Genomic DNA, 55,602 nt, shown 5'->3' with positions numbered 1-55,602 from the left:
GAACAGGCGAACGACCAGCTCACGGTGTTGAACCGCGTGCTCCGGCACAACATCCGGAACGCGATGACGGTCGTCAGCGGGCGGGTCGAGATCCTCAGCGAGCGCGCCGACGGCGGCGAGGAGAGCGCCGCGGTCGTCGAGGAGAACGTCGATCGACTGCTGACCGTCAGCGAGCACGCCCGCCACATCGGCGGGGTGATCGGTCCCGACGGCGACGACGAGGACGTGGAGGCGGTCGTGGACCTCGTCGAGGTCGTCGACGGCGTGATCGAGCGGCTCAGGGCCGAACATCCCGACGCCGAGTTCGACGCCCCCGCCGCGGAGGCGTGTCGGGTGCGGGCGCATCCCCTCGCCGAGGCCGCCGCGTCGGAGGTGATCGAAAACGCGGTGGTGCACAACGAGAGCGACTCGCGACGGATCTCGGTCTCGGTCCGCCGGGACGGTGACGCCGCCGCGCTCCGCGTCGACGACGACGGTCCGGGGATCCACGGGGACACGGTCGAGACCATCCGACGCGGCTACGAGACCTCGATGCGGCACACAGACGGGCTGGGCCTGTGGCTCGTGCAGTGGGTCGTCGATCGGTCGGACGCCGACCTCGCGTTCGAGTCGACCGCGGACGGGCAGGCCGTCGTGATTCGCTTCGAGCGCGTCGAGGAGACGGCCGGCGTGCCCGCGAGCGGCGGAGTCGTCGGAGGCGACGACTGAAGGCGACGGCGACAACGAACGCGACGACGACGGGGACACAGACGGACAACCTTGCCCGAACTGTAGTCCCTTTCAATCGCTCGGGCGAACGCCGACGAGATGACCGCGCTGGACCGACTCGAACGGGTGGGAGAGTTTACGAGCAAGTACTTCGTCCTCTGGGTTCTCATCGCCTCCGCGGCCGCGCTGTATTCGCCGGCGGCGTTCACGCCCATCTCCGAGTACATCACCCCGCTGCTCGGGGTGATCATGCTCGGGATGGGGCTGACGCTCACGCCCGACGACTTCAAACGCATCGTGGAGCGCCCGCGCGACGTGCTGATCGGCGCGGCGGCGCAGTGGCTCGTGATGCCGACGCTCGCGTACGCGCTCGTCGTCGCCCTCGGGCTCCCGTGGGAGGTCGGCATCGGGCTGATCCTCGTCGGCGCGGCGCCGGGCGGGACCGCCTCGAACGTGATGACCTACCTCGGTCGCGGCGACGTGGCGCTGTCGGTGACGATCACGACGGTGACGACGATCGCCGCCCCGCTCGTGATGCCGGCGTGGATCGTCGCGCTCGCCGGCGAGCAGATCTCGGTCACCTTCGCGCAGCTCTCCGAGACGATCATCTGGGTCGTGCTCGTCCCGGTCGTGGCGGGGCTCGTCCTGCGCCTGCTGCTCGACCGTTACGCGCCGACCGCGGCGAAGGTCGGGCTCTCCGTGTTCCCCGCGATCAGCGTCGTCGCCATCGTCGCCATCGTGGCCGCCGTCGTCGGCCTCAACGTCGAGAACATCCTCACCGCGGGCGCGCTGGTCGTCGTCGCCGTCGTCCTCCACAACGGGCTCGGCCTCGGCGCCGGCTACGGGGTCGGGAAGCTGACCGGGATGGCCGAGGACCGGGCCCGGGCCTGCGCGTTCGAGGTCGGCCTCCAGAACAGCGGGCTGGCCGTCGCGCTCGCGACCGCCTTCTTCGATCCCATCGCGGCGCTGATTCCGGCGCTGTTCAGCGTCTGGCACAACGTGAGCGGCCCGGCGCTGGCGACGCTGTTCACCCGGATCGACGGCGAGCCGATCTCGGAGTACGAGGCGTCGGTCGGCGCGGACTGAGTTTCGGAACCGACCCGCGACCTTTTGTGACGCGCGCCGGAAACGGGTCCCATGCGCGCTGCCATTTTCAACGGTCCCGGAGAGATCGATGTCGAAGAGCGACCGCGCCCCGAGATCGAGGCCCCGACCGACGCGATCGTCCGCGTGACCCACACCGCGGTCTGCGGCTCTGACCTGTGGTTCTACCGCGGCGACAGCGACCGCGACGCGGGGTCTCCGGTCGGCCACGAGCCGATGGGGATCGTCGAGGAAGTCGGCGATGAGGTCACTTCGGTCGCGCCCGGCGACCGCGTGCTCGCGCCCTTCGCCATCTCCTGTGGCGAGTGCGAGTTCTGCCGGAAGGGGCTCCACACCTCCTGCGAGAACGGCGACTCGTGGGGCGGCGACAACGGCGGCGGCCAGGGCGAGTACGTCCGGTCGACCCACGCCGACGGCACGCTCGTCCGCGTCCCCGACCGGTTCGCCGACGACGAGGAGACGCTCCGGTCGCTGCTCCCCCTGACCGACGTGATGGGCACCGGCCACCACGCGGCCGTGAGCGCGGGCGTCGAGGCGGGCTCGACGGTCGCGGTGATCGGCGACGGCGCGGTCGGGCTCTGCGGGGTGCTCGCGGCTCGCCGGCTGGGGGCGGAGCGGATCATCGCGGTGGGGCATCACGAGGACCGGCTGGAACTCGCCGAGGAGTTCGGCGCCACGGAGACCGTCTCCGAGCGCGGCGAGGCCGCCGTCGAGCGGGTCCGAGAACTCACCCACGGCGGGCCGAACCACGTGATGGAGTGCGTCGGCGCCGCGAGCGCGATGAACACCGCCATCGACGCCGTCCGCCCCGGCGGCAGGATCGGGTACGTCGGGGTCCCGTACGGCGTCGAGGACGAGGGGCTCGACGTGTTCGGGATGTTCGGTCAAAACGTCACGCTCGCGGGCGGGGTCGCCCCCGTTCGCGCGTACGCCGAGGAGCTGATGGACGACGTGCTGCAGGGCACCCTCGATCCCGCGCCGATCTTCACCGAGACCGTCGACCTCGACGCGGTCGCCGAGGGATACCGCATGATGGACGATCGCGAGGCGATCAAGGTGCTCGTGAAGCCGTAGAAAACCGTTTCAGCCGGTTACCCTGACGATTTTGCAGTCGAGACGAGAAACGGTCGATCCGCGTATCCGCCAGGAGATCGGTAACGGCGTCTCAGGTGAAGTGAGCCGACCGCGGTCGGTACGTCGCCGCGGCCCACCGCAGCGATAGCCGCCGGACGCGGATATATCCGCACTCGGCCCGTACCGGCGGTAATGGCAGACGGTGGGGCAAGTAGTCGCGGTCGGGCCGAGGCGGAGGCCGGATCGGCGACCCGTGAGGAAGTCGATCGGGGCGACCGAAACGTCGAGACCGCGCTCGCGATCGAGGGCGTCTCGAAGCGGTTCGGCGACGGCGACGACGCCGTGCTCGCGGTCGACGACGTGAGCCTGACCGTCGAGCGCGGCTCGATCGTCGGCCTGCTCGGACCGAACGGGGCCGGCAAGACGACACTTATCAAGTGCGCGCTCGGGATCGTCCTCCCCGACGCCGGCTCGGTCCGGGTGTTCGGCACCGACGTCGGCGACGGTCGGCGGGCGGCGTACGCGAACGTGGACGCGATGCTGGAGGGCGCGCGCAACGACTACTGGCGGCTCACCGTCCGCGAGAACCTGCGGTACTTCGCGACGATCGCCGGCGTCGACCCGGACTCGGTGCGGGCCCGACACGACCGGCTGCTCGACCGACTCGATCTGACTGAGAAAGCCGACACGCCCGTCCGGGAGCTTTCGCGGGGGATGAAACAGAAGGTGTCGCTGGCGAGCGTGCTCGCGGGCGGCGCGGAGCTCGTCTTCCTCGACGAGCCGACGCTCGGGCTCGACATCGAGAGCTCCCGGACGCTCCGCCGGGAGCTCCGGCGACTGGCGCGGGAGGAGGGACTCACGATCGTCCTCAGCAGCCACGACATGGGCGTCGTCGAGGACGTCTGCGACCGCGTGGTGATGATGGCGGACGGCCGGATCGTTGCCGACGACACCGTCTCGGCGCTCCGCTCCGGGACCGACCGCGACGTGGTCCGCGTCGTCAGCGCCGACATCGACGACGCCCTCGTGGCGAGCCTCCGAGAGCGGTTCGACGTGCGAGCGGTCGAGACCGAGATCGGGGGGATCGAGCGCGGCGGGGACGAGGTCGAGCGCGGCGGGGACGAGGTCGAGCGCGGCGGGGACGAGGTCGAGCGCGGCGGGGACGAGGTCGAGCGCGGCGGGGACGAGGACGAGCGCGGCGAGGGGGAAATGGACGAACGGGACGAAGGCGACCGCGACGGGACCGGCTCGACCGCGGTCGAAGTCGCCGCCGCGGGCGACGCCCTGTACGACCTCATGGACGCGCTCCGCGAGGCCGGGGTCACGGTCGAGGACATCGAGACGGTCCGCCCCGAACTGGAGGACGTGTTCGTCGACCTCACCGGAACGGAAGCGGGAATCGACTCGCGGAGGCGGTCGCCGTGAGCCGCGACGACTCGGCCGCTTCCGACGGCGGAAGCGCTCCGGCGTCGGCCGCCGTCGATTCCGCCGACGAGCCCCGACCGGCCACGTACTACCACCTCGCGCGGGCCGTGCTCTACCGCGAGTACCTGATCTTCGTTCGGTACCCGGCGAACGCGATCGGCGGGATCGTCGTCGCGCTGTTCTTCTTCGGCGTCCTCTTCTACGGCGGGCGGCTGCTGGCCGGGCAGGCGCTGACGGACTCGCTGTCGGGGATCATCGTCGGCTACTTCCTGTGGACCCTCTCCGTCGGCGCCTACTCGTCGGTGTCGAACGACATCGGCAGCGAGGTGCAGTGGGGGACCCTAGAGCGGCACATCACTACCCCGTTCGGCTTCGCGCCGGTCGCCCTCCTGAAGGGAGCCGCGAAGGTCGTCAGGACGTTCCTCACCTCGGCGGTCGTGCTCGCCGTCATGCTGCTGCTCACGGGGACGCGGCTCAGTCTCGATCCGTTCACCGTGATCCCCGTCGCGGGGCTCGCGATCACGTCGGTGCTCGGGTTGGGGTTCGCCGCCGGCGGCGTGACGGTGCTGTACAAGCGGATCGGCAACTGGCTGAACCTGCTGCAGTTCGGATTCATCGCGCTGATCTCGGCGCCCGTCCTCGACGCGCCGTGGACCCGATTCCTCCCGCTGGCCCACGGGAGCGCGATGCTCCAGCGCGCGATGGTCGACGGCGTCCGACTGTGGGAGTTCGGGCTCGCCGACCTCGCGCTCCTCGTCGGCGTCGCCGCCGGCTACCTCCTCGGCGGCTACGTCGTCTTCCACTACGCGACGCGGCGGGCGCGGCGGCTCGGCGTCTTGGGGGACTACTGATCTTCAGCGCTCCCCGTCCGGTTCGGCCGCGAGCGCGGCGTCTCGCAGCTCCCGACAGCGCTCGCCCTCCACCGTCAGCTCCGGCACCGGCGTGGGGTCCCCGTTGGCGTCGACCGCGACGAACACGAAGTACGACTCCGTCGTCAGCTCGCGCTCGCCGGTCCGGGGGGACTCGCGGAACGCGCGGATCCGCGTGCGGAGGCTGGTTCGCCCGACCGCGTACACGTACGACTCGACGATGCAGGTGTCGCCCTGGGGCACCGGTCGCTTGAAGTCGAGCCCGTTGATCTTGGCCGTGACGCACGTCTCGCCGGCGGCGCGCATCGCCGACATCGCGCCGATCTCGTCCATCCACTTGACGACGTTGCCCCCGTGGGCCGACTCGTAGTTGTTGGTGTGCGTCGGCTGGACCCGCTGGCGGTTCTCGATGTAGGTGTCGCTGACGGTCGGCATGGCGGACCCCACACGCTCGGGTGTGAAAGGACCGTCGGCGCAGTTGCATCGGCAGCCGAGAGCGCGCCCTCAAACAGGTATGAACAGTTCTGCCAGTGAAATCCGATCGTTCGTTGCCGTTTTCGCAGATCGATAGAGCCACAACAAGATATATATACTCGCGTGGCATTCACTAGCATGCATGTCTAGTAGTGCACCCAGCGCGGACGACGACGTGTTCGACGAGTTCCTGTCCGATCACGGCCACGAGACAGAGATCGTACGCTGGGAGCGATCCTATAACAAACTTCAGTGTCCGGAGTGCGGTGCGCTACACCCAGAAGGAACCGCGCGGTGTGACGTGTGTGACTGGCGCCCGACCTGACTCCGACGGCGTCGCACGGGCGGTTAGCGGTTTTCTTTCGACTATATTGGGCGGCAGTATTATGAGGTATCAATCGATAGTGACGAGTATGCCGACCTGCCAGAACTGCGGTTCGTTCGTCACGACCGACTACGTTCGGGTATTCACGCCGAACGAGGTCGATCGGCCCCGAGTCTGTCCCGCCTGCGAGGACCTCGTCCGAGACGGCGCCGACGTGCGCGAGGCGCGGGCAACGCGAAGCAACTGAGCGCGACGAAGACCCGAAGACGGTTTATCAGCCACCATGTCGACGAGCCGATCGATAGCGCGGAAACGCCCCGATCCGGCGTTTGCTCCGGTACGGCCCGAGCCAAGGCGTTTAAGAAGAACCGGAATCAGGGATAGACAATGACCGATCCCACGGTGACGCGACTGTTCGGCGGTCCGGGCAGCGGGAAGACCACGGCGCTCCTGGACCGCGTCGAGGGGATCCTCGACGACGGGGACGCCGACGTTCGCGACGTGCTCGTCGTCTCGTACACGCGCGCGGCCGCCGCCGAGATACGCGAGCGCCTCGCCGAGCGGCTCGACATCTCCCCGCGCAGCCTCCAGGGGAACGTCTGTACCATGCACGCGAAGGCGTACGAGCTGCTCGACCTGTCGCGCGGCGACGTGGTCGGCGAGGACGACAAAGAGGAGTTCTGCGAGGAGTACGGCATCGAGTTCGAGGACCAGCACGGCGGCGCCGGGCGACGGACCGCGCGGTCGACGACGATCGGCAACAAGATCATCGCCACCTCGCAGTGGCTCCAGCGCACCGAGCGCGACGTGACCGACTGGTACGACGTGCCCTTCCAGTGGAACGTCGAGGAGGTCCGGCTCCCACCCGAGGAGGACCCCAACGCCCAGGAAGGGAACAAGTACACCCCGACGTGGCCCTCCGACGACGAGCGGATCGACATCCCGGAGACGATCCGGGCGTGGCGCGGCTACAAGGGTGACCACGACCTCGTCGGCTTCGCGGACATGCTCGAACGCGTCGCGCAGCGCTCGCTGGTACCGAACGTCGACTACCTGATCATCGACGAGTTTCAGGACATCACGACACTGCAGTACAACGTCTTCGAGGAGTGGAAACCGCACATGCGGAAGGTGCTCATCGCCGGCGACGACGACCAGGTCGTCTACGCGTGGCAGGGCGCCGACCCCGACCTCCTCTTAGACACCGAGGTCGACGAGGATGTGGTGCTCCCGAACTCCTACCGGCTCCCCTCCGAGATACTCAACGTCGTCAACGCGGAGATCCGCCACATCGACAAGCGACAGGAGAAGGACCTCCACCCCCGCAAGGAGGGCGGCACCGTCGAGGCGATCCAGTCGCCGTCGATGCTCGAGCTCGTCCGGAACGTCCGGTACACCGTCGAGGACGACGAGGGCAGCGTGATGTGTCTGTTCCGCGCGCGCTACCAGATGTTCGACTTCATCGACGAGTTCATCGATCACGGGATCCCGTTCACGATGCTGACCGACGGCCGGATGTGGACCGACCGCGTGCAGGACTACGTCAGCGCCATCGAGAAGGCCGAGGCCGGTGACTCCGTGAACGGACTCGAGGCCCGCCGGCTCGCAGACATGCTGCAGGACTCGGCGTTCGGCACCCACGAGCGCGACGAGTTCTACGACTTCCTCGACGACCGCGAAGAGGCGGCCGACGCCGACGACATCTCCCTGATCGAAGTGACGACCGACGAGCTCGACGAGTTCATCCCCTTCATGCCGGACACCGAGAGTGCCGACGACATGGTCAGGAAGGTGACGAGCTTCCAGCGGAAGTCGATGGGCGCGTACTTCAGCGGCGACTACGAGGGGGCGGACCCGACCCGCGTCCGCGTCGGCACGATCCACTCCGCGAAGGGCCGCGAGGCGGACCACGTGTTCGTCGCCACCGACCTCACCGAGAAGGTGGTCGAGCAGATGGCCGCCTCGCTCGACGATCCGACCGACGTGGACGGCGTCGAGGAGTTTACGAAGACGACGAGCCCGGTCCCCGTGCTCACCGACAACGAGCGCCGCGTGTTCTACGTCGGGATGTCCCGCGCACGCGAGCGGCTGGTGATCATGGAGAGCCTCATCAGCGGGGCGCCGACGCTCCCGATCAGCGTCCTGCTGTTCAACGAGCTCCGCGACGAGCCCCCGCAGGAACTCGTCGAGGAGGTGCAGGCGGAGCTGGCCGTCCCCGAGCCCGAGCCGTGAGCGACGGGAGCGACGACCCGGGTGCGGGCTCGCTCGACTCCGACCAACTCCCCCCGCTCCGCACCGACCTTGCCCCGATCGCCGAGGCGGTCGCGGCCGCCGACGCCGACGCGTTCGTCGCGGTCGGCGACCGGTTCGACGACGGCCTCCGGTATCTCACGCGGTTCGCGGGTCCGGACCGAACGTACGCGCTGGTGGTCGTCCCCGGCGACGCCGACGCCGCGGGTCGCGCCGTCCTCTGTGCGCCCTCGCTGTTCCGCGCGCAGGCCGAACGGGAGTTCGTCTCCGGTGCGCGCGACCGTGACGACGGTGACAGCGACGGCGCTGACGGCGACGGCGACCGCGAGTTCCACGACGGCGTCGCCCGCGAGGTACGGACCGAGCGCGCCGGCGACCACGCGGGCGAGCGCGCCGCGGCGGTCGTGCGCGATGTACTCGGTAGCGAAGGCGGGGACGGCAGCGAGGGCGACGACCGCACCCTCCTCGTCCCCCCGTCGATCCCGCACGACGCCGCGGTGTACCTCGAACGCGCCGGCAACGCGCTCGCGTCGACCGACGCGGTCGCGACCGCCCGAGCCCGGAAGACCGACGCCGAGATCGACCGCCTCCGCCGGGTCCAGCGCGCGGCGGTCGCGGGGATGGCGCGCGCCGAGGCCGTGTTGGCCGCGAGCGAGGTCGGCGGGGCGGAGACCGCGGGAGAGGCGGCGCCCGAGGGCGACTCGGAACCCGACCGCCGATCCGCCCTCCGCTGGGAAGGCGCACCCCTGACCACCGAGCGCCTGCGCCGAGCCGTGAACGCGACGCTCGCCGCCCACGGCGTCCGGGACGCGGGCGACACCGCGGTCGGCGCCGGCCCGTCGGCGGCCGACCTCCACTACCTCGGCGACGACCCGATCCGACCGGGCGAGACGGTGCTGATCGACGTCTCGCCGCGCGGCCCCGACGGCTACCGCGGCGACCTGGCCCGGACGTTCGTCCTCGACGGCGACGGCGGCTGGGAGCGGCGGGCGTCCCTCGCGGTCGAGTCGGCCCGGGAGGTCGCGCTCGGCGAGATCGAACCGGGCGCGACCGCCGCGAGCGTCCACGGCGAGGCCGCCGCCGAGCTCGGTGCGTACGGGTTCGACCCGAACGCGGGGGAGGGCGAGACCGGCTTCACCCACGGTACCGGTCACGGCGTCGGCGTGAGCCTCCACGAGTCGCCGTCGCTGTCGAGCGGGACGGAACTGCGGCCGGGTCACGTCGTGGCGGTCGAGCCGGGAGTGTACGACCCCGACGTGGGCGGCGTCCGGCTGGAAGACATCGTCGTCGTCACAGACGAGGGGTACGAGGTGCTTGCGGAGTACCCGTTCGGGATAATTCCGACCGAGCGGGAGTGAAGTCGGGGAGAACGCTCACTTCTCGACCGTGGTTACGTCCTCGGACGTCGCCTCGGTCTGATCCTTCTCGATCGCCGACTCCTCAGCCGAGTCCGCATCACCCGAAGCCACCTCATCGGGATCGAGAGCGAAGAGTCCGCGGAGCTGTCGGGGGAGCAGTCCGACGACCAGCCCCCGCAGAATCCGTCCCGGATCAAGGAAATACTGCGGGAGGACGACCATCGCGGCGGCGACGACGAGCAGGCCGACGCCGAACGCTATCTCGCCGGTAAATAGCCGATTAACGGCGAAAAGCCCGAGCGGGAGGGCGAAGATCAGCGATGCCGCCAGCCCGATCATGTCGGTCAGTCCGAGCCTCATTGCGACCGCGTTGGCTCCCGGGGGCCAAAAGGGGCGCGGCGTGGCCGGGGGTCGAGGGCGGTCCGAGATTCGGGCGAACACCGAACCGATATGTGTCGCGCGCGCCCAGTTCCGGTATGTTCACCGGCATCGTCGAGGACACCGGAACCGTCCGCGAGCGGACCGAGACCGAGGACGGGCTCCGGCTCCGGATCGCCGTCGACGGGTTCGACGACCTCCATCACGGCCAGTCGATCAGCGTCAGCGGCGTCTGTCTCACGGTCGAGGAGTACGGCAGCGGCGCGGACGCCGGCGGCGACGGCGCCAACAGCGGCGACGACGACCCCGACTGGTTCGAGGTGTTCCTCGCGAGCGAGACGGTCGCGAAGACGTACCTCGGCAAAGTCGTCGAGGGCGATGCCGTCAACGTCGAGCGCGCGATGCCCGCCGACGGCCGGTTCGACGGCCACGTCGTGCAGGGCCACGTCGACACCGTCGCCGAGGTGACGGCGATCGAGCGCGTCGGCGAGGACTGGCGGTTCACCTTCTCGATCCCGGAGGGGCACGAGGATTACCTCGTCGACAAGGGGTCGGTGACGCTCGACGGCATCTCGCTGACGGTCGCGGAGAAGCGGGGCGACGAGTTCGACGTCGCGATCATCCCCACGACCTACGAGCTGACGACGCTCTCGGAGAAGTCGGTCGGCGACCCGGTCCACCTCGAAGTGGACGTGATCGCGAAGTACGTCGAGAACATGGTCGAGGGGTACGCCTGAGGGCTGTTGCGCCGAGCGGGCGTATCGATACCTCTGGCTGTGCGACTGTGTGGCACCCGGGACGTGGCTGGGGAGGGTATCTTCGAAGCCCTAGTCGCTCGCCTATGAGTATCTGACCGCGGATTGGCGGTAAACACCTCTAAAGCCCCAGCCGCTCAGTGGTGTACGCGATCGACTCCTCTGCGGTGAACACCTTCAAAGCCCCAGCCGCGACGACTCGGAGGCCTTGCTGCGCGCCTCGCTCGCGTTGCTCGCTGCGGTGCTTACTGCGGCCGCCTTCGTCCTCGCGGCTGCCCCTTTGAGTCCCGCCCCGCAACCGCACCGCCGGAAGACGTTCCTGCTCGCTTCGCTGCGCAGGCTGCGACTTCCGTGCTCCCGCTCGCGTTGCTCGCGGGACCGCAGCCTCACGCCTCCCCAGCCTCGTCGGTGGTCCTCCGCTTCGCTTCGGACCACCGACTCCCTCGCGCGGTGCTGTTCGCGCCCTTCGGGCGCTCACAGGCACGCGCCGACCACATCGTCGGCCCACACAGTCCAGCAGATCGGCAGTCTCCTCCGTACAGAGCATCCGCGAGCGGAGCGAGCGGTTCACCGACGGCGAGGCGAACGCCTCGCCGTCGGCTTTTTCCCTCCAGGTTTTTCGAGGAGCGGTTCCCGAAGCGAACGAAGTGAGCGAGGGAACCCGACGAGAAAAAGGTGGTTAGGCGTCCTTCGCGCCCTTCACCGTCTCGCGGACTGCGTCGACGCCCTCGTCGTGGAGCAGGTCGCCGACGACGATCACGTCGCTGTGGGCGGCCATCTCGTTGGCCGACTCGTAGCCGTGGATCCCGCCGCCGTAGAAGAGGGTGGCCTCGTCGAGCGCGTCGTGGGCGGCCGCGACCTTCTCCGTGTCACCGAACATGCCAGAGTACTCGACGTAGACGATTTCCTGGCCGAACATGCGCTCGGCTACCTTCGCGTAGGCCTCCACGTCGTCGGCGCTGAGGTCGCAGTCGGCCTCGGTCAGCTGGGCGACCGACGCCTCGGGGTTCATCACGATGTACGCCTCGGTGTGCGTCCGGTCCCAGTCGAGGTCGTCGATGCGGACCCACTCCTTGTGCGCGCCGGTGATCCAGAACGGGCCGCCGGCGTTGAATACGGTCGGGATCAGGTAGCCGTCGAGGGCGGGCGAGTCGATGACGACGCCCGGGTTCGACGGCTCCTGGTAGAGCGGCACGTCGTACTCGGCGGCGGCGTCGACGACGCGGGTCATCTTCTCCGCGGTGACGTCGAGGGTCCCGCCGATCTCGATCGCGTCGGTCCCGGTCCGGCAGACGTCCTCGAAGGTGTCGTCCCCGTGCAGCTCCTTGTCGGGATCGACCTTCAGCACGTGGTCCCAGTCGTCCCACGGGTTGTTCATCGGAACCGACTCCACCGTCAGGAACCAAAAAGGTGCGGAACCTGTCTCGCGAGCGGGCGGCTTGGGAGACGAGACTACAGCAGGTCGTCGAGCTCGTCGTTCCGGAACGCGTCGGCGGCGTCGGGCTGTTCCTCCGGCTCGTCCCGGACAGCCTGTCGCGCGCGTTCGAGGAACTCCTCGACGCGGCGCGAGCGCTCGACGCCGCCGAGGAGGACCAAGGCGGCCACCCGATCGGAGTCCAACGGAAAGTCGCCGCCCCGCACCTGCATCGACCCGGTCTCCTTTTGGAGCCACTTTCGCGCCTTCTCCGCGCCCTTCCGGGAGATTCGGTCGGGGTCGCCCGCGATGGCGACGAGCGCGGCGTCGGCCTCGGTCGCGTTCGGGAGCGACATCCCCGTCATCACCGCGCTCCGGACCGCGCTCATCACGGTCGTGACATTCTCCTCGGCGTCCTCGGCCGCAGGCGCGGACGCGAAGCCGACCGCGGCCATGCCGCCGGCGCGCAGCGTGTTGATCACCTCGCTCGTGTCGACGACCGACTCCGCGACGCCCTCGACCGACTCGCCGGCCGCGAGCAGGAGCCCGATCCGCTTGGCCATCGAGGCGTTGATCGCCGCGTAGCCGCCCTCGACCGACTCGCCGGAGGAGCGCCACGCGTCGTTGTCGAGCAGGATCGTCGCGTCCGCCTCGTGGACGAGCGTCTTCAGCGAGCGTCCGGCGTTCACCTGATACATCGCGCCCTCGTCGCGGCCGGGGAGGATCCCGATGGCGTACACGGGCACGTCATACACGCGGCTCAGCTCGCGGACGAGCACGGGCGCGCCGCCGGAACCGGTGCCGCCGCCGAGCCCCGCGACCACGAACAGTGCCTCCGCGTCGGCGTTCACCTTCGGCGCGAGTGCGTCAAGCACCTCGATAGAGTCCTCTTCCATCACCTCGGCGCCGAGCTCGTTGTCGCCGCCGACGCCGTGACCGTTCACCCGGGACTGGCCGACGAGGACCGTGTCGAGCGGGAGTGGTTCGAGGTCCGCCGACGCCGTGTTCACCGCGAGCGCGTCGAGCACTGCACCGTAGCCGGCGTCGGCGTCGAACTCGGCGAGCGCGGTCGTGAGCTTCCCGCCCGCCTGTCCGACGCCGAGGAGGACCGCTTTCATGATCGTTATCTAACCGATCCCGTGATAATACCTTTTCCCCTGATGTTTAAGTGGAGAACCGCGGCCAGTCGGCCTCGTGACCGACGACACTCGCGACCGCGACCGACCGTTCGTCGACGCCGGAGAGTCGCCGGAGCCGACGAGCGGCGAGGAAGCGGAACGATCCACGGCCTTCGATCGAACCGATCGGGCGGCGGCTGGGACGACCGAAACGGCCGGAACGCCAGAGGCGACGCGACCGGCGCCGGAGCAGCCGACCGCCGCGGACCCGGACAGAAAAGCGGACGAAGACGCGAGTAACAGTTCGAGCGTCGGACGGAACAGAGACCGAGTCGAGGAACGACTCCGCGCGGTCGAGCGAGCGCTCACCGAGACCGACGACGCGGTCGCCGACCTCGGCGACGAAGCGGCCGCGAGCGCGGAGCGAGAGGAACTGGCGACGCGGCTCGGCGATCTCGAAGCACGTATCGAGGAGCTAGAGGCCGCGACACAAGCGATCCGAGGATACGTCGGATCGATCCGATCCGTGAATCAAGCGGTCGAGCGCCGGGCCGACCTCGCGCTCGCGAGGGCAAGCGAGAACGTCGCCTCGACCGCTGACGGCGACGGATTCGCGGGCGGAGAAACGGCTGGGGGTGGCGAGACGGTCCACGACGACGAGACGATTCCGAGCGGCGGAGCGACCGAGAAAGAGGCGCGCGACGCCGGCGTGCCGAGCGAGGCCGCCCTCGACGCCGCAGTTCCGTCGGAACGACGCCGGGGAAACGGGGCGGGGTTGCCGTCCGGATCCGCGGTCGAGCGCCCCGAAGCGGACAGCGAGAGAGCGAACGAATCGTGGCGCGCCGGCGCGTTGGATCGGCTCCGTGAGTCGCTGTAACCCGTGAGTCACTGTAACCGGCGGCGTGTCGCGCGAATGAACTTGTGATCCGCGTCGTTCTCACGGTCCTGGTCGCCGTCGCGCTCCTCGCCGTCTCGATGCCGGCGCTGGAGGACGCTCGAACCGCTACGACCGCCGAGCAACTCGGAACCGAGTCGGACCGTGTCGAGCGAGCGATTGGCGGGCTCGCCTCCGGGTCGATGAGCGTCTCGGATCCGTCGCTCGCCGCCCGGACGACCGTGACGGTCCGCGCGCCGGGCGGCATCACCGCGGCACCGATCCACCGGCTCGCGCTGATCCAGCCAGATCGGTCGGGGAACGGGTCCGGCGCCGCTCTTCGGTATCGGATCGACGGCCGCCGCGACCGGACCCTCCCGATCGGTCCTGATGCGACGGCAGCGACCGTCGAGGTCGTCGACGGACCGATCGCGCTCCGGACGCGCGGCGAGAGTCACCTCAAGCTCCGTCTCGTCGACGACGGCGGTCCGACCGTCAAAGTAGAGCGGGTCGGATGAGGGTTTATAATCGATGCCGCGGGCACGCCCGCCATGAGCTTCGATCTCCCCTCGCTGTCGCGGCTCGAGGGCGACGACGCGCCGCTGCGGTCGCTCCCGTGGATCGACGGCGACGAGGACGGCTGTCGGTGCGACCCGTCCTTCAGAGAACCGGCCGGGACTGGGGTCGACGACCGAGTCGTTCTCGCGGTCGACGCCGACGACTGTCCGGGACGCGGTGACCTCGCCGCGAGCCCCGCCTGTCTCGCGACCGTTATAGAGGCGCTGACGGAGCGCGACGCCGACGTGGTTCGGACGCGCCACGCGGGTCGAGAGCGGACCTACGCCGGTCGAGCCGCGGCGTGTCTGATCGCGGCCGGACGGTTCCGCGAGCGGATCGAGTTCCACGAGACGCGGCTCGCGGAGCACGTGACTCGAGAGCCGATCGCGGCGGCGCGGGAGGCGAGCGGTCGCGAGGGGCCACCGAAACGGATCGCCGCGGAGACCGGTCTGGCCGAAATCGTCGCGGGCTCGGAGGAGGCCGGCGACGTGTTGCGGGCGCACGCTGGCCCGACGGTCGCGGCCACGCGCGTCGCGTCGGCACCGCCGCCGGACGCGGCGCTCGTCGATCGATGGAAGATCGAGACCGGCGCGACGGTGCGGCTGTACGAGGGGGCGGGGGCGCTGCGGACGTACCACCTCACGCCCCCCTCGACGCGGCTCGACGACGAGGCCGTCGAGCGGCTCGCCGCCGCCAAAGACCGGCTGCTTGACGACCCGACCGGCGGCGACCGAGCGCCGGGGCGAGCGGTGCGAGCGGTCGCGGCGGCTGACGACCCCGTCTCGACGCTAGTCGACGTGCTCCGCCGACACACCCGCGGGTACGGTGCGTTCGAGCACGTTTTCGCCGACGATCGCGTGAGCGACGCGACGCTGTCGGCACCCGTCGCCGAGAATCCGCTTCGGGTCGTCGTCGACGGAGAACGCTGTCGCACCAATGTCAGGCTGCCGCCCGAAGGCGCGGCGACGTTGGCGTCTCGACTCCGACGGACGAGCGGGAGAGGGTTCTCCCGCGCGAGCCCGACGCTCGACGCGACGATCGAGGCCGAAGCCGGTCGCGTTCGGGTCGCGGCGACGGCTGACCCCGCCAGCGACGGTCTCTCCTTCACGTTCCGTCGCGGTGACCCGGACGCGTGGACCCTCGCGCGGCTCGTGGACGTCGAGACGATCACGCCGACGGCCGCCGGACTTCTTTCCGTGGCGGTCGAACGAGGCGTGACCGCGCTCGTCGCCGGCGGCCGCGGCGCGGGGAAGACGACCGCGCTCGGGTCGCTCCTCTGGGAGCTGCCGGCTGAGACCCGCTCGATACTGATCGAGGACACACCGGAGCTACCGGCCGAGGCGGTGACCGCAGCCGGACGCGACACGCAGCGGCTCCGCGTGGGCGACGGCGCGGAGCCGTCGCCGAGCGAGGCGGTTCGGACCGCGCTCCGGCTCGGCGGCGGCGCGATCGTCGTCGGCGAGGTCCGCGGTGAGGAGGCCGCGGCGCTGTACGAGGCGATGCGCGTCGGCGCGGCCGGCGAGGCGGTGCTCGGGACGATCCACGGCGAGGACCCCGACGCGGTCCGAGAGCGGGTCGTCAGCGACCTCGGCGTCTCTCCCTCCTCGTTCGCCGCGACCGACCTGATCGTTGTGCTCGACGACCACCGCGTCGAGACGATCGCCGAGGTCGTCAGCCACGACGGCAGGTCCTCGTTCGAGTCGCTGTTCGAGCGAACCGAGAGAGGGGTGGACCCTACCGGTCGGATCGACCGCGGCGAGAGCCGGATCGTCGAGTCGCTCGCAGAGGCAGGCGAGTCGTACGCGGCCGTCAGGGATGCCATCGATCGACGGGGAGAGCGCATCGGGGAAGCGGCGAGAGTCGGCCGGATCGCTCCGGAATGCTACGTCGACCGCGACGGAGACAGCCAGGAGAGAGACGGCGGCGGGCAAAGGATCAACGGATTTGGCGGTGGCGAGCGATGACCGGCCCAGACGGCGATTTCGACGGTGCGCCGCAGCGCGGTACAGCGAACGGCAATGAGGGATCGGCGGAACTCCGTCGCGCGGTCGCGTTCCTCGAATGGGACGCGACAAGCGCGCGAGTGATCGAAGCGGGCTACCGGGCCGGCGCGGGAGTTGCCCTCGTCTTCGCCGTCGTCGTCGCGTTCGTCTCCGGACCCGTTCCAGGGGTGCTATTCGGGTTGGCTGGCGGTCTGTGCGCCACACACGCCGTCCACCGCGGACCGGTGTGGCTCGCGTCGCTCCGGCGGACCAGAGCCCTCGGGGCCGCACCGGGACTCGTCGGACGGCTCGTGTTGCGGATGCGGTTGGACCCGTCGACGGAGCGCGCCGTTCGATTCGCTGCACGGACCGGTGACGGCCCGCTCGCAGACGGCCTCGCGCGCCGCGAACGAGCGAACGCCGACGGGCCGACCAGCGGACTCAGAGCGTTCGCCCGCGAGTGGCGACCGTGGTTCCCAGCGATCGACCGTGCGGCTGCGCTCGTCCGGACGGCGGCGTCGGCGCCGCCGGAACGACGTGGACGGTGTCTGGATCGAGCGCTCGACGCGACGATCGCCGGAACGACCGACCGGCTCGCCGCCTTCGTCGGCGAGGTTCGCGGCCCGGTCTCGGCGCTGTACGCCTTCGGGGTGTTGCTCCCGCTCGCGTTCATCGCCCTCCTTCCGGCAGCCGCCGCGGCGGGCGTCCCGATCGGTCCCGGTGTCATCGCGGCACTGTATCTCGGCGTGTTGCCGGCAGGGTTGCTCGCGGCGGCGGCGTGGCTGCTCTCCCGTCGTCCGGTCGCGTTCGCGCCGCCGAACATCGACGGGGACCACCCGGACGTCCCGGAGAGGGGTATCCACGCCGCGGTCGCCGGGCTGGGGACCGGAGGCGTCGCCGCCGTCGTCGCGGCGCGGTTCGTCGCCGAGTGGACCGCGCCGGTCGCGGGAGTCGGAGTCGGAGCCGGCGTCGCGCTGTTCGTCGCCGTCCGGCACCGCAGAGCGGTACTGTCGAACGTCCGTGCCGTCGAGCGCACGCTCCCGGACGCGATGACGGTGATCGGCGGCGACGTGGCCGAGGGTGTCGCCGTCGAGAGTGCGATCGCGAACGCCGGCGAACGGCTCGACGGCGCCACCGGAGAGCTGTTCGAGCGCGCCGGACAACGGAGCGACACGCTCCGCGTCGGCGTCCGGGAGGCGTTCCTCGGTCGGGGTGGGCCGGCGGTTCCGGTGCCGTCCCCGCGGGTTCGCGGCGCTGTCGCGCTGCTCGCCGTCGCCGCGCGAGAGGGACGACCGGCGGGCGATGTACTGCTCGAACTCGCCGACCAGTTGGAGGACCTCCGCGAGCTCGAGAGCGACGCGCGGCGGCAGCTCGCGACCGTGACGGGAACGCTGACGAACACCGCGGCGGTGTTCGCGCCGCTCGTCGGCGGGGCGACGGTCGCGCTCGCTACCGGAATCGACTCGGTCGACGCCGGTGGGCTCGGCGCCGGAGCGACGGCCGGTGCGGACGCGCTCGGTGTTGGCGGTGCCGGCGGCACCGGTGCTACCGGCGGTGAGACGGTGGGATCTCCCGGCGAATCGACCCCGGGATCGAACGGCGGGGCGCTTTCGGTGCCGGTGCTCGGGCGGATTGTCGGCGCATACGTGTTGATTCTCGCGGCGCTGCTCACCGCGCTCGCGACCGGACTCGAACGCGGATTCGACCGGACACTCGTCGCCTATCGGATCGGGATCGCGCTCCCGACCGCGGCCGCGACGTACCTCGTCGCGTTCCTCGGCGCCGGACTGCTGCTGTAGCGAGACGAGGGGCCCTCCGACGATCCGTTGGAGCGATCCTTTAAGTTAGAAGCCGCGGCCAGCCGCCCCATGTTCGAGGCCCACCTCGACGCCACGTATGCGTGGCTCGGCTTAGCGCTAGTGAGCGTCGCGACCGCCGGCGTCGCCGCCGCACTCCCGGCCTCCCCGCCGCCGGACGCGGATGGCGTCGCGCACACGATCGACTCGGTCGCGGACGGCGAGCATCCTGCGACGGCGGAACACGGACTCGCCGCGAACCGCATCCGTCTCACTGAACGGTCCGTCGCGCTCGACGACGGCAGCGGAACCGCGCGGGCGCCGATCCATGCGCCGCGGATAACACCAGTCCCGAAGGGACGTGAAAGGGATCCCGACGGCGACGGGCTCCGCCGAATTCTCGGCGGTGTCCCGCCGGACGCGGCGTTCGACGACCCCGAGGCGTTCGCGGCTGCCGCCGAGCGCTCCCGGGCGACGGACCACGAGTGGCGTCCCGCGCCGGATCAGTTGACCGTGAGACGCGTTCACTACGGAGGAGTTCATGTCACACTGGTCGGGTGAGGGCCTCCTCCGCGGGGCGGAGAGTGAGAACCGCGCCGCGGTCGAGCCGATCGCTGCCCTCGTCGCCGTGCTCGCAGTCGGCGCGGCGCTGGGGTTGTACGTGGTCGCGCTCGACGATGCCGCGCCAGAGCGGGAGCGTCCGACCGCCGAAGCGACACTCGATCGCGTCGAACCGACCGTGACGACGGGCGGCGTCGTCAATCCGGAACGGTTGCGGGGCGTCGACGAGTTCCGATACGCCGCGACCGTCGAGATCGAGGCCGACGGCGAGACGTGGACTGTCCGTTCCGGCGACGAGGCGCCGTCGGTGGAGACAGCACGGGATTCGGACGCAATCGCGGTCTCTGAGCGACCGGTAACGGTCGGTGTCGGACCGGGACGGAACGTCCGCGGAACGCTCCGAGCGGTGGTGTATCGGTGACGAGTACCGTGCTCGACGTGACGGTGCTGCTCCTCTGCGTCTCCGCGAGCGTCGTGGCGCTCGGCGCGGCCGACCGCGACCGCGGGGCGGTGGGGCCCGAAGCCAGCGAGGTCGGCGATCTGATCGCGACGGAGACGGTGACCGTGACGTACGCGTCGGCCGAGGCACCGAACGGAACACGGACAGTCCATGCGACGCACGCCGAGCTACTGGCGTTGGTGGCAGCCGAAGACGGAGGAGACCGTGGAGAAAACGCGCCGAGAGAGGCGTTCGAGTCCGAAGCGTTGGCGGCCATCGATCGGAGGATCGGACCGCGGACGCGGATCGACGCGGAGGTAGAGTTGAAAGGATCGGACGGGCCCGCGGACGAAACTGAAGGCGCATCGGAGGCGGCCTCAATAGACGCCGTAACCGGATCGCCGCGCAGGGCGCCGAACAGGTCTGCGGCGCCGATCGGGCCGAGAAGATGGAGATTCGGCTCGGACGGATTCGTTCGAGATCCGGCCGGTGCAATAGGGAGAGGCGTCCCGTGGCGACTGGATCGCAAAGAATTCGGCGACAGAAGCTCCGAAACGAAGGTTTCGACGGCCGAATCCGAATTGCCGAAGCCGATCACCGTCGGAAGCGATCCGCCGCGAGGCGCCGACGTCACCGCCACGGTGATCACGCAGCCGGCTCCGAACGACTCTAAGCCGGTCGAGACAGTCAGAATCGTGATCAGGAGGTGGTAAGCGTGGAAAGGTGTTTACCGGGCGAACGCGCGTCCGACTCCCGATCGCGGTGTCGATCCTTCACCGTCGACAAGCGCGCACGAGTCCCGTTCGCGCTGATCGGCGTGCTCCTTCTAGTGACGAGTTCGACGTACGCTGCGGGGATTGCGGATCAGGGACTCATCGGGGAAGACCGGAGCGTGGAACGCGCCGTCGAGCGCGTCGACGCTGACTCGACCGCCGCGCTCAGAGCCGCTGCGCGTCAGGCCGCACACGACGCGGCCGCAGAGCCGGTGACGCGGGCGCCGAACGAGGCGGCCGCCGGCCCGAGAGGCAGACAGGGAGCGACGGCGGTCAGGAGCGGCTCAGCCTTCGAAGACGCGTTCCGGATCCGACTCGCGCTCGCCGGCACCGAGGCGCTGTCAGCCGTCGAGACAGAAGTGGGCGGCGTAGCGGCGACAGCGTCGCTGCCGGTAGTAGACGACCCGAGCGAACTGGCGGCAGCGCGCGATCGAGTCCGCGTCGAACCCGTCGAAAATGGGACGGCGACACGCGTAACGTTCGAGGACGTGGAAACGACCGCGACGCGGAACGGACGCACCGTCGTCGACCGAGCGGAGGACAGGACCGTTGTGGTGGGCGTACCGACGCTCGCAGCGCACGAGCGGACAGAGCGGTTCGAGAAACGACTCAATCGGGGGCCAGTCGAGGGGCCGGGGTTGGGTCGCCAGCTCACCGCGAGCCTCTACCCGATGACGTGGGCGCGCGGATACGGACAATATGCGGGTGCGCCGGTCGAGAACGTGCTCGCGAACCGCCACGTGGAGCTGTCGACGAACGCGGGGATCGTCCGGACGCAGCGCGACGTGTTCGGCGCGAGCGATCCGAACGCGCGCGGCGGAGTGGCGCGCGCGACGGCACGGACCGGCGTCACTGACCTGCTCAAGCCGACCGGCGTCGACGAGGGATCGTGGACCGAGGCCGTTCTCGACACGCCGACGCCGGGAGAGGCCAGTTCGGGAAAGCGAGACACCCCGAGCGAGAGCGACGACCCCGACGGTCGGTCGAACGAGGACGCCGCGTTCGATTTCGGGTCGGACCGAATGGACGAGCGGACTTCGGTCCCGATCGGCCATGCGGCCGACGAGGGAGCGGCGCGTATCTACGACGATCTGGACACGATCATCGACGGCACGTACCGGGTCGAAGCGAGCGTCGAGACGTCGACGACGCAAGTGGTCGACGGCGGACGCCCGAGGCCGACCTCACCTTCGGGATCCACGACGACCGGCGATTGGGACCGCGTCGACCTGACGCGGACGGAGCGGGCGCCGGTCGCCTCCGGAGCAGGCGTGCCGGAGGGCGTTCCATCGGGAACGGTCAACCCCGGCGAGCACGTCTCGTTCGGCACCGCGACCCGTGAGGCGACCGTCGAGCGCGTCGCGGTCGCGGAGTGGAAGCGGGTAACGATCGAACGCGGCCCGAACGGAAGCGTTGTCGACAGGGAGGTCCACCGGGCGACCACGCGAGACGCGGTGACCGACCGCTACCGGGTTCGGGTGTCGGTGTCGGGAGAGCACGCCCCGACCGACGGAGCACCCGACCGCGCCGCCGCGACGTTCGGCGCGGGCGGCGCAACCGAGGGACCGGACCTGCGTGACGCGCCGCCGGCCGCACGGGCCGATTTCGAGGTCGATACCGAACGAGGTGTTGACCGGATCGCCGAGGACGCGGTCGACGGCGGAGAAGTGACGCGCTCGACGACCGTCGTCGGGTCCCGCTCGTCGGCCGATCGGGACGCCGTCGCGGCCGACGTGGCCGCACTCGCGAGCGACGTGCGCGATATCGAGACCGAGGCGTCGATGGAGGACGCGGCAGTTGGCAAGGCGGAGCCGTACGCCGACCTCGCGGACGTGCTTCGCGACCGACGCGCGGAGCTCATCGATCCTCCGGCGACGTACGACGGTGCCGTCGATCGGGCCGGAACCGCTGCCTGCGCCGCGTACCTCGACGCAGTGATCGACGAGCTCGAGGCGGCCGCAGACGACCGCGAGCGCACGACAGACGGGTTTCTCGACCGAGTGAACGGTGCGTTCGACGGCCCAGACGTGGGCGACGTTATCGCCAGCCGCGAGGCTGCCCGCGACCCCGGAACGTACACGGTCGGCGAGGACGGACTCGGCGGAGCGGTGACGTTCGCACCGAACGGCTCACCGGGGTATCTGCCACGGACGACCGTCGACGGGAAGGCCGTCGACGGCGTGAACGGAACGACGACCCGACCGCTCGCGGTTCGCAACGTGAACTACGTCACCGTGCCGTATGGCGAGGTATCGAGCGGCGTCGTCGATCGAATCCTCGGCACGGAGGACACGGTGCGGATCCGGACCGCCGGCCGGTCGCTCCTCTTGGCGAACGAGGCGCTGGCGTCCGGCGGCGACCCCGACCTGCGAGCGGACCGGGACGCGCTCGCGCGGCAGATAGACGGGTCGCTAGATGAGGTGGACAGGGAACTCCGAACGACGCTCCGCGTCCGGACCTCGCTCTCGCGCGACGAGCGCCGCAGGGCGCTCGACAAGGCCGCCGCGAGCTACGGTTCGACGGGCGAACGCGCGGTCGCCGTCGGGGACGGGTCCTATCCGGAGCGAGTCGCCGCCGAGGCCGCGAGCGCCGGGTCGCTGCCGAGCGCGGCTGAGAAGGCGCTTGCCGCACATCTGCGCGTTACGACCCGAACCGCGGCCGGAAGAGATGCGGTTCGTGTCCCGACCCGATTCGTCGACCAGACGACGAGCGGCGCGCGGGTGCTGCTCAGAGACCGGATGGAGAAGGCGATCGAAGCCCGGGCGGCGCGGGCCGGCGACGCGGCCGCCGAGAAGGCGAGCGAGAAGGCGACGGAAGAGTTGGGCGAGAAGTGGGCGCTGAAGCCCGCCCGAACCGTGGGTGCTGGGCTCCCGGTGGCCCCCGTTCCCGGATATTGGGTGACGACGGTGAACGCGTGGCGCGTGCAGGTCCGCGGAGAGTACCCGCGGTTCGCGCTGCGCGCCGACGTGGGAGCGCCCGGAGAGCGCTTCGCGTACGTCCGGAGCGAGGGCGACGTGACTGTCGATGTCGGCGGGGAGACGGTTCGGATGGGCCAAACGGAGTCAGTCGCGTTCGAGACCGGGACGGTGATCGTCGTCGCGGTCCCGGCCGGCCCGCCCGGCGTCGGCGACGTAGACGGAACCCGCGACGAGCGGTCGGGAGGATGGCCGTGTCCCGGGGCGATGGGGGAGTCGCCGCCGAACGGAGATGGCGAAAGAGCGTGTGCGGATCCGTGACCCGACCGCAGCCGTTTTGAGACGCGACGACCGAGGGAGAGCATGTTTCACGAGGTCGTCGCCGACGCGGAGGCGGGAGCCGAGAGCGAGTCGGACGAGGTGACCGCGGCGGCGCTGCTCGCGTCGTTCGAGACACTGGTGAGCGAGGCGGCCGCGGAGATCGGACGTGACCGGCTCGTCGAGAAGACGGGGATCGATGGATCCGCCGTCGACGCCGCTATCGAGGGCGACGCCGCGGGGCTTCGACTCGAAGACGGGGCGGCGATCGTCGCCGCGCCGACCGACCGCGACGGCGACGCGGTCGTCGCCGAAGTCCGCGATCACCTGCTGATGGGAATGGCGACAGCGGTGCTCGACGTCGACGCGATCGCCGCCGCGATCGACGCGGACCTCACGGGACAGGAGGTCCAGCAGGCGCTGGAGGGCCGCGCACCGATGACGCTCGGCCAGCTCGCGGAGATCATGGCGGTCATCGAGCGGAGGAAGCCATGAGGGTCGTCATTGTTGGCTGCGGCTACGTCGGCCTCGAACTCGCTCGGCAGCTCGCCGAGCGCGGCCATACCGTGACGGGAGTCCGGCGGTCGGACGAGGGACTGGACGCGATCGAGTCGGGCGGGGCGGGCCAAGTGGAGGCCGTCCGCGCGGACGCGACCGATCCGGCGTCGCTCGGCGCGCTCCCCGACGCGGACGCGGTCGTGTTCGCGGCCAGTTCCGGCGGTCGCGGCGCCGCGGCCGCCCGAGAGGTGTACGTCGACGGCCTCCGAAACGTGATCGAGGCGTACGGGTCGCGATCGGCGACGCCGGACAGGCTCGTCTACACCTCGTCGACGGGCGTGTACGGCGACCACGACGGCGCGTGGGTCGACGAGGAGACGCCGATCGAGCCCACAACCGAGAAGACCCGCGTCCTCGCCGAGGCGGAGCGGACCGCGCTAGAGACGTCGACCGAGTTCGGGATCGACGGAACGGTCGCGCGCTTCGCGGGGCTGTACGGTCCCGACCGCTACCGACTTGACCGCTACATCGACGGGCCGGTCACGGCCGGCTACCTCAACATGGTTCACCGCGACGACGCCGCCGGAGCGGTCCGATACCTCCTCGAAGCGGACCGCGTCCGCGGCGACGCCGTTCTCGTCGTCGACGACGAGCCGGCCGACAAGCACGCGTTCGCCGACTGGCTGGCCGACGCGTGCGGCGTGCCGCGGCCAGAGAAACAGTCGAAGGAGGACCGCATCGCGACCGGCGACCTCTCCGCGGCAGCCGAACGGCGGATCCGGACCAGCAAGCGCTGCTCGAACGACCGCCTGCGGGCGCTCGGCTATGAGTTCGCCTACCCGACCTTCCGCGAGGGGTACCGCGACGCGGTGCGGGCGTTCCGGGCGGCAAAGCGGTAATCCGGGCGACCGCCGCGACCGGTCTGGCCGGGGCCGTCACGCCGTTGCCGGCGGGTCGAAACAGTAACGAACCTTGATGTACCGGGAGCGAGTCGACGGGCACGTATGTGGTCTCCGAGTGCGGTTGACGACCGGCTCTCGCAGGCGGAGACGATGGCGCGGGAGAGCCCGGAGCTCGTCGTCGCGGTTGCGGTCGTCGCGCTCGTCGCGCTCGTCGGCGCGTACGTGCTGTTCCGCGCTCGCAGGGCGCCAGGCGTCAGGTTCCGGCGGCTATTGGCCGAGCACGACGAGATCGCGGTGCTAATGCATCCGAATCCGGACCCGGACGCGATGTCGGCGGCGCTCGGCGTCGCGTCGCTCGCGGAGCAGCTCGACGTCGACGCGACGGTCCAGTACCCCGGACAGATCCGACATCAGGAGAACCGGGCGTTCCGCACGGTACTCGATCTGGACTTAGAGCCGATCGAACACGTGAGTGACCTCGCCGCCGAGTCGGTCGTGCTGGTCGATCACAACGAGCCGCGTGGGTTCGCCGGTGCCGACGGCGTCCTCCCGCTCGCAGTCGTCGATCACCACCCCGGCGACGGCGCCGGGAAGGCGTTCACCGACGTGCGAACCGACTACGGTGCGACGGCCTCGGTGGTCGCGGAGTACTTCCAGCAGAACAGCGCGACCCCGATCCCTCCGGACAAACACGCCAGCGAGACGGACAGCGACCTCAACCTTCCCACCAACACGGCGACCGGGCTCCTATACGGGATCCTCACCGACACGAAACACCTCACCGTCGGCGCGAGCGAACCCGACTTCGCGGCCGCGGCGTACGTGTACCCGGGCGTCGATCAGGACCGGCTCGACCGGATCGCCAACCCGGCGGTCGACGCGGAGGTGCTGGAGGTGAAGGCGCGGGCCATCGCGGGCCGCCGGATCGAGGGGTCGTTCGCGGTCGCCGACGTCGGGGGCGTGAACAACGTCGATGCGATCCCGCAAGCGGCCGACGAGCTGATCCAGCTCGAGGGGGTCAGCGCCGTTGTGGTCATCGGCGAACGCGACGGAACGGTCCACCTTTCCGGGCGATCCCGGGACGACCGCGTCCACATGGGCAACGCCATCGACTCGGTCCTGTCCGACCGCGACAACGGAAACGGCGGCGGTCATTCACGGATGGGGGGCGGGACGATCGGCCCGACGGTCGACCCGACCGGCGACGAGGAGCCGGAGAGCGTGGACCGCGACGCACTCGCTGACGACCTGTTCCGCGCGCTGGCGGGCGACGTGTGAGCGTGGGGCGGCCGGCGGAAGGGAGGAACCTGGCGGGCAGAGCGGCCACCGATACTTAAGTCGACGGCGGCGAAGCCACGAGTATGAGTTCCGACATCTCGCTACGGAGCCTACCCGACGACGGGTGGCGCGCGCTCGCCGGCGTCGGCGTCGGCTATGCGATCGCGACCGGACTGATCTTCGCGATCCTCTTCGTCGCGCCGTACCTGGTTCTACGGGCACTGTAGCGACTCGCGGCGATCGGTGTGACCGAATGAACGGCGAAAATCGGGGGTAACGAGCCGAATCAGGCGAACGCCAGCGAGTCGTCGGCGCCGGTCTCCTCGTCCTGCTGGAGCTTCTCGTGAGCCCCGAGGAAGTCGTCGAGGGTGACCTCTGTACGGTCGTCGCGGATCGCGAACATCCCGGCCTCCGTGCAGATGGCCTTGATGTCGGCGCCGGACGCCTCCGGCGTCATCTCGGCGAGCTCGGCGAAGTCGATGTCGCTCGCGAGGTTCATCTTCCGAGTGTGGATCTGGAAGATGATCTCGCGGCCCTCGGTGCCCGGCTTGGGCACCTCGATAAGGCGGTCGAAGCGGCCCGGCCGGAGAATGGCGGGATCGAGCATGTCGAAGCGGTTCGTCGCAGCGATGATCCGGACCTCACCGCGCTCGTCGAAGCCGTCCATCTCCGAGAGCAGCTGCATCATCGTGCGCTGGACCTCGGCGTCGCCCGAGGTCTTCGAGTCCGTCCGCTTCGAGGCGATCGCGTCGATCTCGTCGATGAAGAGGACGGCGGGCTGGTTCTCTCGCGCGACCTCGAACAGGTCCCGGACCAGCTTCGCGCCCTCGCCGATGAACTTGTGGACGAGCTCGGAGCCGGCCATCTTGATGAACGTCGCGTCCGTCTCGTTGGCGACGGCCTTCGCGAGCATCGTCTTGCCCGTCCCCGGCGGGCCGTACAGCAGCACGCCGCTCGGGGGCGTGATTCCCACGTCCTCGAACATGTCGGGGTGTTCGAGCGGCATCTCGACGGTCTCGCGGACCTCCTGCATCTGGTCTTCGAGCCCGCCGATGTCGGCGTAGGTGACGTCGGGGGAGTGTTCAACCTGCATCACGCGGGCGCGCACGTCCGTCTCCTTCTCGAGCTTCTTGACGACGGACAGCGAGTTGTTCACCGCGACCCGGTCGTCCGGGTCGAGCTTCTTCCGCATCTCCGCGGTGATCTCGGTGAGCGCCTCTTGGTTGTTCCCGTGCTGTTTGATGACGGCGCCGTCGGGCGTGACCTCCTGGACCGTCGCCACGAACAGCGGGGACTGCTTCAGTTTCTTGTTCTCGTGAGTGAGCCGCTCGAGCTTCTGCTGATACTTGTTGTTCTCGGCGTTCGCGTCGAGGAGCTTGTCGCGCATCTCCTCATTTTGCGACTCGAGCACGTCGAGCTCCTCTTGGAGAGACTCGATCTTTTCCTGTCTCGACGCCGACCCCTCGTCGTAGGGCAGCTCGACGTCGTCGACGGTGTCAGTCATTGTGCGTAATAAGGCGTCTCGCGGGTAAGAGGTTTCGGGTGGGGGAGAGATAGCGGGGTGCATCCGCCCAGAGAATGCCCGTTGGTAATTAAATAGGATAGTAAATATTATCTAACGGCATGAACAAGGAGGAGTCACGCATGAGTGCCACCGACGCCGTCACCGCCGATGAGGACATCGCGGATCGCTGGAGCGCCGTCCGAGACCTGCCGCCGAGCGCGAAGCTCGTCGCGAAGGTCCTCGACTACAACGACACCCTCACGCAGAGCGAGCTCGCCGAGGAGACTCTGCTTCCGCCTCGAACCGTCAGATACGCGCTCTCGCGGCTGGAAGAAGAGGACGTCGTCGACTCCCGATTCTCCTTCGCCGACGCTCGGAAGCGGCTGTACACGCTGTCGGTGTAGGAGACCGATCTCGGACCGAGCACGTCCTTCTCGTTCCCGTTTCCGTCCCTCCTCACCTTCTCTCAGGGCCGTCCCTTATGAGCGATAGCGACCCAGTCCGCCCATGGTCTCGACCGCCGCCGTCAAGCGGGCGCTCTCCGCACTGGCGAGCCGCACCGACACCGCGACTCGACCTGCCGTCGCCGTGATCGACGAGGCCGACGCCGCGCGGGCCGATCTCCGGCGAGCGGCAGAGTTCGTCGACGCCGACGGCCTCGATCGGCTGGACGAGGCGATCGCGGCCGCCGAGCACGCGGGAAACGAAGGCGCCGCAAAGCGAGGGCGCGAAGCGCGCGCCGCGTTCCGCCGGTTTCGCGCGGTCGCCGCCGACAGCGACTTGGGCGGCGGTGGCGACTGCGGCGGCGACGACGGTGACGAGAGGTCCAAGTAACCCACCGGACCACTTCCACCCCGCCCCCGGAACCCCTAAACCCGATACCGGCTAACACCCGGGCAGATGACACGGGTGATCCACACCGGCGACACCCACGTGGGATACGCGCAGTATCACTCGCCGGTCCGACGACAGGACTTCCTCGACGCCTTCGCGGCCGTGATCGACGACGCGATCGAGGGGGAGGTCGACGCGGTGGTCCACGCCGGCGACCTCTTCCACGACCGGCGGCCGGAGCTCGCCGATCTGATGGGGACGATATCGGTCCTCCGACGACTCGACGACGCCGAGATCCCCTTCCTCGCCGTGGTCGGGAACCACGAGTCGACGCGGGGCGGCCAGTGGCTCGACCTGTTCGAACGACTGGGGCTCGCGACCCGGCTCGACGACGAACCCACCGTCGTCGGCGACACGGCCTTCTACGGGCTCGATCACGTCCCCGTCTCGCGCCGCGACGACCTCGACTACGCGTTCGCCGACCACGACGCGGAGTACGCCACCCTCGTCGCCCACGGCCTGTTCGAGCCGTTCGGGTACGCGGACTGGGACACGGAAGAGGTGCTCGCGGAGAGCACGGTCGAGTTCGACGCGATGCTCCTCGGCGACAATCACACGCCCGACTCCGCCGAGGTCGGCGGCACGTGGGTCACGTACCCGGGATCGACCGAGCGCGCGAGCGCGAGCGAGCGCGAGGGGCGCGGCTACAACCTCGTCACCTTCGACGCCGGCGCCGCCGGGGGCGACGACCGCGTCGAGATCCGGCGGCGCGCGCTCGACACCCGCCCGTTCGTCTTCGTGGAGGCCGACCTGCGCGAGGGCGAGGGCGCGGCACGGGTGCGCGAGAAAGTGCGCCAGCACGACCTCGACGACGCCGTCGTCCTCGTGAGCGTGACCGGCGAGGGCGACCCGGTCACGCCGGCCGCGATCGAAGAGTTCGCGACCGACGAGGGGGCGCTGATCGCCCGCGTGACCGACCGCCGCGAGGTGGAGGCGGACGCCGAGGTCGAGGTGAGCTTCGCCGACCCCGAGGACGCCGTCCGAGAGCGGGTCGAGGAGATGGGGCTGTCGGAGGCCGCCCTCGACGTCGAAGAGGCGGTCCGCGCCGACACGGTCCCCGACACGAACGTCCGGGAGACGGTGAAACGCCGGGTTGAGGAACGGGTCGACGACCTCGACGACCTCGACGACCTCGACGCGTTCGATCGGGGGGAAGCCGCAGACGGAGCCGCCGAGAGCGACAGGGCCGACGGGGCCGAAGTCGACGACGGGGCTGATGACGGCGAGACCGCGTCGGCCGAGGGCAACGACGCCGCAACGACCGCCGACGGCGACGAGGCCGCGACCGCCGACGGCGACGGTACCGACGGACAGGTCTCCATGGAGGACTACCTGTGAACTTCGACCGCATCCGCCTCACGAACTTCAAGCCGTACGGCGACGCCGACCTCCGACTGACCGAGGGCGTCACGGTCATCCACGGACTCAACGGCAGCGGGAAGTCCTCGCTGTTGGAGGCCTGCTTCTTCGCGCTCTACGGGTCGAAGGCGCTCGACGGGACCCTCGGAGACGTGATCACGAACGGCGAGGAGGAGACCGAGGTCGACCTGTGGTTCACCCACGACGGCGTCTCCTATCACGTCGAGCGACGGCTCAAGGAGTACGACGGGCGGATCGACCACCAGTGCACGCTCGAGGCGACGGACGGGAGCGACGTGACCCGCGACGGCGCCCGGGCGGTGCGGGAGTTCGTCACAGAGCTCCTCCGGATGGACGCCGAGGCGTTCGTCAACTGCGCGTACGTCCGGCAGGGCGAGGTGAACAAGCTGATCAACGCCACGCCCCGCGAGCGCCAGGACACGATCGACGACCTGCTCCAGCTTGGAAAGTTAGAGGAGTACCGCGAGCGCGCCGGCGACGCGCGGCTCGGCGTCGATGACGTGCTGGAGAACCGCCGCGGGCGGCTCGACCAGCTCGACGATCAGATCGGGGAGAAAGAGGGGAAGGAGCTCCACGATCGGCTCAACGGACTCGAAAGCGACCTTTCCGAGGTCGCGGACGAGATCGATCGCTACGAGACGCAGCGAGAGCAGGCGAAGGAGACCCGCGAGGCTGCCGCCGAGACCCTGTCGACCCACGCCGAGAAGCGCGAGAAACTGGAGGCGGTCGAGTCGGAGATAGACGAGATCGAATCGGCGATTCGGACGACCGAACGCGAGCGCGACGAACACCGCGACGCGATCCGGGAGGCCCGCGAGCGGATCGCGGAGATAGAGACCGCGATCGACGACCGGCTCGACGACGCGGGGCTCGACGCGGCAAGCGAGGAGGCCATCGCGACCCGGCGAGCCGAGCTCGACGACCGCGAGAGCGAGGTCCGCGAGGAGCTCGACGAGGAGCGAGTGAGCGCCGAGGCGTTCCGCAACCAGGCGACGAACCTCGCCGGAAAGGCCGACGACCGCGCCGAGCGCGCGGCGGAGGTGGAGTCGGAGGCCGACGACCTCGCCGACGAGGCCGAGGCGGCCGCGGACGAGGCCGACGAGCGCGAGACCTCGATCGAGGAGCTCCGCGAGGAGGCCGAGAGCCTGCGCGAGCGGTTCGCGGCCGCCGACGCCGACGTGGACCGCGAAGAGGTGGCGGACGAGCGCGAACGGCTCAAGGAGCGGCGCGGCGAGGCCCGCGAGCGGATCGCGGAGCTGTCCGCGGAGCTGAAGAACGCCCGCGAGCGCGTCGATGAGGCCGAGGAACTGCTCGCGGCGGGGAAGTGTCCCGAGTGCGGCCAGCCGGTCGAGGACTCGCCGCACGCGAGCGGGATCGACGAGGACCGCGAGCGAGTCGCCGAGCTGGAGGCGGACCTCGAGGACGCCCGCGAGCGCGAGAGCGACCTCGACGGCCGGATCGCGGAGCTGGACGACCTCGCGAGCGCGGCGGGCCGGCTCGACGAGATCGACGAGCGGGTCGAGACCCTCGAAGAGCGGGTCGAGGAGAAGCGCGCAGAGGCGGAGCGGAAGCGCGAGGCGGCGGCGGAGAAGCGCGAGCGCGCCGAGGCCCTCCGCGAGGAGGCAGAGGAGACCCGCGACGTCGCCGCTCAGAAGCGCGAGGAGTCCGAGGCGGCCGCGGCGCGCGTGGCGGAGCTCGAGGACTCGATCGCGGCGGTCGACGACGCGCGGGAGGCCGTGGGCGCGATCGAAGAGCGGCTCTCGGCGGTCGCGGACGCGGAAGACGAGATTGAGCGCCGCCGCGAGAAGCGCGAGAACCTGGAAGCGGTGAACGACGAGCGGCGCGACCGGCTCTCGGACAAGCGCGAGCGCCGCGACGAGCTCGCCGACGCGGTCGACGAGGACGCGGTCGAGGAGGCGAGGGGGAGGAAGGAGCGAGCCGAGGAGTACCTCGAGAAGGTCGAGGGCGAGCTCGACCGGCTGGCCGAGCGGCAGACGGAGCTCCAGAACGCGATCGGGGGAGTGAAGGGAGAAATTCGAGAGTTAGAGAACCTCCGAGCGGAGCGCGACGAGCTCGCCGACACCGTCGCGGCGCTCGAGGACCTCCACGAGGAGACGAGCGAGCTGGAAGCGATGTACGGCGACCTCCGGGCGGAGCTGCGCCAGCGAAACGTCTCGGAGTTGGAGCGAACCCTCAACGAGACGTTCGAACTCGTCTACGGCAACGACGCCTACTCGCACATCGAGCTCGACGGGGAGTACGTCCTCACCGTCTACCAGAAGGACGGCGAGCCGCTCGACCCCGAGCAGCTCTCCGGCGGCGAGCGCGCCCTGTTCAACCTCTCGCTGCGCTGTGCGATCTACCGGCTCCTCTCGGAGGGGATCGAGGGCGCGGCGCCGACGCCGCCGCTCATCCTCGACGAGCCGACCGTCTTCCTCGACTCCGGGCACGTTTCCCGGCTCGTCCGGCTCGTCGAGGAGATGCGCGGGTTCGGCGTGCGCCAGATCCTCATCGTCAGCCACGACGACGAGCTAGTGGGCGCAGCCGACGAGCTGGTGACGGTGGAGAAGGACCCGCGAACGAACCGGTCGACGGTGCACCGGGAGGACGCCGCCGCGCTCGACGCCGACGAACTCGATATCGCCGAACTCGCCGACGACTGAGCGGGCGGGCTCTCCGCCGCGACTATTTATAAGCGATTGCCCGCGGTGCGATCGACGCAGAATGACAGCGACGACAACCCGTATCACCGGTAGTGACGACAAAACCACCGATTCCGGATTGGCGCGCCCGCTCGCGCCTTATAAGGTGCGAGCGGTCTGCGAGGGAGGCGGCGGGTCGGCGTGGCGCCGCCCGCGCCGACCCGTCCGCCGAGGCTGGGGAGGCGCGAGGCATACGCGCGACCGAACGAGATCGGGCGCGAACAGCCGCGAACGGCCACGGATCGCGCTTATAAACGGTTCACTCGCCGTCCGCCGACCCGCCCCGCAACAACCCCATCGCTTCAACTGCGACCGAGGTCGCCTCGTAGCCGCGCCGCCCCGCGACCTCGGCCTCGTCGATCAGGCCGGCCGCGCGGAACTCCGCGATCGCCCCGTGGAGGTCGGACTCGCACATGTCGGCCGCGTCGAGGAGGTCGATCGCGGCGATCGGTCCCTCGTCGACGACCACCGCGAGGAGGCCGAGCGACCGGTCGTCGCGGATCGCTCGGATCGTCTGCCGGACCGACGCCGGCACGCCCGAGGCCGCGGTCGCGAGCGGCGACTCGCCGTCGACGACCGAGAGCTCGTCGTTGTCGACGTACCGCTCCTCGCCGGTGGCCGGATCCCGCACCCGGCTCGACTCGGCGGAGCGTTTCACGAGGAGGTACGTCTCGCCGGCCGTGTCACGAACCGTCTGCATGGATCGGGAAGAGTGGTCGCTCGGGCATTACGCTTCCGGGGGCGAGGGGTCGGAGTCGGGATCGAGGTCGGGATCGTCGGAGGAGTCCGACTCCTTCGCGTCCCGCGCCCGCTTCCACGACCGGTACGTCTGATAGGTCCGAACGCCCGCGAAGAGCCCGACGGCGAACAGGGCCGGACCGATCCGCGACCACCCCTCGAAGAACCACAGCATCGGGCCGAGCGCGACGAGGAGCACGGCGGCGTTGGCGTAGACGACCGCGACGACGAACGCGCGGAGAGTCCCCGAGTCCACGTCGCTCGCGCCCTCGAAGTCGCCGCCGTCGTCGAACGTCTTCACCGAGGGCGCCTTCGGAATGTCGGGCGTCATCTCCCGCTCGGCGTCGGAACTCTCCCCGAAGGAAACCTCGCCCTCGTCGTCCTCGTCGAGGCTGAACACGCCGGGCGTACGCGGGGACGGGGCAAAGGGGTTCCGCCCCGGTTCGTCCGCGAGCCACGGCTGCGAACGGCTGGGATCGGAACGAAAGGGGCGAAAGGGGTGGCCGCCGTCAGACCGCGTCGGCCAGCCGGACCGTTCGGCTCGCCTCGACCCACGCGAGGGGGTTGGCGGCGTCGAAAATCACCACGTTCCCGTCGTCCTCGTACACCTCCATCTCGGCGTCGACCTCGTCGCGATCGGCCGGGCGAGCCACCTGGGGTTCGGAACGCGGGTCCGAAGACATAGACCGTGGTATGCCGTCACACATTATATGCCTTTCCGTGCCGGGACTCCTCGCCGCACCCGAAAGCCGAGTTTTTTAGCCGGGTGCGCCGAAGTACTGGTATGACTCAGTCGGGGCTGTCGGACTTCTCGCCGTCCGGAGACGCGGACGGCGGGTCGGGAGACAGCACGGAGGCCGAACGAGAAGAACTGGCCGCACAGGAGGCGGCCGTCGTCGCCGGCGGCGGGCGCGGACACGTCAGCGACGTCGTCGACGTCGACGAGGCGAAGTTCCCGAAGTCGACCGGGACCGTCGAGCTGATGATCACCCAGATCGACTACGCCGTGGAGGGGTACGGCAGCGACGAGTACCCGGTCGTCCACGTGTTCGGCCGGCGACCGGCGGAGAACGCCGGCGAAGACACTGAGGAGGACACCGTCGAACACCTCCGCGTGCTCGGCGTCGAGCCGTACTTCTACGTCCCCACGGCCGACCTCGACCGCGACCCGGTCGAGGAGTACGACGTGGTGATCGGGACGCGCGAGGAGAACGCCGAGGGAGAGCCGTACGAGAGCATCCGCGGCGAGCCGCTCACCCGGATCGTCACCCGGACGCCCCGCGACGTGGGAAACATCCGCGACGATTTCGCGACGAGCTTCGAGGCGGACATCCTCTTCCCGAACCGCTTTCTGATCGACAACGGGCTCAACGGCGGAATTCGGGTCGAAGAGCGCCGGCTCGACGACGGAGACGGGACGATTCAGGTCCACGAGGGCATGCTCGAACCCGCCGCGGTCGACGCCGAGATGCGGGTGAACACCTTCGACATCGAGGTCGACGACCGGCGCGGCTTCCCCGAGGACGGCGAGGAGCCGATCATCTGTCTCACCAGCCACGACTCCTACGACGACGAGTACGTCGTCTGGCTGTACGACGCCCCGGAGGCCGAGATCCCGCCCCCGGAAGATCTCCCTGACTACGAGGGGATCGTCGGCGACGAGAGCGAGGAGCTCGACTTCAGGGTCCGCACCTTCGAGGCGGAGGCGGCGATGCTCGACGCGTTCGTCGACTACATCGACGAGACGGACCCGGACCTGCTGACGGGGTGGAACTTCGAGGACTTCGACGCGCCGTACGTCCTCGACCGACTGGAGGTGCTCGACGACGGGAGCCAGTACGACCTCTCGGTCGACCGGCTCTCCCGGATCGGCGAGGTGTGGCGCTCCGGCTGGGGCGGCCCGGACATCAAGGGCCGGGTCGTCTTCGACCTGCTGTACGCGTACAAGCGGACGATGTTCACCGAGTTGGAGTCGTACCGGCTCGACGCGGTCGGCGAGCGCGAGTTGGGGGTCGGCAAGGAGCGCTACACGGGCGACATCGGCGACCTCTGGGAGCAGGACCCCGAGCGCTTACTGGAGTACAGCATCCGCGACGTGGAGCTGTGCGTCGAGATCGACCGGAAACAGGACGTGATCGCCTTCTGGGACGAGGTGCGCACCTTCGTCGGCTGCAAGATCGAGGACGCGCCGACGCCCGGCGACACCGTCGACATGTACGTCCTCCACAAGGCGTTCGGGAAGTTCGCGCTTCCCACGAAGGGCCAACAGGAGTCGGAGGACTTCGAGGGCGGCGCCGTCTTCGACCCGATCACGGGCGTCAAGGAGATGGTGACGGTCCAAGACCTGAAGAGCCTCTACCCGATGTGCATGGTGACGATCAACGCCGGCCCGGAAACGAAGGTCGACCCCGCCGAGTACGACGACGAGACGTACGTCGCGCCCAACGGGACGCACTTCCGGAAAGAGCCGGACGGGATCATGCGCGAGATGGTCGACGAGCTCCTCACCGAGCGCGAGGAGAAGAAGGCACTCCGGAACGATCACGACCCCGGCACCGAGCCCTACGAGCAGTACGACCGACAGCAGGCTTCTGTCAAGGTTATTATGAACTGCTTCACGCCGGACACCGAGGTCGTGACCCCCGACGGCGTTCGGCCGATCACGGATTTGGAGGTCGGCGACGCCGTGTACTCGCTCGATCCCGACACGGAGGAGATGGCGGTCAAGACCGTCGAGGAGACCCACGCGTATCCGGACTACCGGGACGAACTCGTCGACATCGAGACCTCGAAGATCGACTTCCGGGTGACGCCGAACCACCGGATGCTGGTCCGGAAAAACGAGACGAACGGGATCACGGAGGACGGATACAGTTTCGTCGAGGCCGGCGACCTCGATCGGGCGACCAACTACGAACTGCCTCACGACTGGGACGGGCCCGACGGCGAACGGGTAGAAGAGGTCGACCTGACCGAGCTCGTCGACGGCGAGTACGAGGTGTGGGTCCGGCCGAGCGTCCACGGTCACACGTTCACGGCCGAACTCGGTTGGACGCCGCGACGCGTGCCGAAGGCGGACGTCGGCGAGACCGGCTACGTGTTCACGGCGGCCGAGTTCGAGGAACACCGCGAGTACATCGAGTCAGTGTGTGAGACAAGTTTCGTTCACCGAGAGTCCGGAAGAAAGTGGATCCCGCGGACGTTCGACGGCGACGACTTCCTCGAACTGCTTGCGTGGTACGTCACGGAAGGGAACGTGTTCACGTCCGAGGAGAAACAGTTCGGCGACAAACTTCGCGGCTCCGCGACGACGGTGAAGATCTCACAGGACGCCGTCGCCGACGGCGGCGCTTCCGATCACGAGACGATCGGCCAACTACTCGATCGGATGGGCCTGGACTACCACGTCAACGACCGCAGCTATCAGTTCACGTCGGAGTTGCTCGGGAATCTCCTTCGAGACCGCTGTGGTGACGGGAGCTTCGAGAAGCGGATTCCGGATCGGGTCTTCGAGGCGAACGCGACACAGAAACGCGCGTTCTTGGAAACGCTGATCGACGGCGACGGTGACAGGCAGACCGGGTCGTGGCGGTACACGACGTCGAGCGAGAGGCTTCGGGACGACGTGATCCGCCTGTGTGCACATCTCGGGATCACCGCGAGTTACAATCACGACAGCGGGAGCTGGCGGATTTACGTCACGGAAGACGCGAAGAACACGCTTCGAATGCACCGGAGCGGAAGCCGAAGCGAGGCCGAAGACGGCGTCTACTGCGTGACCGTCGAGGACAATCACACGCTCCTCGCGGGACGGAACGGGAAGTTCCAGTTCGTCGGGCAGTCGTTATACGGAGTGACGGGATGGGATCGGTTCCGTCTCTACGACAAGGAGGGCGCAGCGGCCGTCACAGCGACCGGTCGGGAAGTCATCGACTTCACCGAGGAGGCGGCCGAGGAGCTAAATTATCAAGTTGCTTATGGGGATACTGACAGCGTTATGATTTCTTTATCTGACATGTCGAAGGAGGAGGCGATCGAGACCTCCTTCGAGATCGAGGACCACATCAACGAGCGCTACGACGACTTCGCGCGCGACGAGCTCAACGCCGAGTTCCACCGCTTCCAGATCGAGTTCGAGAAGCTCTACCGGCGGTTCTTCCAGGCGGGCAAGAAGAAGCGGTACGCCGGGCACATCATCTGGAAGGAGGGGAAAGACGTCGACGACATCGACATCACCGGCTTCGAGTACAAGCGCTCGGACATCGCCGGGATCACGAAGGAGGTCCAGCAGAACGTCATCGAGACGATCGTGACGGGCGACGACATCGACGAGGACATGGAGGAGGTGAAAACGTACCTCGTCGACGTCATCGCGCGCGTGCTCGACGGCGACATGGACCTCGACGAGATCGGGATCCCGGGGGGGATCGGCAAGAAGCTCGACGCCTACGAGACGCCGACCGCGCAGGTCCGCGGGGCGAAGTACGCGAATCTCATGCTCGGCACCAACTTCGGCAGCGGGTCGAAGCCGAAACGGCTCTACATCGAGAAGGTCCACCCCGACTTCTGGCAGCGGATGGAAGACGAGAAGGGACTCGATCCGCAACGCGATCACTTGTACGGGGAGTTCAAACGCGATCCGGACGTGATCTGCTTCGAGTACGCCGACCAGGTCCCCGACGAGTTCGAGGTCGACTGGGAAAAGATGCTGGACAAGACCCTGCAGGGACCGATCGAGCGCGTTATCGAGGCGCTCGGCATGTCGTGGGAGGAGGTCAAGACCGGTCAAGAGCAGACCGGACTCGGCTCTTTCATGTGATCTGTCCTCGTGCCTGAAACAGATTTCTGAAAACCGCTTTTCGATCGTCGAGAAAAATTCTTACCGATTTCGGGAGATTCTACGGGGAGATGCGTAACCATTAACCCGCCGAGAGACCACTGTACGGACACGAGGCAACGAGAATACATATGGCAACTCTCGAAATCAACGATCTTCACGCGCGAGTGGCGGAAGAGGACGGCGAACGCATCCTTCGCGGGGTCGATCTGACGGTCGAGTCCGGCGACATCCACGCGCTGATGGGGCCGAACGGCTCCGGCAAGTCGACGCTCGCGAAGGTCATCGCCGGCCACCCGGCGTACGAGGTCACCGGCGGCGAGATCCTCCTCCACCTCGACGAGGCGGACATCACCGATGTCGACGCCGACCTCGACGACGAGGACTACCACTGGGAGCTGCTGGAGCTCGAACCCAACGAGCGCGCCGCGCTCGGTATCTTCCTCGGGTTCCAGTACCCGGCGGAGATCGAGGGTGTCACCATGACGAACTTCCTCCGACAGGCGCTCAACGCGAAGGCGGACGAGCGCGAGGAACTGTTCGAGGACGAAGACGAGGAGGAGGCCGACGCGGACGACGACGAGGGCTACGAGACCTCCCCGATGGAGGGTCCCGCGGACGACGGCGAAATCGGCGTCGCCGAGTTCCAGGAGATCCTCTCGGAGAAGATGGAGCTGCTCGACATGGACGAGAAGTTCATGCAGCGGTACCTCAACGCCGGCTTCTCCGGCGGTGAGAAGAAGCAGAACGAGGTGCTGCAGGCGGCGATGCTCGAGCCCGCGGTCGCGGTGCTCGACGAGATCGACTCCGGGCTGGACATCGACCGGCTGCAGGACGTTTCGAAGGGGATCAACGCGCTCCGCGACGAGCAGGGCACGGGCGTCCTCCAGATCACCCACTACCAGCGGATTCTCGACTACGTCGAGCCCGACCACGTCCACGTAATGTTAGACGGCGAAGTCGTCAAAAGCGGCGGCGCGGAGCTCGCCGAGAAGCTCGAGGACAAGGGGTACGACTGGGTCCGCGAGGACGCGTTCGAGGCCGCGTAACCGAATCCAGTCACGCGATACACGTAAGTCCGGAACAACGTAACACCATACTATGAGCTCACAACAGGACGAACTGAAGGAGACAGACACAGAGGCCCGCTTCGAGTTCAAGAAGGAGGAGAAATCCGCCTTCCAGACCGAGAAGGGTCTCACCGAGGAGACGGTCCGCGTCATCTCGGAGGACAAAGACGAACCGGAGTGGATGCTGGAGCGGCGCCTGCGCGCGCTCGAGCAGTTCCAGGAGATGCCGATGCCGACTGACTGGCCCGGGCAGCCGGACCTCAGCGAGGTCGACGTCGACGAGATCATCCCGTACATTCGGCCCGACGTGGACGTCCGTGCGGGCGTCGACGACTGGACCGAACTCCCGGACGAGATCAAAGACACCTTCGACAAGCTGGGCATCCCGGAGGCCGAGAAGAACGCGCTCTCCGGCGTCGGCGCCCAGTACGAGTCGGAGGTCGTCTACCAGAACATGCAGGAGCGCTGGGAGGAGAAGGGCGTCATCTTCTGTAACATGGACGAGGCCGTCCAGGAGCACGAGGAGATCGTCCGCGAGCACTTCATGACGAAGTGCGTCCCCCCGAGCGACAACAAGTTCGCCGCGCTCCACGGCGCGATCTGGTCCGGCGGCTCGTTCGTCTACGTGCCAGAGAACACCACCGTCGACATGCCGGTGCAGGCGTACTTCCGGATGAACTCCGAGGGGATGGGCCAGTTCGAGCACACGCTCATCATTGCCGAGGAGAGCTCCGAGGTCCACTACATCGAGGGCTGTTCCGCCCCGAAGTACTCGGCCTTTAACCTCCACTCCGGCGGTGTCGAAGTGTTCGTCGGCGAGGACGCCCACGTCCAGTACTCCACGGTGCAGAACTGGTCGAAGAACACCTACAACCTGAACACCAAGCGCGCCATCGCCGAGAAGGGCGGACGCATGGAGTGGATCTCGGGATCGATGGGGTCGAAGGCGACGATGCTGTACCCCTCGACGATCCTGAAGGGGCGCGGCGCCTCCGACAACCACATCACCATCGCCTTCGCGGGCGAGGGGCAGGACATCGACACGGGCGCGAAGGTGTACCACAACGCGCCTGACACTAAGTCGACCATTGAGTCGAAGTCGATCTCGAAGGACGGCGGCCGCACGAACTACCGCGGCCTCGTCCACATCGCCGACGGCGCAGAGAACTCCTCGACTGCCGTCGAGTGCGACGCGCTGATGTTCGACAACGAGTCGACCTCCGACACCATGCCGTACATGGAGATCAACGAGTCGAAGGTCGACGTCGCCCACGAGGCGACCGTCGGGAAGATCGGCGACGAGGACATCTTCTACCTGCAGTCGCGCGGCCTCGACGACGACGACGCCAAGCAGATGATCGTTTCGGGCTTCATCGAGCCCATCACGGAGGAGCTGCCCATCGAGTACGCCGTCGAGCTCAACCGGCTCGTCGAACTGGAGATGGAGGGCTCGCTCGGATAACATGAGCACGCAAGCAATCGAGAGCCTCTCGGAGGACACGGTACGACGCATCGCCGACGAACGCGACGAGCCCGAGTGGCTCTTGGAGACCCGTCTAAACGCGCTTTCGGCGCTGGAGACGGCCGAGCTGCCGGACGTGATCCAGACGCCGGGGCGCCGCTGGACCGACCTGGAGGCGCTCGACTTCGAGTCGCTGGTCGACCCCCTGAACCAGTCGGACGCCACGGAGCGGACGGCCGGGGACGACGAGGTCGTCATCCTCCCCTTCACCGAGGCGTTCGAAGAGTACGGGGACATCATCGAGGCGAACTTCGGCTCGGTGCTCGACCCCGAGCACAACTACCTCACCGCGCTGTCGGTCGCGCTGTTCACGACCGGGACGTTCGTCTACGTCCCCGAAGGCGTCGACGTCGAGGACGTGACGGTGCGCGCGGAGATGAACTCCCGCTCGCTGTTCAGCCAGACGCTCGTCGTCGCCGAGGAGTCGTCGTCGGTGACAATCCTCGAATCGATCGAGTCGGGAGACGACGGCGTCGACGGCGACCGGTACTTCTCGAACCTCGTCGAGATCGCCGCGGGCGAGAACGCGAACGTCCAGTTCGGCTCGCTCCAGAACCTCGACGACGAGTCGTACACCTACTCGCTGAAGCGCGCCGTGACGGACGCCTACGCGACCGTCGACTGGATCGAGAGCAACTTCGGGTCGAAGCTGACGCGCTCCGACGTCGAGACCGAGCTGAACGGCGACGGTTCCGAGAGCCAGATCGTCGGGACGTTCTTCGGCACCGACGACCAGCACTTCGACATCAACGCCCGCGTCTGGCATCAGGCCGAGCACACGACGGCCGACCTCGTCACGCGCGGCGTGCTCGACGACGTGGCCCGCTCCGTCTACGAGGGGGTTCAGGACGTGGGCAACGACGCGTGGAACACCTCCAGCTACCAGCGCGAGAACACGCTGATGCTGTCGGACGACGCCGAGGCCGACGCGTCGCCGAAGCTGATCATCCACAACCACGACACCGAGGCGTCCCACTCCGCGACGGTCGGGCAGGTCGACGCCGAGGACCTGTTCTACCTCCAGAGCCGCACGATCGACTCGCTGACGGCACGGAACATGCTCGTCGAGGGCTTCTTCGTCCCCGTGTTAGAGGAGATCGCGGTCGACGAGTTCCGCGACGACGTCGAGGAGCTCGTCTTCGAGCGCCTGCAGTAAACGGGCTCGTCGGTCGCCGGTCGACCGGTTTCCGAGTTCGTCCGTTTCCGAGTTTTTGCGTGGAGACGGGAACGGTCGGGTTTCCGCGGCATCGTCGCAGAGGCGAAACGAACGAGAGGCTGTGACGTTCATTGTTTCGAGACTATTCTATTTTCATATTACCTACAGGACTAAACGGTCGAGCGTCGTAGGTACGGGAATGGCAGACGACAAGGACGGACGAGAGAAACAGGCGCGCAACGAGGACGACCGGCAGCGGCGGCGCGACGTCGAGGCGGAGCTGGAACGCGGCGACGAGCCGGAGCCGGAGATCGACGCCGCGGATCTCGACGACGTCGAGGCAGATCTCGAGTCGCTGGAGTTCCCGGCCACGGGGGCGGAGATCGTCGCGGCGATCGGAGACCGAGATATCGGGCCGTCGGACGAGCGGTACACCGTCGAGCAGCTGGTGCCCGAAACGGACGCCGTGGTGTTCGACTCCCCGGATCGCGTCCGCGTTCGGATACAGCGGCCGACGGTCGCCGCGGCCATGAAGCGGATCGTGGAACTCAGCGAGACGCTCCCGGACGAAAAGCTGGGCGGGTCGCAGTACGACGCCTACGAAAAGACCTTTTTCGAGCTTCAGCGGCTCAGTCCCGACGACGACGACGAGGCGATCGGCGTCGTCCGCGACTGGGTCGTCGACCGGATCCGCGACAAGGAGAAGCTCCCGACCTCGCGGCAGATCCGACGACAGGCGGCGAAGATCTGTCGAGAGGAGGGACACCAGATCCGGAACGACGACTGGCTCGGGATATAGAGCGCCAGCGTCGCGTCGGAGGGGAACTCCTTAAGTCGGACTACGTCTGAGATGACGTGTATGCGTACGGTCGTATCGAACGGTGACGGGTGGTCGCCGTGAGCGTGAGCCAGCGGATCGCCTCGGACGACCAGCTCGCCCGGTTGTTACAGATCGGGATCGTGCTGGAAGAGGTCGTGGAGGCACGGGCGCACCACCACTACCAGAGCCTCGACGCCGAACTCGACGAGGAGATCGAGGACCTGCTCGCGGACGCCGCCGACGAGTCGGCCGAGCACCGCCGGCGGCTCGAATCGCTCATCGAGGGGCTCGGCGTCGAGAGCGTCCCGTTCGACGAGATCGAGGAGCTCGTGGGCGCGCGGTACGGGCGGACCCAGCCGGAGGACTTCGACGGAGTTCTTTACGACCAGCTGTGCAACGAGGAGACCGCCTACAAGTTCTACGACGACCTTATCCAGGCGATCGAGGAGTCGGACGCCGAGTTCTCGGTCGACCGCGCGGAGCTGTTGGACGAGCTGCACGCGATCCGCGAGGACGAGGCTGAGGGCGTCAGCGAGGTAACCGAGGTCATGGAGCGACGATGAATCGGGGGATCGAACCGACGACGAGCGCCGACGGAGGGAAGCCGTGAACACCGCAGACCAGTACCTCAAGACGATATACGTCGTACAGAAGCAGGAAGACGGTCCCGCCTCCACCGGGTCGATCGCCGACTCGCTCGGCGTCAGCCCGGCGAGCGCCAACGAGATGATCGGGAAGCTCGAGGAGCGCGGGCTCGCAGAACACGAGAAGTACAAGGGGGTCCGGCTCACCGACGACGGGATCGTGCGGGCGCGCGACGCGCTCCAGACCTACTGTATCATCGAGCGCTTCCTCGCGAACGTGCTCGCGGTCGAGGAGTTCCGCGACGAGGCCCGCGAGCTGGAGGCGGTCATCGACGACACCGTCGCCGAGCGGCTCGACACGATCATCGACCGGCAGCCGGAGTGTCCGGACTGCTTCGACCCCGAGACGGACGCGTGCGCGTGTCTGGAGATCGCGGCGGCGCCCGTGGAGCCGGATCAGTAGGCCGAGAAAAACCGAACGCTGACTCGCCGGATCAGACGCCGGTCGAGTAGCGCAGGATTCCTGCGATTCCGCCGAACGCGTCGAGCAGCTGTTCGCCCTTCTCGAAGTCGGTCGAGATGAACTTGGTGTCGGTGCCGCGCTGTTCGGCAATCGCCATCAGGTGTTCGATCACGTCCTCGCGCTCGTCGACGTCGGCCTCCTCGCCGCACTCGGCGCACTCGTGGTCCGGGGTCGAGTGTCGTGCGTCGATCACCTCGTACTCCTCGTGGCCGTTCGGGCACTCGTAGACGACCACGTCGGACCGGAGGTCCTCGGAGATGAGGAGGCGGTCGACCGAGCCCATGATCAGGTTTCGGCGGGTCTGGTCGAACCCGTACGTGGCCTCGTCGCCGGTGTTGAGGTTCTCGAAGAACTCCTCCATGTGGCGCTTGTCCTCGACGATCTCCTGATCGGCGAGCGCCTCGCTGGCGTTGTCGACGAGGTCCTTCAGCCCGGACTCGTCGGTGTACGCCACGTCGAACTTGCCGAGCACCTTGTCCTGCAGCTCGTGGTGGAGGTAGTCGCCGTCGAGGAACTCGTCTTTTGTCGGCGAGGGACCGCCGACGAGGATGCCGTCGAGCTCGTGGCGCTTATCGACGAAGAGGTCGTCGGCCATCCCCGCGACCTCCTGGTAGAAGTTGTCGATCGCTTCGAGGCGGAGGCGGGCGAACCGCTGTGCGGACTGCCCCCCCTTCCGCTGTTTGCCGGGGACGAGCGAGGAGGCGGACTTGACGGGTTCGACCCGCTTGCCCTTCAGCCAGCCGACGTTGGCCTCACGGCGGTCTAAGACGATGAGCCCGAAGAGCCCGGAGTCCTCCAGCATGTGTTCGAGCGGCTCGGTGAGGAACTCGGAGTCGCAGTGGTAGCGGAACGACTCAACGGGCTGCGGGGGCGACTCCAGCGTCCGCGTGACCATGTCTGTCTGGCCGCCGCCGGCGTCGATGGCACCCGAGAAGATCACCATCCCGTTCTCCGGCGGAAAGGTGTCGTAGTAGCGGAGGCGGTCTTTGATCGATGTCAGCGCGTCCTGAACCGCCGTCCGCGTCTGCTTGGACTTGATGTTGGACGCCTCGCTGTGTTCCTGCGTGACGTGGGCGACCACGTCGGAGATCTGCCGATCCTCGGGGATGTAGATGGTGACGAGCTGCGTGCCGGAGCCCTCGAAGTCGCGGAGCTCCTCGATGACCTTGCGGAATTCGTATTTCCGCCGGTCGTCGCTCGCCTCTTGGGCGTCGCTACTCATTACCCTAAATACGGCGGCGTGCGGGTAAGTAAGCTTTGACCTCCCGGCCAGCGCGACGGTACCGCGTCACACGGGCGGTCGATCGCAGGGTCGTTTATAAATGAGATGCGGTGGCGCGCGCCTCCGAGCGGTCGTCTCTGACGGCCGCGAGGAGCGCCGCGCGAGGGACGCGGCGAACGCGAGCGGCGGAGCCGCGAGCCGTGAGCCGCGAGGCTGGGGAGGTGTGAGGTGCTGTGCGGTCGGGTGGAACTCAAAGGGGCAGTCGCCGGCGGCTTCGCCGCCGGCTGCCAGAGGCGCGAAGCGCCTCGCGGCTGGGGCTTTGGCGGTGGTCACCGTCGATCTGCGATCAACTATTTATAAGCGAGCGGTTTGGCCTTTGGCGATGGTCATCATCGATCCGCCGCCAACACCCCGATCGAACAAAACCGAACGACCGAACCAATCGTCGCCCCGATCCTACATCGAGTCGGGCGCCTCGACCCCGAGCACGTCGAGGGCGTTCGCCATCGTGTGCTTCGCGGCCGCGACGAGCGCGACGCGAGCGGCCCGCAGATCTTCGTCCTCGGCGGTCACGACCGGACACTCCCGATAAAAAGCGTTGTACGCGTCGGCGAACTCGCGGGTGAACGTGGCGATCGTGTGCGGCTCCAAGTCGTCCGCCGCCGACTCGATGGCAGCGGGGAAGCGAGCAACCTCGCGGAGGAGGTCGCGGGCCGCCTCGGTCTCAAGCGTCGACGCGTCGACGTCGAGAGCGTCGACGTCGACGACCCCCTCGGCGTCCGCCGTCACGCCCGGCACCTCGACCCCGGCGTCGGCCGCCTCGTCCAAGATCCCGCAACAGCGCGCGTGGACGTACTGGACGAACGGGGCGGACTGCCCCTCGAAGTCGAGCGCGTCCTCCCAGTCGAAGGTGATCGCCTTCGCGGGCTGCTTCGAGACGATGTCGTACCGGACCGCGCCGATCCCGACCTCGTGGGCGATGCGCTCCACGTCCGCCTCGGTGAGGTCGTCGTCGCGGATCCGGTCGTTCATCCGGGTCTCGACCGCCTCGCGGGCGCGGTCGATCGCCTCGTCGAGGAGGTCGTCGAGCATCACGCCGGTCCCCTTTCGGGTGGACATCTTCCCGTCCGGGAGGTTGACGTACGAGTAGATGACGTGCCCGAGCCGGTCGGTGTCGTTGCCGAGGAGTTCGAGGGTCGCGTCGAGCTGGTCGGCCTGCAGCTTGTGGTCCTCGCCGAGCACGGTGACGGCGCGGTCGTAGTTCGCGAACTTCCACTCGTGGTGCGCCAGGTCGCGGGTGGTGTAGAGGCTGGTGTCGTCGGAGCGCAGGAAGACGAGGTTCTTATCGATCCCCCAGTCGTCGAGCTCCAGCTGCCACGCGTCCTCCTCGTAGACAGCGTGGTCTGTCTCCTTGAGCCGCGCCGCGATGTCGTCGGTCGAGCCGTCGCGCATGAACCGCGTCTCCTTGACGAACTCGTCGAACTCGGCGGGCAGGCGGGCGAGACAGTCCTTCATCCCGCCGAGGACCGTGTCGACGACCTCGCCGACGCGCTCGTACGTCTCCTCGTCGCCGGCTTCGAGGCCCTGGAGGATCGCGGCGATTTCGTCTTCCGCGGTCTCAACGGCCTCGGGGTCGGCCTCCTCCAAGTAGGAATTCCCCTTGCGGTAGTAGCGCACGAGGTCGTACTCGGCGCGGTCGCGGGCGGGGTCCTCCGCCAAGTCCGACTCGTCGAACCGCTCGTACGCCCACGTGAACACCGCCATCTGGCGGCCCGCGTCGTTGACGTAGTAGTGGCGGTCCACGTCGTAGCCCGCGTACTCCATGAGGTTCGCGACCGCGTCGCCGACGATCGGGTTGCGCGCGCGGCCGACGTGGACCGGGCCGGTCGGGTTCGCGCTCGTGTGCTCGACGACGACCGAGGTGTCCCGGTCGGGGAGCGCGCCGTAGTCCGCGTCGGGGGCGGCCGCGTCGAGCGTGTCGGCGAGGTAGCGCTCGCCCGCGTGGAAGTTGACGTACGGGCCGGCGGTGTCGACCGCGTTGAGGTAGTCGTACCCGTCGATATCGACCGCGTCGGCGACCGTCGCGGCCACGTTCGGGGGCGCGTCGCCGACCTCGCCCGCGAGTCGGAAGGCGACGCTGGAGGCGAGCGTCGCGTCCATATCGTCGGGCGGGCGTTCGATGCCGAGGTCGTCGGTCGGGAGGTCCAGCGAGGCGAGCGCCTCGCCGAGCGCGTCGGCCACCTCCGACCGGAACTGCCTGAACATACCGTCCGTTCGACGGGCGGGTTAAAAGGCCCTTCCGAAGCGGCTCGGCGGGCGAGACGTGGGATCGAAGGGACAAAATTGAGACACTCAGGACTGCGGTGGCGCGTGCCTGCGAGCGGCCGCCCTCGGCGGCCGCGAGTCAGCACGCGCGAGGTCGCCGGAGCGAAGCGGAGGCGACTGACGAGGCTGGGGAGGTGTGAGGTGCTGTGCGGAGCAGTTCGGGGCGGGACACAAAGGGCAGCCGGGAGGCGGGTGCAGGCGTTCACGAGAGCTTCGCTCTCGTGAGCCAATCAGAACGCTCCGCGTTCTGATGACGACGTAAGCACTGGAAGGAGCGAGCGGAGCGAGCGACTGAAGCGCGCAACGAGCGTGCGCCCGCCTCCCGGCTGGGGCTTTGGAGGTGTTCGCCGCCGATCTGTTGACGACCATTTATAAGCGAACGGCTAGGTCTTCGGAGGCGACCACGGTCGACCGCAATCAGCGATTTATAAATAATCACTCTGAACGGCAATTAGGGATGTCACAGCGTCCGTCTGCCACTACTTACGAGACGATCTCGTCGATAAGCTCCCGCGCGCTGCGCCGCACGGCCTCGTCGCTCTCGATCGACGGCTCCCAGCCGAGGTCGGCGAGCTTCTCGATCGACAGGCGCATCTTCGGCACGTCGCCGGTCCAGCCGCGGTCGCCGCCGGTGTAATCGTACTCGGGGTCGACACCGAGTTCGTCGCTGACGATATCGGCGATATCGGTGACAGAGGTGGTCGTCTCCGTCCCGAGGTTATACACGTTCAGGTCCTCGTCGGCGTGCTCGACGACGTGCTGGATAGCGTCGACGCACTCCGAGACGTGCATGTACGACTTCTCCTGGCGGCCGTCGCCGAGGATCTCGAGCTCGCTCGGGTCGGCGTCGAGCTTCTGGATGAAGTCCGGGATCACGTTCCCCCGCTGGTGCGGGCCGACGATGTTCGCGAAGCGGAACACCCACGACCGGACGCCGTACGAGTGGGCGTGCGTCGAGATCAGCGCCTCGTCGGCGAGCTTCGAGGAGCCGTAGATGGAGATGGGTTCGAGGGGCCCGTAGTCCTCCGGCGTCGGCCGGGGCGCCTCGCCGTACACCGTCGAGGAGGAGGTGAAGGCGAGCCGGTCGACGCCGACCTCGTGCATCCGTTCTAAGACATTGTACGTCATCGCCGTGTTGTCCTCGAACAGCTCCCGGTCGTCGTCGTAGTTCGTGTCGGTGTACGCGGCGAAGTGGAAGACGACATCGAGGTCGTCGGTGACCGCCTCTGCGACATCGTCGGGATCGGTGAGGTCGGCCTCGATAAACTCGGCGCCGTCCGGGACGCGCTCGCGGTCGCCCTTCGAGAGGTCGTCGGCGACGCGGACGGTCGCGCCGCGATCGAGGAGCCGCGCGGCGAGGTGGCTCCCGACGAGCCCCGCGCCGCCGGTGACGAGTGCGGTCGAATCGGTGAGGTCCATGTCGATCCGCTGGGGCGGAGTCGGGTAAGTACGTGTGGAATCGGGACGTGAAGGAGGGCGGATCGATAGTCGATCGCTTAAAAGCGATCGCTGACAGAGCGGCGGTGAGTACCTCCAAAGCCCCAGCCGCGAGGACTCGCGCGACTTGCTGTCGTTCGAGACGCCGAAGGCGTCTCGTGATGACGAAACGGCTTCGCCGTTTCGAACCACGCTCCTCGCTCGCGTTGCTCGCTGTGGTGCTTGCTGCGCCGTGCTTCGTCCTCGCGGCAGGGCGAGAGCGAAGCTCTCGCTTGAAACCGGCGCATAGCGCCGGTGACAGCGAGGCGCTTCGCGCCTCTGGCAGCCGGCGGCTTCGCCGCCGGAGACTGCCCCTTTGAGTCCCACCCGACCGCACCGTACAGCCTCACGCCTCCCCAGCCTCGTCGCTGGCGCCGATGGCGCCAGCGACTCCCTCGCGCGTGCTCCTCACGCCCTTCGGGCGCTCGGAGGCACGCGCCACCGCACAGCAGATCGATCGGTGACAATCAGACTGAGCGAGGACAAATCGCTCTATGACGCCGGATCCTCTACCACTTTATAGTCCGTCCTCGCCGCCCTCCTGTGCGAGCATGACGACCATCGAGAGCCCGGAGATGACGAGGAGGAGGAGGGTGGGGACGACCGCGTACTGGTAGAGCCCGGACTCTTGTGCGCGCCAGATCTGCGTGACGATCGTCTCGAAGTTGGAGGGGCGGAGAATGAGCGTGACCGGGAGCTCCTTCATCGTCGTGAGGAACACGAGGGCGGCGCCGGCGACGATCCCGGACCGCACTAAGGGGAACGTCACGCGCCGGAACGCCCCCATCGACGACTCGCCGAGCGCTCGGCTCGCCTCGACCAGCCGCGGGTCGACGCCCAGGATCGAGGTCCGCGTCGACCCGACGACCTGCGGCAGGAACCGGACGACGTACGCGAACACCAGCAGGGGGAGCGTCTGGTAGAGCCACGGGAGGTAGCTCGACCCGAAGTAGACCAACGCGAGCGCCAACACGATTCCGGGGACCGCGAACCCGACGTACGTCGTGCGCTCGAACAGCGTCGACAGCGGTGAGTCGTGGTTCGCGGCGAAGTACGCGACCGGGAGCGCCGCCAGCGCGGCGACGACCGCGGCCGCCGCGGCGACCGACACCGAGTTGAGCGCCTGCACCCACTCGAACGCCATCGAGGGGCGGCGACCGGTGTCGGTGCGGACGAGCCACAGGAGGAGGATCCAGAGGGGAACGAGCAGCGCGACCGCGGACACCGACGCCGGCAGGAGCGTCGCCGGCCAGCGCCACCGCCCCAGTCCGACGAGCCGGTCGGTGTTTCCCGCGTCGTCGCCGTGGGCGGAGCGGTCGGACCGGACGAACCACTCCAGCGCGAGCACGACGAGCACCACGGCGAGCAGCTGCAGCGAGAGGAGGGCGGCGTAGTCCCGGCCGAAGGAGTTGTACTCGACGTAGATCTGGCGGGTGAACACGGGGAGCCGCATGATCGTCGGCGTCCCGAAGTCGGACACCGCGTACAGCGCCGCCAGCAGCGACCCGGCGGCGATCGCCGGGCGGATCACGGGAAGCGTCACGCGGCGGAACGCCTCGAGCCGACCGTGGTTCAGCGTCCGCGCCGCCTCGATCAGCGTCGTGTCGAGCGAGAGGAGCGCGGCGCGAGTGGTCAGGTAGACGTACGGGTACGTGTAGAGAGTGATGACGAGGACCGTTCCCGGGAGCCCGTAGATCTCGGGGAGCCGCTCGATCCCCAGCGGCGCGAGCAGGTCGTGGAACTCGCCGCGGGGACCGAACGCGGAGACGAAGGAGAACGCGCCGACGTAGCTCGGCACGACGAGCGGGAGCGCGACCGCGATCGACCAGAACCGACGGAAGGGGAGGTCGGTCCGCGCCGTCAGGTACGCCAGTGGAACGCCCAGCAGGATCGAAAACGCGGTGACGCCGCCCATCAGCAGCAGGCTGTTCGCCAGCACCTCGGCGGTTCCCGCGCTGAACAACAGGTCCATCGCCCGCGACCGCTCGACGGTGACCGCCTCGATCACCAGCCACGCCAGCGGGAACACCAGCGTGCCGGCGATGGCGGCCGAGAGCAGCGTCAGCCCCACCGGTAATCGGCCGTCGCCGTCTGTCAGGATATCGCGGATCCGGCGTGTCCAGCTCATGGTCCGGAAAGGGCGGGTCTTGGTGGAAGTCGGCCGCACCGACCGTTAGCAGTTACGATCCGGTCGCCGATCTGGTCCGATGGATATAATAGTTTAGGGAAGCCTAAATCAGACATGGAACTGACGCGGCGCGACGCGGTGGCCGCGCTGGCCGCCGTCGGCGCGACCGGCGGCGTCGCCTTGGCCGCTCGCCGGTCGGGCGACGGACCCGATCGCGCCGACGCCGACCGCGACGACGCCGGGAGAGCGGACGGCGAAGGGGATGACGGCGGGGACGGAGACGCGCTCCCCGACGACGAGACCGTTCGCGCGGCGATGACCGCGTTCGCGACGGTCCTCTACCCCAGCGAGGTCGAGGGGGTCGAGGCGTTCGTCGACCGATTCCTCGACGGGCGGCTCGACGGATCGGCCCACGCGACGGGAGTGCGAACGACGGTCGGCGAACTCGACGACGCGGCCCGGTCGTGGTACGGAGCGCCGGTCGCCGAACTCTCCGAGGACGACCGAGACCGGCTCCTCCGCGAGGTCGGCGCCGACACCGCCGACGAGGACTCCGACGGAACCCTCGCCGAGCGGGTGCGCTACCACGTCGTCAACGAGCTCCTGCTCGCGCTGTATGCCTCGCCGACCGGCGGCGAGCTGGTCGGACTGGAGAACCCGCAGGGCCACCCCGGCGGGACCGAGAGCTACCGACAGGGGCCGCGATGAGCGCCGGAGACGCAAGCCGGGACGGCGACCGCTCACCCGTGGCGAACGCGGACGTCTGCGTGGTGGGCTCGGGGCCGGCGGGCGCGCTCGTCGCGGACCGGCTGGCCGCCGACCGCGAGGTGGTCGTCCTCGACGCCGGCCCGCGGTTCGACCCCACGGACCGGCTCACGCGACAGGAGCGGGCGATCCGCCCGAGCTACGACCGACCCGACGTCTGGGACGTGGGCGGCGAGCGGGACGCACACAGCAACTCCGGCGAGTGGTTCTACCCGCTGAACCACGCCCGCGTCAAGGGGATCGGCGGGTCAACGCTCCACTGGCAGGGGATGGTGATGCGGCTCCACGAGGACGATTTTAACTCCAAGACCGAGCGCGGCGTCGGCCCGGACTGGCCGATCGACTACGGCGACCTCCGATCGTACTACGCCGAGGCCGAACGCGAGCTGGGCGTCGCGGGCGCCTCCGATAATCCCTACGCGCCGCCGCGCGAGGAGCCGCACCCGATGCCCGCGTTCGAGCCCTCCTACAGCGACTCGCTGTTCGCGGAGGCCTGCGAGGAGCTGGGGATCGACATGCACTCGGTGCCGAACGCGCGCAACTCCGAGACGTACGACGGCCGGTCCGCCTGCGTCGGCTACGGCACGTGCCAGCCCGTCTGTCCGGCCGGGGCGAAGTACGACGCCACGGTTCACGTCGATCGCGCGGAAGAGAAGGGCGCGAACGTCATCGACCGCGCGGCAGTCCAGCGGCTCGAACACGACGCCGACCGCGTCACCGCCGCGGTGTACGCGACGCCCGACGGCGAGGAGCACCGGCAGACCGCCGACGCCTTCGTCGTCGCCTGCGGCGGGGTGGAGACGCCGCGGCTCCTGCTGCTCTCCGAGTCGGAAGAGTACCCCGACGGGCTCGCTAACTCCAGCGGGACGGTCGGGAAGTTCTTCATGGACCACCTGTTCGCGGGCGTCGGCGGCACCCTCGACGAGCCGACCCGACAGAACCACGTCGGGTTCTACACCAGCGCGTGCGACCAGTTCTACGACGAAGCGGACGAGGATATCGGCCCGTTCAAGCTGGAGTTCTTCAACTACGCCGGCCCCTCGCCGGTCGAGATGGCGCTGACCGGCAACGACTGGGGCGACGACCTCGTAGACCGGCTCCGCGACGGCTACGGCACCCACGTGGCGATGGGCGGACTGGTCGAACAGCTTCCCCGGTCGGACAGCTACGTGACCCTCGATCCCGACCGCACCGACGACCACGGTAATCCGGTTCCCGACATTCATTGGAGCGTCGGCGACCGCGCGCTCCGGACGATCGAGCGCGCCAACGAGATCCAGCGGTCGGTCCTCGAAGAGCTGGGCGCCGAGATCGAGTGGGTCGCCGGCCCCGACGCGACCGGCCCCGCCTTCCACCACATGGGGACGACCCGGATGAGCGCGGACCCCGACGCGGGCGTCGTCGACGCCGATTGCCGGACCCACGACCTCGATAACTGCTGGATCGCCTCCAGCGGCGTCTTCCCCACGAGCGGCGCGATGAACCCCACGCTGACGATCGCCGCGCTCGCGCTGCGCGTCGCCGATGACGTTCGAGAGCAGCTCTCACAGCCGCTTTAGGTGAACCTAAAAACTCAAGTGGGTGGGGCGGCTCGTCGGAGGTAATGAGTTCGATCACGGCGCCCGACGACGAGGCGAGCGACGGAGCCGACTCCGTCGACGTCGACGCGACCGCGGAGACCGGCGACGCCCCCGAGGAAACGGACGACGCGGAGTACACCTTCGACGACCTGAGCGTCGTCATGGGGACGTACAACGAGGAGGAGGCGATTGGCACCGTCCTCGACGACATCGAGCGCGTCACGGACGGGCGCGCCGAGGTCGTCTGCGTCGACGGCTCCTCGGACCGGACCCCGGAGATCGCCCGCGAGCACGGCGCGACCGTCATCGAGCAGGAGCCCCAGGGGTACGGGGTCGCCGTCCGGGAGGCCGTCCTGACGCCGGACCGTCCGGTCGTCGTCACGACCGACTGCGACGACACCTACCCGATGGACCGGCTGCCCGACTTCCTCGACGCGATCAACGACGGCGCCGACGTGGTCAGCGGCGACCGGCTCTACCACGGCGCGAAGTCGATGCCGGCGTTCAACCGGTTCGGGAACCAGTCGTTCGCGGCGCTCGCATCTCTCCTGATGGGCGAGCGAGTCCACGACACGACGACCGGGATGCGCGCATACCGCCGCGAGGTCGTGCAGGATATCGGGTGGACCGAGAACACGGGCCTCTCCGCCGAGCTGCTGATCCGCCCATTGATGCGCGGCTACGACGTGCGCGAGGAGCCGATCGAGTACGCCGAGCGACTGGGCGAGACGAAGCTCGACCCGATCGAGGGCGGTGCCGCCATCGCGAAGTCGATCGTGACCGTCTGTCTCGAAGAGCGGCTGCGACGGTTCTGAGCGCTGAGCGGCCCAGAAGGCGAGAAGGGCTTTTTACGGTAACGCGGACTACCGGCGTCGACTATTTATAAGTAGACGAGGCGGTGGCGCGCCTCCGAGCGGCCGCCGCTGGCGGCCGCTCGGAGCCCGCGAGGGAGTCAGTCGCCCGGAGCAACGCGGAGGGCGACTGACGAGGCTGGGGAGGCGTGAGGTGCGGGGCGGTGCGGTCGGGTGGGACTCAAAGGGGCAGCTGTGAGGCCGGCGCAGGCGATGGAAGCACCGCAGCGAAGGAGCAAAGCGACTGAGCGAGGAGCGCAACGAGCGTGCGCCGGCCTCACAGCTGGGGCTTTGGAGGTGTTCACCGTCGATCCGTCGGCAACTGCTTATAAGCGAGCGGCTGGGGCTTTGGAAGTCGTTACCGCGGATCCACGTTCAACCACTTATAAACAACCGCCAGCGCGTCACCGATCTTCGACGCCTTCGGCGTCCGTCTCGAAGACCACCCACTCGGCGTGGGCGTCCGGGTTCTCAGGGAGGTACGTCCCCTCGGTGCCGCACTCGGTGACCAGCCGGCACACCGAGCGCTCCGGGGGCCAGACGACCTCGACGCGGTCGCCCTCGGCACCGCCATCCGCAACGTCCTCATCCGCGGCCCGAACCGCCGCCTCCTGCCGATAGGTGAACGTCGCGCCCGTCGGATCGACGAGCGTCACCGTCACGATGATCTCGTCGCCCTCGGGGTCGATCGGGACGGTCGCGTTCGGCGCGCCGGCCAGCCGCGCGCCGTCGGGACCGATCGACCAGTCGACCGACAGCGACCCCTCGGGATCAGTCACCACGTGGCGGGCGAAGTCGTCGCCCGCAGTTTCCTCCCCACCAGCGCCACGCACGGTCTCCACCCGAACCCGCGCGCTCTCGACGCGCTCGGGGACGCCGACGGTCGTCGTCGCCTCGACCCGCGAGCCCGCCCGAACGTCGAGCGGCTCGAGCTTCGGGGCGACGTGTTGGGTCGGATCCGGCGTCCACTCCCCCTGATACGCGTACCGGTGGAGCTCGCGGTCGGGGTACGCGTCGATCACCGCGAAGTCCTCGGCCGGGTCGCGGTCGAGCGCGTACACGGCCTCCCCGTCGAGTCCGGGGTCGTTCCGGAGCGCCTGGAACGGGTGGTTCTGCCACTCGCCGTACGGCGTCGGAATGAACACGAGATCGTCGTCGAACTCGGTCGACTCGATCGGCTCGTAGGCCGTCTCGTACTTGTCGGCGTGGGCCGCGTGCCGGTCGAGCGGCGCCTCGACGGCGGCGGCGGCGCCGAGCGCTCCGCCGAGGAGCGCGAGGACCGCGACCGCGACGACCGCCGCGCGACCCGCTCGCGGGGTGGCCCGAGCCGCGAGCCGCGCGCGGAGCCGGGAGAGCCCCCGCCACCCGGAGACGACGGC

General features: G+C 68.7%; 49 protein-coding genes (1 of these 49 only partly in view). 36 read left to right on the top strand and 13 right to left on the bottom strand.

All coding sequences use genetic code 11. The annotated features are described in order from the left end of the window. From ACP96_RS12565 to ACP96_RS12545, 5 genes are all read left to right on the top strand, one after another. Positions 1-708 (top strand): sensor histidine kinase (locus ACP96_RS12565; protein ID WP_161785360.1); only part of this gene is annotated, 708 nt, incomplete at its 5' end. 99 nt (positions 709-807) lie between these two features. Next, positions 808-1,794: a bile acid:sodium symporter family protein gene (locus ACP96_RS12560; protein ID WP_050026669.1), complete on the top strand. Its 987-nt coding sequence runs from the start codon at positions 808-810 to the stop codon at positions 1,792-1,794. A 51-nt stretch (positions 1,795-1,845) separates the two neighbouring features. Then, a complete protein-coding gene (locus ACP96_RS12555; protein WP_050033538.1) occupies positions 1,846-2,886 on the top strand; it encodes a zinc-dependent alcohol dehydrogenase family protein in 1,041 nt (346 codons plus the stop codon). A 192-nt stretch (positions 2,887-3,078) separates the two neighbouring features. Continuing rightward, positions 3,079-4,311 carry an ATP-binding cassette domain-containing protein gene (locus ACP96_RS12550; protein WP_050033537.1) on the top strand — a complete coding sequence of 411 codons (1,233 nt, stop codon included), beginning with the start codon at positions 3,079-3,081 and terminating at the stop codon, positions 4,309-4,311. After that, on the top strand, positions 4,308-5,162 hold the full coding sequence (locus ACP96_RS12545) for an ABC transporter permease (RefSeq protein ID WP_050026665.1): 855 nt from the start codon (positions 4,308-4,310) through the stop codon (positions 5,160-5,162). Before ACP96_RS12550 ends, ACP96_RS12545 begins: the two co-directional genes overlap by 4 nt. A gap of 3 nt (positions 5,163-5,165) precedes the next feature. On the opposite strand, the gene ACP96_RS12540 is transcribed toward ACP96_RS12545, so the two are convergent. After that, positions 5,166-5,615 (bottom strand): acyl-CoA thioesterase, encoded by a 450-nt coding sequence (locus ACP96_RS12540; protein WP_050033536.1) that lies wholly within the window; start codon positions 5,613-5,615, stop codon positions 5,166-5,168. Positions 5,616-5,796: 181 nt separating this feature from the next. On the opposite strand from ACP96_RS12540, the gene ACP96_RS17795 reads away from it, so the two are divergent. The 4 genes from ACP96_RS17795 to ACP96_RS12530 all read left to right on the top strand — a co-directional run bounded on the left by ACP96_RS17795 (position 5,797) and on the right by ACP96_RS12530 (position 9,587). Then, positions 5,797-5,979 (top strand): HVO_0416 family zinc finger protein, encoded by a 183-nt coding sequence (locus ACP96_RS17795; RefSeq protein WP_080509988.1) that lies wholly within the window; start codon positions 5,797-5,799, stop codon positions 5,977-5,979. A gap of 88 nt (positions 5,980-6,067) precedes the next feature. After that, positions 6,068-6,226 carry a DUF7563 family protein gene (locus ACP96_RS19280; RefSeq protein ID WP_008002314.1) on the top strand — a complete coding sequence of 53 codons (159 nt, stop codon included), beginning with the start codon at positions 6,068-6,070 and terminating at the stop codon, positions 6,224-6,226. 140 nt (positions 6,227-6,366) lie between these two features. Next, on the top strand, positions 6,367-8,211 hold the full coding sequence (locus ACP96_RS12535) for a UvrD-helicase domain-containing protein (protein WP_050033535.1): 1,845 nt from the start codon (positions 6,367-6,369) through the stop codon (positions 8,209-8,211). Then, the gene (locus ACP96_RS12530) at positions 8,208-9,587 is read left to right on the top strand and encodes a M24 family metallopeptidase (RefSeq protein WP_050033534.1); all 1,380 of its coding nucleotides are present in this window, start codon (positions 8,208-8,210) and stop codon (positions 9,585-9,587) included. The genes ACP96_RS12535 and ACP96_RS12530 overlap by 4 nt, the downstream gene beginning before the upstream one ends. Before the next feature lie 15 nt (positions 9,588-9,602). Here the strand turns inward: ACP96_RS12530 and ACP96_RS12525 are convergent, their stop codons facing one another. Continuing rightward, positions 9,603-9,947, bottom strand: a complete 345-nt coding sequence (locus ACP96_RS12525; protein ID WP_050026942.1) for a DUF7533 family protein — start codon at positions 9,945-9,947, stop codon at positions 9,603-9,605. Positions 9,948-10,063: 116 nt separating this feature from the next. On the opposite strand from ACP96_RS12525, the gene ACP96_RS12520 reads away from it, so the two are divergent. Next, complete coding sequence (locus ACP96_RS12520; protein WP_050026944.1) at positions 10,064-10,702, top strand: riboflavin synthase; 639 nt, start codon at positions 10,064-10,066, stop codon at positions 10,700-10,702. Between the two features lie 697 nt (positions 10,703-11,399). Here the strand turns inward: ACP96_RS12520 and ACP96_RS12510 are convergent. Both ACP96_RS12510 and ACP96_RS12505 read right to left on the bottom strand, forming a co-directional pair. Continuing rightward, complete coding sequence (locus ACP96_RS12510; RefSeq protein WP_050026949.1) at positions 11,400-12,098, bottom strand: phosphoglycerol geranylgeranyltransferase; 699 nt, start codon at positions 12,096-12,098, stop codon at positions 11,400-11,402. 74 nt (positions 12,099-12,172) lie between these two features. Continuing rightward, the gene (locus tag ACP96_RS12505) at positions 12,173-13,252 is read right to left on the bottom strand and encodes a tubulin/FtsZ family protein (protein WP_050033533.1); all 1,080 of its coding nucleotides are present in this window, start codon (positions 13,250-13,252) and stop codon (positions 12,173-12,175) included. A gap of 76 nt (positions 13,253-13,328) precedes the next feature. On the opposite strand from ACP96_RS12505, the gene ACP96_RS12500 reads away from it, so the two are divergent. From ACP96_RS12500 to ACP96_RS19275, 12 genes are all read left to right on the top strand, one after another. After that, positions 13,329-14,129 (top strand): DUF7310 family coiled-coil domain-containing protein, encoded by an 801-nt coding sequence (locus ACP96_RS12500; protein ID WP_050026954.1) that lies wholly within the window; start codon positions 13,329-13,331, stop codon positions 14,127-14,129. Positions 14,130-14,173: 44 nt separating this feature from the next. Continuing rightward, complete coding sequence (locus ACP96_RS12495; RefSeq protein WP_050026956.1) at positions 14,174-14,644, top strand: DUF7311 family protein; 471 nt, start codon at positions 14,174-14,176, stop codon at positions 14,642-14,644. Positions 14,645-14,677: 33 nt separating this feature from the next. Then, positions 14,678-16,648: an ATPase, T2SS/T4P/T4SS family gene (locus ACP96_RS12490; RefSeq protein WP_050033532.1), complete on the top strand. Its 1,971-nt coding sequence runs from the start codon at positions 14,678-14,680 to the stop codon at positions 16,646-16,648. Next, on the top strand, positions 16,645-18,465 hold the full coding sequence (locus ACP96_RS12485; RefSeq protein ID WP_050033531.1) for a hypothetical protein: 1,821 nt from the start codon (positions 16,645-16,647) through the stop codon (positions 18,463-18,465). Before ACP96_RS12490 ends, ACP96_RS12485 begins: the two co-directional genes overlap by 4 nt. A 69-nt stretch (positions 18,466-18,534) precedes the next feature. Further along, complete coding sequence (locus tag ACP96_RS12480) at positions 18,535-19,023, top strand: DUF7283 family protein (protein ID WP_050024605.1); 489 nt, start codon at positions 18,535-18,537, stop codon at positions 19,021-19,023. Further along, positions 19,004-19,444, top strand: a complete 441-nt coding sequence (locus ACP96_RS12475; RefSeq protein WP_050024607.1) for a DUF7285 family protein — start codon at positions 19,004-19,006, stop codon at positions 19,442-19,444. The genes ACP96_RS12480 and ACP96_RS12475 overlap by 20 nt, the downstream gene beginning before the upstream one ends. An 8-nt stretch (positions 19,445-19,452) precedes the next feature. Further along, positions 19,453-20,175, top strand: a complete 723-nt coding sequence (locus ACP96_RS12470) for a DUF7284 family protein (RefSeq protein ID WP_237561646.1) — start codon at positions 19,453-19,455, stop codon at positions 20,173-20,175. Between the two features lie 2 nt (positions 20,176-20,177). After that, the gene (locus ACP96_RS12465) at positions 20,178-23,471 is read left to right on the top strand and encodes a DUF7286 family protein (RefSeq protein WP_050033529.1); all 3,294 of its coding nucleotides are present in this window, start codon (positions 20,178-20,180) and stop codon (positions 23,469-23,471) included. 42 nt (positions 23,472-23,513) lie between these two features. Further along, the gene (locus ACP96_RS12460) at positions 23,514-23,963 is read left to right on the top strand and encodes a DUF5791 family protein (protein ID WP_050024611.1); all 450 of its coding nucleotides are present in this window, start codon (positions 23,514-23,516) and stop codon (positions 23,961-23,963) included. Then, on the top strand, positions 23,960-24,865 hold the full coding sequence (locus ACP96_RS12455) for an SDR family oxidoreductase (RefSeq protein ID WP_050033528.1): 906 nt from the start codon (positions 23,960-23,962) through the stop codon (positions 24,863-24,865). The genes ACP96_RS12460 and ACP96_RS12455 overlap by 4 nt, the downstream gene beginning before the upstream one ends. 105 nt (positions 24,866-24,970) lie before the next feature. Further along, entirely contained in the window at positions 24,971-26,146 is a 1,176-nt protein-coding gene (locus ACP96_RS12450; RefSeq protein ID WP_050024613.1) for a DHH family phosphoesterase, read from the top strand. An 83-nt stretch (positions 26,147-26,229) separates the two neighbouring features. Beyond that, positions 26,230-26,373: a hypothetical protein gene (locus ACP96_RS19275; RefSeq protein ID WP_200895677.1), complete on the top strand. Its 144-nt coding sequence runs from the start codon at positions 26,230-26,232 to the stop codon at positions 26,371-26,373. 59 nt (positions 26,374-26,432) lie between these two features. Here ACP96_RS19275 and pan1 read toward each other — a convergent pair whose 3' ends face one another. Then, on the bottom strand, positions 26,433-27,650 hold the full coding sequence (gene pan1 / locus ACP96_RS12445; RefSeq protein ID WP_050024616.1) for a proteasome-activating nucleotidase Pan1: 1,218 nt from the start codon (positions 27,648-27,650) through the stop codon (positions 26,433-26,435). A 140-nt stretch (positions 27,651-27,790) separates the two neighbouring features. On the opposite strand from pan1, the gene ACP96_RS12440 reads away from it, so the two are divergent. The 4 genes from ACP96_RS12440 (at position 27,791) to rad50 (ending at position 32,587) form a co-directional block, all read left to right on the top strand. Next, positions 27,791-28,054, top strand: a complete 264-nt coding sequence (locus ACP96_RS12440) for a MarR family transcriptional regulator (protein WP_050024638.1) — start codon at positions 27,791-27,793, stop codon at positions 28,052-28,054. A gap of 103 nt (positions 28,055-28,157) precedes the next feature. Continuing rightward, a complete protein-coding gene (locus ACP96_RS12435; RefSeq protein WP_050033527.1) occupies positions 28,158-28,484 on the top strand; it encodes a hypothetical protein in 327 nt (108 codons plus the stop codon). A gap of 66 nt (positions 28,485-28,550) precedes the next feature. Next, positions 28,551-29,882: a DNA double-strand break repair protein Mre11 gene (gene mre11 / locus ACP96_RS12430; RefSeq protein ID WP_050033526.1), complete on the top strand. Its 1,332-nt coding sequence runs from the start codon at positions 28,551-28,553 to the stop codon at positions 29,880-29,882. Further along, positions 29,879-32,587 carry a DNA double-strand break repair ATPase Rad50 gene (gene rad50, locus ACP96_RS12425; RefSeq protein ID WP_050033525.1) on the top strand — a complete coding sequence of 903 codons (2,709 nt, stop codon included), beginning with the start codon at positions 29,879-29,881 and terminating at the stop codon, positions 32,585-32,587. Before mre11 ends, rad50 begins: the two co-directional genes overlap by 4 nt. Before the next feature lie 298 nt (positions 32,588-32,885). Here rad50 and ACP96_RS12420 read toward each other — a convergent pair whose 3' ends face one another. The 3 genes from ACP96_RS12420 to ACP96_RS19270 all read right to left on the bottom strand — a co-directional run bounded on the left by ACP96_RS12420 (position 32,886) and on the right by ACP96_RS19270 (position 34,047). Continuing rightward, on the bottom strand, positions 32,886-33,326 hold the full coding sequence (locus tag ACP96_RS12420; RefSeq protein WP_050024621.1) for a DUF7346 family protein: 441 nt from the start codon (positions 33,324-33,326) through the stop codon (positions 32,886-32,888). A 27-nt stretch (positions 33,327-33,353) separates the two neighbouring features. Continuing rightward, positions 33,354-33,764 (bottom strand): DUF7322 domain-containing protein, encoded by a 411-nt coding sequence (locus ACP96_RS12415; protein ID WP_050024622.1) that lies wholly within the window; start codon positions 33,762-33,764, stop codon positions 33,354-33,356. 109 nt (positions 33,765-33,873) lie between these two features. After that, entirely contained in the window at positions 33,874-34,047 is a 174-nt protein-coding gene (locus ACP96_RS19270; RefSeq protein WP_202593950.1) for a DUF7331 family protein, read from the bottom strand. Between the two features lie 101 nt (positions 34,048-34,148). Here ACP96_RS19270 and ACP96_RS12410 point away from each other — a divergent pair, with 101 nt between their 5' ends. The 7 genes from ACP96_RS12410 to ACP96_RS12380 all read left to right on the top strand — a co-directional run bounded on the left by ACP96_RS12410 (position 34,149) and on the right by ACP96_RS12380 (position 43,816). Beyond that, complete coding sequence (locus ACP96_RS12410; protein ID WP_050033524.1) at positions 34,149-38,183, top strand: DNA polymerase domain-containing protein; 4,035 nt, start codon at positions 34,149-34,151, stop codon at positions 38,181-38,183. Positions 38,184-38,332: 149 nt separating this feature from the next. Next, the gene (locus ACP96_RS12405) at positions 38,333-39,250 is read left to right on the top strand and encodes an ABC transporter ATP-binding protein (RefSeq protein ID WP_050033523.1); all 918 of its coding nucleotides are present in this window, start codon (positions 38,333-38,335) and stop codon (positions 39,248-39,250) included. A gap of 52 nt (positions 39,251-39,302) precedes the next feature. Beyond that, positions 39,303-40,733 (top strand): Fe-S cluster assembly protein SufB, encoded by a 1,431-nt coding sequence (gene sufB / locus ACP96_RS12400; protein WP_050024628.1) that lies wholly within the window; start codon positions 39,303-39,305, stop codon positions 40,731-40,733. Position 40,734: 1 nt separating this feature from the next. Next, positions 40,735-41,949, top strand: a complete 1,215-nt coding sequence (sufD, locus tag ACP96_RS12395) for a Fe-S cluster assembly protein SufD (RefSeq protein ID WP_050024630.1) — start codon at positions 40,735-40,737, stop codon at positions 41,947-41,949. A 199-nt stretch (positions 41,950-42,148) separates the two neighbouring features. Further along, positions 42,149-42,748, top strand: a complete 600-nt coding sequence (locus ACP96_RS12390) for a DUF5789 family protein (protein WP_050033522.1) — start codon at positions 42,149-42,151, stop codon at positions 42,746-42,748. Between the two features lie 98 nt (positions 42,749-42,846). After that, positions 42,847-43,332: a rubrerythrin gene (locus ACP96_RS12385; RefSeq protein WP_050024639.1), complete on the top strand. Its 486-nt coding sequence runs from the start codon at positions 42,847-42,849 to the stop codon at positions 43,330-43,332. A 43-nt stretch (positions 43,333-43,375) separates the two neighbouring features. Beyond that, a complete protein-coding gene (locus ACP96_RS12380; RefSeq protein WP_050024636.1) occupies positions 43,376-43,816 on the top strand; it encodes a metal-dependent transcriptional regulator in 441 nt (146 codons plus the stop codon). A 31-nt stretch (positions 43,817-43,847) separates the two neighbouring features. On the opposite strand, the gene prf1 is transcribed toward ACP96_RS12380, so the two are convergent. The 4 genes from prf1 to ACP96_RS12360 all read right to left on the bottom strand — a co-directional run bounded on the left by prf1 (position 43,848) and on the right by ACP96_RS12360 (position 51,027). Next, positions 43,848-45,098 (bottom strand): peptide chain release factor aRF-1, encoded by a 1,251-nt coding sequence (gene prf1 / locus ACP96_RS12375; protein ID WP_050033521.1) that lies wholly within the window; start codon positions 45,096-45,098, stop codon positions 43,848-43,850. A 456-nt stretch (positions 45,099-45,554) separates the two neighbouring features. Next, positions 45,555-47,363, bottom strand: coding sequence for an arginine--tRNA ligase (argS, locus tag ACP96_RS12370; protein WP_050033520.1), 1,809 nt, complete (start codon positions 47,361-47,363; stop codon positions 45,555-45,557). A gap of 543 nt (positions 47,364-47,906) precedes the next feature. Then, positions 47,907-48,842 (bottom strand): NAD-dependent epimerase/dehydratase family protein, encoded by a 936-nt coding sequence (locus ACP96_RS12365; RefSeq protein WP_050033519.1) that lies wholly within the window; start codon positions 48,840-48,842, stop codon positions 47,907-47,909. A gap of 574 nt (positions 48,843-49,416) precedes the next feature. Further along, entirely contained in the window at positions 49,417-51,027 is a 1,611-nt protein-coding gene (locus ACP96_RS12360; protein ID WP_050033518.1) for an ABC transporter permease, read from the bottom strand. A gap of 114 nt (positions 51,028-51,141) precedes the next feature. On the opposite strand from ACP96_RS12360, the gene ACP96_RS12355 reads away from it, so the two are divergent. The 3 genes from ACP96_RS12355 to ACP96_RS12345 all read left to right on the top strand — a co-directional run bounded on the left by ACP96_RS12355 (position 51,142) and on the right by ACP96_RS12345 (position 54,187). Continuing rightward, complete coding sequence (locus ACP96_RS12355; protein ID WP_050033517.1) at positions 51,142-51,735, top strand: gluconate 2-dehydrogenase subunit 3 family protein; 594 nt, start codon at positions 51,142-51,144, stop codon at positions 51,733-51,735. Then, a complete protein-coding gene (locus ACP96_RS12350; protein WP_050033516.1) occupies positions 51,732-53,351 on the top strand; it encodes a GMC family oxidoreductase in 1,620 nt (539 codons plus the stop codon). Before ACP96_RS12355 ends, ACP96_RS12350 begins: the two co-directional genes overlap by 4 nt. Before the next feature lie 182 nt (positions 53,352-53,533). Next, positions 53,534-54,187, top strand: a complete 654-nt coding sequence (locus tag ACP96_RS12345) for a dolichyl-phosphate hexose transferase (RefSeq protein ID WP_235271571.1) — start codon at positions 53,534-53,536, stop codon at positions 54,185-54,187. A 440-nt stretch (positions 54,188-54,627) separates the two neighbouring features. Here the strand turns inward: ACP96_RS12345 and ACP96_RS12340 are convergent, their stop codons facing one another. Then, positions 54,628-55,602: the 3' end of a DUF7846 domain-containing protein gene (locus ACP96_RS12340; RefSeq protein WP_050033514.1), read on the bottom strand. The gene runs 1,308 nt beyond the window's last position; only the last 975 of its 2,283 coding nucleotides appear in the window; the start codon falls outside the window, past its right edge; it ends in the stop codon at positions 54,628-54,630.

Origin of the sequence: Halorubrum halophilum (assembly GCF_000739595.1) — an archaeon.
In the GTDB taxonomy this organism is placed as follows: Archaea; Halobacteriota; Halobacteria; order Halobacteriales; family Haloferacaceae; genus Halorubrum; species Halorubrum halophilum.
This window is presented reverse-complemented; position numbering and strand designations above follow the sequence as displayed.

Bases quoted from the DNA above. Each gene is read 5' to 3' on its own strand.
- ACP96_RS19280 (WP_008002314.1), top strand. From the start codon at position 6,068: ATGCCGACCTGCCAGAACTGCGGTTCGTTCGTCACGACCGACTACGTT.
- ACP96_RS12435 (WP_050033527.1), top strand. From the start codon at position 28,158: ATGGTCTCGACCGCCGCCGTCAAGCGGGCGCTCTCCGCACTGGCGAGC.
- ACP96_RS12550 (WP_050033537.1), top strand. From the start codon at position 3,079: ATGGCAGACGGTGGGGCAAGTAGTCGCGGTCGGGCCGAGGCGGAGGCC.
- ACP96_RS12525 (WP_050026942.1), bottom strand. From the start codon at position 9,947: ATGAGGCTCGGACTGACCGACATGATCGGGCTGGCGGCATCGCTGATC.
- ACP96_RS19270 (WP_202593950.1), bottom strand. From the start codon at position 34,047: ATGTCTTCGGACCCGCGTTCCGAACCCCAGGTGGCTCGCCCGGCCGAT.
- ACP96_RS12480 (WP_050024605.1), top strand. From the start codon at position 18,535: ATGTTCGAGGCCCACCTCGACGCCACGTATGCGTGGCTCGGCTTAGCG.
- ACP96_RS12540 (WP_050033536.1), bottom strand. From the start codon at position 5,615: ATGCCGACCGTCAGCGACACCTACATCGAGAACCGCCAGCGGGTCCAG.
- ACP96_RS12450 (WP_050024613.1), top strand. From the start codon at position 24,971: ATGTGGTCTCCGAGTGCGGTTGACGACCGGCTCTCGCAGGCGGAGACG.
- ACP96_RS12390 (WP_050033522.1), top strand. From the start codon at position 42,149: ATGGCAGACGACAAGGACGGACGAGAGAAACAGGCGCGCAACGAGGAC.
- ACP96_RS12460 (WP_050024611.1), top strand. From the start codon at position 23,514: ATGTTTCACGAGGTCGTCGCCGACGCGGAGGCGGGAGCCGAGAGCGAG.
- sufD (WP_050024630.1), top strand. From the start codon at position 40,735: ATGAGCACGCAAGCAATCGAGAGCCTCTCGGAGGACACGGTACGACGC.
- ACP96_RS17795 (WP_080509988.1), top strand. From the start codon at position 5,797: ATGTCTAGTAGTGCACCCAGCGCGGACGACGACGTGTTCGACGAGTTC.
- ACP96_RS12405 (WP_050033523.1), top strand. From the start codon at position 38,333: ATGGCAACTCTCGAAATCAACGATCTTCACGCGCGAGTGGCGGAAGAG.
- ACP96_RS12485 (WP_050033531.1), top strand. From the start codon at position 16,645: ATGACCGGCCCAGACGGCGATTTCGACGGTGCGCCGCAGCGCGGTACA.
- ACP96_RS12490 (WP_050033532.1), top strand. From the start codon at position 14,678: ATGAGCTTCGATCTCCCCTCGCTGTCGCGGCTCGAGGGCGACGACGCG.
- ACP96_RS12535 (WP_050033535.1), top strand. From the start codon at position 6,367: ATGACCGATCCCACGGTGACGCGACTGTTCGGCGGTCCGGGCAGCGGG.
- ACP96_RS12555 (WP_050033538.1), top strand. From the start codon at position 1,846: ATGCGCGCTGCCATTTTCAACGGTCCCGGAGAGATCGATGTCGAAGAG.
- ACP96_RS12355 (WP_050033517.1), top strand. From the start codon at position 51,142: ATGGAACTGACGCGGCGCGACGCGGTGGCCGCGCTGGCCGCCGTCGGC.
- ACP96_RS12505 (WP_050033533.1), bottom strand. From the start codon at position 13,252: ATGAAAGCGGTCCTCCTCGGCGTCGGACAGGCGGGCGGGAAGCTCACG.
- ACP96_RS12365 (WP_050033519.1), bottom strand. From the start codon at position 48,842: ATGGACCTCACCGATTCGACCGCACTCGTCACCGGCGGCGCGGGGCTC.
- ACP96_RS12560 (WP_050026669.1), top strand. From the start codon at position 808: ATGACCGCGCTGGACCGACTCGAACGGGTGGGAGAGTTTACGAGCAAG.
- prf1 (WP_050033521.1), bottom strand. From the start codon at position 45,098: ATGAGTAGCGACGCCCAAGAGGCGAGCGACGACCGGCGGAAATACGAA.
- pan1 (WP_050024616.1), bottom strand. From the start codon at position 27,650: ATGACTGACACCGTCGACGACGTCGAGCTGCCCTACGACGAGGGGTCG.
- argS (WP_050033520.1), bottom strand. From the start codon at position 47,363: ATGTTCAGGCAGTTCCGGTCGGAGGTGGCCGACGCGCTCGGCGAGGCG.
- ACP96_RS12345 (WP_235271571.1), top strand. From the start codon at position 53,534: ATGGGGACGTACAACGAGGAGGAGGCGATTGGCACCGTCCTCGACGAC.
- ACP96_RS12440 (WP_050024638.1), top strand. From the start codon at position 27,791: ATGAGTGCCACCGACGCCGTCACCGCCGATGAGGACATCGCGGATCGC.
- ACP96_RS12455 (WP_050033528.1), top strand. From the start codon at position 23,960: ATGAGGGTCGTCATTGTTGGCTGCGGCTACGTCGGCCTCGAACTCGCT.
- mre11 (WP_050033526.1), top strand. From the start codon at position 28,551: ATGACACGGGTGATCCACACCGGCGACACCCACGTGGGATACGCGCAG.
- ACP96_RS12360 (WP_050033518.1), bottom strand. From the start codon at position 51,027: ATGAGCTGGACACGCCGGATCCGCGATATCCTGACAGACGGCGACGGC.
- ACP96_RS12410 (WP_050033524.1), top strand. From the start codon at position 34,149: ATGACTCAGTCGGGGCTGTCGGACTTCTCGCCGTCCGGAGACGCGGAC.
- ACP96_RS19275 (WP_200895677.1), top strand. From the start codon at position 26,230: ATGAGTTCCGACATCTCGCTACGGAGCCTACCCGACGACGGGTGGCGC.
- sufB (WP_050024628.1), top strand. From the start codon at position 39,303: ATGAGCTCACAACAGGACGAACTGAAGGAGACAGACACAGAGGCCCGC.
- ACP96_RS12520 (WP_050026944.1), top strand. From the start codon at position 10,064: ATGTTCACCGGCATCGTCGAGGACACCGGAACCGTCCGCGAGCGGACC.
- ACP96_RS12420 (WP_050024621.1), bottom strand. From the start codon at position 33,326: ATGCAGACGGTTCGTGACACGGCCGGCGAGACGTACCTCCTCGTGAAA.
- ACP96_RS12350 (WP_050033516.1), top strand. From the start codon at position 51,732: ATGAGCGCCGGAGACGCAAGCCGGGACGGCGACCGCTCACCCGTGGCG.
- ACP96_RS12510 (WP_050026949.1), bottom strand. From the start codon at position 12,098: ATGAACAACCCGTGGGACGACTGGGACCACGTGCTGAAGGTCGATCCC.
- ACP96_RS12475 (WP_050024607.1), top strand. From the start codon at position 19,004: ATGTCACACTGGTCGGGTGAGGGCCTCCTCCGCGGGGCGGAGAGTGAG.